Here is a 57,671-nt window from a genome sequence, read left to right as displayed (position 1 = left end):
AGAGTTTCATCGTTCGCAATATCTTTTATATATACAATTCTTACTTGCTTTTGAACGCGTTCCCCAATCTTTATTTCATCCGTGCACAAATTATTATCATTTAGATTTTGTCTTATTATCTTAACGTTAGAAGTTAATGATTCAGTAAATGAAATTTTAGGTCCATATACTAACGATTCTGTTTCTGCTTTCTCAATAGAGCGTTCAATGGGATTTGCGCAGTTTACAAGGAATGCCTTTTTCTCATCTAAAAAATAAATATAAGCAAATCCATTTAATAGGGAAGAAATTATCTCTTGTTCCTCCAAATTTACCTTTAATTCTTCTATAGGTATGTTTTTCATTAAATAGGTGTAATGTATGTATTCTACAGAAAGTTCTTCAATGTATTTAATGACGTATTCATTTAGAACCTCTGGCTTAATTAGATTTTTCATGAAGATAATATGAATCCCCTCTTGACCAATTTCAAGATTTCGACAGATCAAATCGGGTGATTCATTAAGAATGGATTTAATTTTTTCATAATTTGGGAAGTTATCATTATTATGACGCTCTGTCATTCGTAATCTATCCTTCAACCGTTTTTATTAGTGTCTGTAAAAAACAATTAACTTATACAGAATATGGATAGTGGGACAGTGAAACATTAACTTGACATAGTAGAAGTCATTCTCACTTTTTATAAGGTCTCTTATCGGAAACACCTATCAACATTACATGCTAATTTGTTAGGTGTTTTTTAATGTAATAATGGATGTCAAATTCTACAATTGGCCTTGTTCCTACCGTAGTAAGCCTAATTCTTATACAAAATTTACAGAAAAAAAGAGGGATTTGTATAAATTTGTTTAAATATTAAGTAAAAATACTGTTTTTTTTAAGAGGGATATAATGAACACACAAATCGATTATATTGGTAGGAAGATAAAAGAACTTCATATTGAAATATTTCAAAATTATAAGAACACAATTGATGAGTTGAATTTTTATAATCCTATTTTTAAAAACTTGGATTTTCAAAATGTACTAGACGATAACATATTCATTCATATAGGGGATTTTTTAAGTAATAAAGAAGATAAACACAAAATTAATATAATTGCTTTTGTAGAAGCCTTTGGTCTTTCTTTGATCAAATCTAATTCTTCCCTCAATCACTCTTACAATTTTGTAAATATAATCCGTTGCACAATCACGGAATTGCTTGAAACAGAGGTACATCAAAAATCTATATCGATTGATACCTTATTTGAAGTGATGAAAATAATGGAATCTATATACCAGCTTATGTCCAATACACTATTGAATATGTACAATGATGAATTGTCATTCATTAAACATGCTTTAGATGCGTCTAAAGAGGATTTAAAAATGACACTTAAAGAGCTGGCAGATTTGGAGAGTGTCTTAAATGAAGCCACTATTTTTGCGATTACAGATCGTGAAGATAGAATTCTATATGCAAATGATAATTTTTGCAATCTATACAAATATACTAGAGAAGAACTTTTAGGACAGAAACATGAGGTTTATTCTTCAAACTTTCATCCACCTTCATTTTTCGAGGATATATGGGATACGATTCAAGGTGGAGAGGTTTGGAAAGGAGAGATTCTTAATCAAGCAAAGGATGGGACAAAGTATTGGCTAGATACTACAATCTTTCCATTTGTAGATTCAAACGGAGAGCGTTATAAACATATATCCATTCAATATGATATTACTGAAAAACGGAATACAGAAGAGGCACTACGTAAAACGGAGAAACTTGCGATGATTGGAGAATTGGCTGCAGGAATTGCTCACGAAATACGAAACCCGTTAACAACAATTCGTGGATTTGTACAGCTACTGAATGATAATGGTGTAGAAGTACATTATATTGATACAATCATAGATGAGATTGATCGGATTAATTTCATTGTCAGTGAATTTATGGTCTTTGCAAAGCCTCATCAAATCTACTTCAGTGAATGCAATATTACGAGTATATTAAAAAGTGTCATTAAATTTCTCGAGCCTGAAGCTAATTTGAAAAATGTTAACATTGAATATAAATTTCCAAGAGATGAAGTACTAATTTCAGGGGAAAAAAATCAATTAAAACAAGTATTTTTAAATTTAATAAAGAACTCCATTGAAGCAATGCCTACTGGAGGTTATGTATCTATTGTTGTTGATAGGACTTATCAAGAAATTTCAATTACAATTAAGGATGAAGGGATAGGAATGAAGGCAGACCAAATAAAAAAACTTGGGGAGCCTTTTTTCACGACAAAGCAAAATGGAAATGGCTTAGGTCTAATGGTTAGCTATAAAATCATTCAAAACCATAAGGGAACGATTCAAGTGAATAGTCAACTAAATCAAGGAACGACTTTTTTTATTTCATTTGAATCTCCAAACTTAACGAGACAAATTCCAGCTTTGAATTAATGAAAAATATAATATATAGTACCTCAAAGTGCTGCCCATTGGGTAGCGCTTTCTTAAAATATCTTCGGAGCAGCTTGTACAAAATAAACGAATGTACGATTTTTGATTTTCGATAAGAAAGGGCGAGTTTGTGAAGAAATGTACTTAAAGTAAAGTGTGCTTTAGTTGTAGAACAGTTCGTTAGATTACTAAAAACGCAGAGGATGGTACAACCTCTGTGTTTTTCTGTGTGGTTTTATTGTCTAAAATTATGAGATTTATCTTGATATTAACCTTGCGATTTGGTTTTTCTACTACTTCATAACCTAACTACTTAGTTATTGCGGGACTGGTTTTTTTGTATTTCCAACAGTTTAAATGCACATTTATTTCCAACAAATATTACTTATTAGGATGAAATATTTAAAAGGATTAATGAAAACTATTGAAGAATATAGATATTGGATAACTAAAATTAATAATGAAAAATCAAAACTGCAACAATGAGGTGTCCCCATGCCAGATCAAATAATAGTTTGGAGAAGAAAACAAGGTTCCCTGAATGAGTCGGCTTGGCTAAAAGAAGGAATCAAATTGTACCGTAGATTGTTACAAACAGAACCAGACAATACGGACTATAAAGTTGAGCTTGCTAAGATGCTAGTCCGGAGCGGGGAAGACGAAAAACTAGTACATGTAAATCTAATCAATGCGAAAGAACTGTTCAATGAGGTTTTAGAGATTTTTCCAGATGATACGAATGCCCTATACAGGATGGGACATATCCATTATGAAGCACAGGAATATGAGAAAAGCATTGAATATTTTACAAAGGCAATTCATACTTCATTGTCCAAAATCAGACTGTTCCGAGCGTATGCGACGATGGCTAAAGCATTTTATAAACTAGGAGACGATCTGGAAGCCATTCGTTATTTGGACAAGGCAATAGATTCAGATGAAGAACATAATTTTAGCGGTGAATTAAATGAAGTGAGAGCATTAATTACACAAAAAGGCCAGCAAACGAGAGCAATCAGGTATCCAGATGGCACGTACATGCTTGCTACTATTGATGACGTTGAAAATGTAAAAATGGAGAATGAAGATAACGAGGCCACATTAGATATGGCTCACTTGCGCCCTACCTTTTCCGGACCGAAAGATGTCGCTGAATTACAACGAAAAGAAGCAGAGGTGTTGAAATATTTAATCGAAAAAGGTCGAATTGTTTCAAAAGAGGAACTGATTCAATATGTGTGGCCGGAGGACGAGGCACCTGAGACCACTTCCATTAAACCGATTATCTCCAAGATTAATCGAAAGGTAAAGAAGTGCCTGCCAGAGAATACACAGAATCCAATTGTGAACAAACGTGGGCAAGGTTATATGTGGAGTTCCATTGAAACGAAGATTATAACGCTTCTATAAACGTACCATTTCTTAAGGTTGGCTGACTGCCAACCTTTTCTTTTTATACTAAACCTAACAAATAATGAGGAGTGGTAAAGATGAAGAACATATTTGTATATGGAACATTGCGTAAAGGAGAAGGTAATGCTCACTACCTAAAAGAGGCAACCAGATTGGCAGAACAGTGTTGGACCAATGGAGAATTATATGATACAGGATTTGGCTATCCAGCAGTGAAACAGTCCCGTTCATCACGTGTGTATGGAGAACTTTATGAAGTAACTGATCTTGAGTTGAAGCAAATCGACCAATTAGAGGGCTTTCGTGATGGAGGAACAAAGAATTTATTTGAAAGAGTGGAACAAATGGTTTTCACAGACAAAGGTCCAGTCAAAGCCTATGTGTATATTGCGGGTCAATCTAATTTGCTAAACAATCGAATTCCCGATGGTGATTGGAAGGAGTATAGATTACTAAATAAGCAACGTAGTACGGTACTATATTTTGCCTATGGAAGCTGCATGGATGACAAACGGTTTATTGAGCAAGGTGTGGATCACTAATATGGTTGGGGTAGGGGTTCTCGATAGCTATTCCCTACGTTTTACGCGTAAATCCACAGTGGATGGGATGGGACGTGCGGATATTGTGGAAGAGGGTGGCCAAGTAGAAGGTAAGGCCTACGAAATCCCAGTTGAAGCTTTGAAAAATTATCTATACCAGCGTGAGGGAGCACCATTTGCCTACCGTGCTACCTTTGTAACGATAAAACTAAACGGTAATGACACACAAGCCATTACTTTTACTGTCAAAAATAAAAATGAAGAAATGGCGCCACCAGCAGATTATGAAAAGGAAATTCTTCGTGGAGCAAAAGGATATTTGTCAGAGGATTATATCTTGAAGTTGAAAGCTCATATGGATGGTTTGAAAAATCAACCAGTAGGAGGTATGGAGTAATGGGTACATTCACCGCTCAAATCTTAGTTGGTCAAAAACATTCTTATGAAGGTGGCATCATGAATATTTCACACATGCTGTATCTGTCAGAAAACAGCAGACCAGCATGGATTCTAACACCATTACATGCAGTTACTGAAAAAGAGCCTATTCAACCTAAGAGAATTACCTGGATTCCAACAGTAGAGCATATGTTGGAGGATGGACTCCTCATGATTGCACTTTATGTAGTAAAAGATAGTGAACTGCTCAAATTAGCAACTGAGTTTATCAAAAATGCTAACAAAGATTTCATTGAACTCTACCAGGACGTGAAACCTGAAAATTTGCAAAAGCTTTATAAAGAAGCAAAAATGATAATGAGCTTTCATAAGATAATTGTTTCCGTATTTGAAGGAGCGTCAATTACAAACCAACTCTCCGTTTTAAAAGATTTTCAAAACGATATAGAAGTGTGTAAGTCCATATATACAAAGGAATTCTCACTTTGGACCGAGGAGTTTGAAAGTAATGGAGATTTAGAGGTATAACCTAATGAAAAGGTAAGTATACCTACGAAGTATTAACAGAAAGGAATATAGGGTCTGCCCCTAGTTTGTTAAAGCATTAACGTATGTGGCGCGCCGGAGAAGATACGGATTGTTAATATGAAATGGAATTTGATTTCCCTTCTGGATATGAAAATAAGGAAAATCTGAATATTTTCATCCACTCGACTGCCTAAAAAACATAATTTACTCCTGATCGCCCTGTGAACCTGACGGAAACATGAATTTCGTCAGGTTTTTTTTGTATTTCGCTTTAGCTAAATCAAAGTAATTTGAGTAAAAATAAATATATTTTATAATTTTGTATAAGTTTACTTTACTTTTATAAAAGGTGAGTTTATAATTTGATTCAAGAGGTGATGGTCATGAAGAAAGATTTTGGTGATTCGATCTCAAATAAGGTGTATGAATATCGTGTACTTGCCAGAATGTCTCAGCAAGAATTAGCAGAGAAAGTCGGGGTTTCCAAACAAACCATCTTCGTAATGGAAAAAGGAAATTATGTTCCGACTCTCTTATTAGCTTTTCGGATTGCCGACTTTTTTAATGTTGATGTAAATGAGATTTTTACTTATGTGAAAGGGAGTGGACATGGTGATTGATTTTTCAGATATTTCTAACGCAATTTTTAATCCATTAAAGTCTTGGGCAGAACAATCGGTAGGAAATTGGAATATTCTTATTGTTAGTGGTTTTTTATTGGTTTTTGTCGGAGGGATTCTAACATACGTATTACAGAAAAAAATGGGCGAAGCTGACGAAAGAACAGATCAAATAAAATTAAAAAGTGCCTTCATAATGTTAAGTGGAATAGTTTTGTGCGACGTGATTTTCCCAAAAGAATATATGTGGCAAATCTTCTTCTTATTTAAATATTCACTTGCATTCCTTGCCTCTGCAGTCTATTTAGCTATTAGATATAAAAAAGATTTTATTGGTTAAAGAACTAAACAGGAGGATTTGGAAAAGATTAGCAAAGAATAATTGAAATTGGGAGAAGAGGAGGGGCAAAAAAATTAGGACAGTTATTAAAAGTCGTTCGCCAAGAACAATTCTTATCCTTCTTTTTTTCCTGTTTTTAGTATTGATATACGGGTACCAACGACTAGAGAAGGACTTTATATATCCGAATTTACCTGTAGCAGTCGAGGAAGATTTTTTATCAGAATCATACTTTTCTGAACTCTCAGAGCAATATGATCTAATTCGCTCTGAACATCGAAAATGGTATAGATTTGATACATCCAAAGCAACTGCATCACATGCAATCCTAACGAAAATGATGGATGATTTGGTAGGAAATCAAAAGTATTTTAACGGGCATAAGCAATTTAATCTGTTTTTTGAGACATTTGATTACCATGTCAAACAACTTCCTTATATCACGGAAGACATTCACTATTTTCGCAATGTACTGAATCGATATGGAGAGGCGCCTGAACAATTAGAAGAAATGATTGAACTAGTGGCATGCGGAAAATGGCAGCTATTCAGTGCTAGATATCACCGGTATGAAGTGAGAGAATATGACGCCGCTTATAATGTGAAGTTTATATCATCAGATGGTCGCTTTGAAGTTGTCTACAATGCTGAAACGGGTCAAATGGTAAACGATCCGGTAAACATGGGCACGTATAATTTTGCGCCAGGGAGTATCCATCCATTGAAGTATTACCAGCACCATAAATACGATAAAGTTCCTTGGAAGAAATGGGGTAATACCAATCAGATTTCATACAAGGAAATTACAAAGCGGCCGTCAAGGCATGGTTCAACGGAGCAAAAGAAAAGTACGAAAGAACTTGAGAACTTAATCAAAAACAAAATATGGGATTCAAAGAAGTGTCGATAAAGATTCGATCCTTCAGGATTTGATGTGCTAAAGGAAGTTACCACACTAGCAAAATTCACAGAATCTGAAAGGTCAGTTTTCAAGGAGTGTTTAAAGTAGTTTTGGATATATGTAGAAAAATGAAATGTTGGGAAAACTTCTTGAAAAAAACCCCTTACAACTTGACTACAGCGATGGTTCCCCGTAATGACTGTATCCAGACTTTGTGATTCAATACACTTTAATATAGTTTAGAACATTCGTTCTACAAAGCTAAAAAATTTGCACCTGTATTGCTTTACCGTGCTGGGGGTCAGGCCCTTTCTTTTAATGCTTTACCGTGGTGGGGGTCAGGCCCTTTCTTTATGCGTAAACGAAAGTAAGTGTTTAGCATGTAAGGGAAACAACTAATATTGTTGAATGTCACACGTTTAAAGGAAATAAGGATGGAAGAGAAAAAATTTAGTTGTCTGAACGGAGTATATTGATTTTGGAGCATTGTAATGGTATTCTTCAGGGAGTCTTTCGGTTTACGTAAGACTCTTTTTATATTTCGAAATGTGGGCTTGTTCTTCAGTTCTGTAAAAGTTTACTAGATGGGGTCTGACACCAAATTTGCAGCCCTCCTTTTAGTGGCGGAAAAAATAGGGAACCGGGAGAACCGTCCCCATGGTTCAAGAAAGTGGTGTGAATGATGAGTAAGGGGTATGTTGTAACGGTTTTTTCTTCTGTTCAATGGCTTATTTTTATTTTTGCTAATACAGTGGTTGTCCCGATTTCGATAGGAACCGTGTTTGAGGTGCCTCAAGATATGATTGGAATGATGCTAAGATGCTCTCTAATCCTTACAGGGGTAGCTTGTATGTTTCAAGGATGGATTGGACATCGAATGCCCATTATGGAAGGACATTCTGGGTTGTTATGGGGCGTTATATTAAACCTAGGGCTCACTGCTTCTTCGATGGGAATGAGCCTATCTACGATTGGTGGAGGGATCACGACTGGGATTCTACTCGCATGCGCATTTACAATCGTTTTAACAGCATGTAATGGTTTGTCACTTTTTCAGTCACTCTTCAGTCCAATGGTCATGTCAGTATATCTTTTTCTCTTAACCTTCCAATTGATTTTTATCTTCTTTAAAGGAATGTTTCCTTTAACAAAGGATGGGGTATTAGATATACCGTTAAGTTTATTATCAATCGGAATTGTTATCCTAGTTGTGATTATAAAACTTAAAGGCTCTAAATCTATTAGTAATTTCTCCATTTTAATAGGTTTAATGATTGGATGGATATTGCATGATCTATTGTTTATGGATGTTGGCCAAGGGGCTTTAGAAGCATCCTCGATGTCTTTCACTTTATTTCCTATTGGAGAACCAAATCTAGAGTTTGGGATTATTGGGGTGACATTCTTTGCAGTGGTAATCAATTTGAGCAATACATTTGCTTCGATTGAAGCAGCCGGAAAACTGATAAATAAAGAAACCCCACAACGTAGATTTCATAATTCAATCTATGTGACAAGTGTTTTTACGGCGCTTGGTTCGGGATTTGGGCTAGTACCTTACACACCATTTACATCCTCAATCGGATTTCTACAAAGTACAAGAATATTTCATTCGAAACCGTTCCTTATCGGTGGTGGGTTATTAACAACAATCGGACTGGTTCCTATATTCGGATCATTCCTTGCAACCATGCCAATTTCAGTAGGAAATGCTGTTTTATTTGTTGCCTATTTACAATTATTCGGTACAGCCTTTAGCAGCCTTAACGGAAAAACGTTTAATTCGAATACAATTTTTCGCTTAGCAGCACCAGTTCTCGTTGGGATTAGTATCATGAATATTTCACCAACTGTTTTCTCTGATATCCCACTATATATACAGCCGTTTATTAGCAATGGCTTAATTATAGGCGTTTTACTATCAGTTACGTTAGAGAAAATAGTGAATTGGAAGGTATTCGAGACGGTAGAATTGAATAGGTAGTGGATATTTACTGAGATTAGAGTGCCTGACCCCCAGCGCGGTAATGCTTTACTGTGCTGGGGTTCAGGCCCCATTTTTGATAATCGACAAAATTCGGGGCGTCACTGTGACAATTATAAGTAGTCTATTCACCTGTACTGTTTTTTTAATGCATTTGTACATACTGTTAAACTACCAAAATGTGGTATATTTTAGATAGGATAACTTTGTAAAGGGGGGAACATGTAAATGTATCTGTCGGAGTTAGATGTTGAAAAACTCTCAGATGCCCAATTGACCAAGCTTTTATTTTCGGATATTGAAGATGATTTTGCGAACGGAGATTGTATATTAGTGGCAGGTAGTAGTAAAGCCGTTAAATATCGCGTACCAAAAGCCGTTGAATTATATAAGCAAGGTAGAGCCAGTAAACTATTGTTTTCAGGTGGAGTGAAGTGGAAGGAAAGTGTTTACTCAGAAGCAGTTTCGATGAAAAGAGAAGCCATAGTGTTAGGGGTTTCCGAAAAAGATATACTAATTGAGGATCAATCATTGCACACACTAGAAAATGTATTAGCCTCTCTATTCGTATTAAACAGAGAATTTCACCTATATAGGATAAAACGAATTTTGGTAGTAACGACATCTTACCATATGAAACGATTACATCTGACATTACAAACATATATCCCTAATTGGATCACCTATACGTTATGTCCTGCTGATGATACTTTCACCAGAAAGGATAACTGGTTTTTAACTAATTAGGAAGAAAACGTGTTCGAGATGAGGCTGCAAAACTAATAAAATATGTTAAACAAGGTGCATTGCGAGACATGAAAGTTGATTTGTAAAATTGCTCACATATAAGGTGTAGACTTGGAACAGAGGGAACTTTAATAATTGGAAGTTCCCTTTATTATACAACAAACTTTAAATAGTACAGCGAAAAAGATTATGGATAAGTAGGGAAAAGAAAGTATTGAGTTAGAGCAGGCGATATTTGAAAAGTTTCGTACCATTTATGTTTGGTCAAGGAACCTGTCCCTCTGGCCCATCGACAAAATTCGGGGCGTCACTGTGACAATAATTAAATATTCCAAATCACTCTGTAAATACTAACCAATATGCTATAGTAAATAAGCCATTGAACAAACTGGCATTATGATAAGAAAAGAGAAGTGATTAGCCTTGAAAGATTTTTTACAACTTGGTATTCGAAAAGAGATTAACCATACATTGAAGTCATTAGGTATCGTGGAACCAACTCCGATACAAGAACGGACGATCCCATCTGTACTTGAGGGGAAGGATGTGATTGCAAAAGCACAAACGGGAACAGGGAAGACGTTGGCTTTTGTTCTGCCGATTCTTGAAAAGATTGATGTGCACGAGTCGGATGTTCAAGCCCTTATTTTAACTCCAACAAGAGAATTAGCTCAGCAAATTTCAAAAGAAATTAAGAAAATGATCGAGAACGTAGAGGGTGTCAACGTGTTAGCTGTATACGGTGGTCAGGATGTTGAGCATCAATTAAAAAAATTAAAAGGAGCTCAGCATATTGTCGTGGCAACACCTGGTCGATTATTAGATCATATTCGCCGGGGAACGATTGATCTTTCAACGATTAGGATGCTTGTGTTAGATGAAGCCGATCAAATGTTACATATGGGCTTTCTTCCAGAGGTAGATGACATCATTAAAGAAACATTTCCTTCTAGACAAACCATGCTGTTTTCTGCAACAATGCCTAATGAAATTAAATCTCTTGCCAAAAAATATATGAACGAACCAGAGTTCATCGAAGTGAAAGCAAAAAAAGTAACGGTAGAAGAGATTAAACAAGTTGTGATTGAAACCACTGACCGGAGAAAACAAGCAACTTTATTTCATTTAATTGAAGAACATCGTCCATTTTTAGCGATTATTTTCTGTCGTACAAAAGTTCGTGCTAAAAAGCTGCACGAGGCATTGATTGCCAATGGGTATGATTCAGACGAGTTGCATGGTGATTTAACACAGTCGAAGCGTGAAAAAGCGATGAAACGATTTCGTGAAGCGAAAACACAATTTTTAGTTGCAACAGACGTTGCTGCAAGGGGATTGGATGTTGAAGGGGTAACACATGTCTTTAACTATGACATCCCACAAGATGTGGAAAGCTATGTTCACCGGATTGGACGAACTGGACGTGCAGGTGGCGACGGGGTTGCCTTTACACTAGTGGCGCCTAAGGATATGGAGTTCCTACGAATGATTGAAAAAGGGATTCATCAAAAATTTGAAATGCAAGTAATTAAGGGAGTAAGTATCCCTGATCGCGAGGATTATGAGAGAGCAAGTGAGCAAAAAAATGAAAATAAACGCTCTGAAGGTAGTAGAAGAGACGGAAAGAAGGCTGCACCGTTTTCTTCAAATAGAAAGTCTAATGATAGGCAATCCAAAAGCAATTCAACGAGAGGTAGAAGGCGTACTCGCTAAAAAGTGAATGTACAAAATGGATGCCTTACCCCTAAGACCGGTAAGGCACCAAATTCAGGAGGATACACCTATGTTACAAAAACAAATGGAAAAATACATTTCATCAGAGTTAATGAGTGAAGAGAAACAAGTTGCAGTATTTCAAGAGGAAAAAGAGTACATAGAAAAATATGAATTGATTTCGAATGACGTTAAATTAGTAGAAAAAGATCCAACTACACGTTTCACTGAAGCTTACATTGAAAGATGTGATAAAGAAACCGAGGAAACACTCTCTAAAGAATCATTCGCATTTTTGGAACAAACGATTGACTACCTTCAAAAACACAAGAATGAATTTCTATACTTTGAATCAAAGTGGCTAGACCTAATTGGCGTGGATGCAATTGCCTTTGAAGTGAATGATGTATTTGGAACATACGACGTAATGGTAGGATTAAAGCTGCAGAAGAAGTTTGAGACCTCACTTAAAGAAAACTTAAGAAAAGAATTACATGGAGACGAGGCAAAATTTGAATTGATGTTTAATCAAGGTGATGGCTTATGGGACTTGAATTTCGCTTTGAATTATGTGATTGGGTTCAAAGAGGACATGTCATTAGAAGAAGCATATCGGCTAATTTATCGATTTTTATTTACACTAGTAGAGAGAACGGAAGAAGGAAACAGCGACGTAAATTAAGTGTTAAATTAGTGATGGAACCAAATGAACTTTTGGTTCCTTGGCTTTGCTCCTATTTACAAAACATTAGGGGTGTATTATAATTTTGCAGAATACAAAAAAATGAATATTTCGCAAATAGGTTTCTTACCATTCTTCTAATAAGAGAATGTAAGACTAAGAGGGAAGTTGGTGTAAGTCCAACACGGTCCCGCCACTGTAAGCGAGGAGGAAGGTTATAAGATCCACTGTGTTTTTTACATGGGAAGGAGTAACCGACCGTTGATTCGCAAGTCAGGAGACCTGCCTATTTTGTTTTTTAAGCTTCCTCGAGGAAAGGAACGTTTAAAGTGCAGATAAATTATCATATGATACTATATTTGTTATAGTAGGATTGCTTAATTGGAGTTCTATAGCAAATAACTTTTATTATGCCTTTACGAAACGCTCTTCCTGTGGAATGGCGTTTTTTTGTGTTCAAAATTAGAAGGGGGAAAAAAGAATGAAGGAATTGTTGAAAAAATGGGGTCTGTTAAGTCTTATATTTCTTTTTACCATGGGTATCGTTGCAGGCTGTGGTACACAAGACGAAGAGGCTCAAGATGAGAAGGATCCAAAAACCGTTGAACAAGCTGAAGGGGAGAATGCCAATCAAGAGTTCCCTATCACAATTATAGACAGTGCTGATCGAGAGGTTACGATTGATGAAGAACCTGAATCAATTGTCTCCATTCAGGCAAGTAATACAGAAATTGCATTTGCCCTTGGTTTAGGAGAAAAAATTATTGGAGTTTCTGATTACGATAATTACCCATCAGAAGCACTTGAAATTCAAAAAGTAGGTGCACAGGATATCAATGCAGAATTGGTTCTTTCACTTCTTCCTGATCTAGCACTAGTTACAGATTATCATTACAATACACATCCTGATATTTTAAAACAGTTTGAAGATGCAGGAATTGATGTGATTGTCGTTGGAAGTGCTTCATCCTTTGAGGATGCGTATCAACATATTGAAATGATTGGGAAAGCTACTGGAACTGTGACTGAGGCAACCGAAATTGTAACAAATATGAAGCAACGTTTTGACGAAATCAAGGAAAAAGCTTCAACAATAACAGATAAAAAGAAAGTCTGGGTTGAGGTTTCACCTGCACCTGATATTTTTACAACAGGAACAAATACATTTATGCATGAAATGCTCGAGGCCATTCAAGCAACGAATGCAGCAGAGGAGCATGAAGGATGGGTACAATTAACAGAGGAGGAAATTGTACAATTAAATCCTGATGTCATCATTACAACGTATGGCTACTACATAGATAATCCAACTGAAGAAGTATATGAGCGAGAAGGCTGGTCTGAAGTTCCTGCAGTTAAAAATAAACAGGTCTTTGATGTTGATAACGATACGGTTACTAGACCAGGTCCTCGGTTAATTGAAGGAGTCGAGACTCTTGCGAAGCTTATTTATCCGGAAGTTTTTAATAAATAACGTTATTTGGTTATATATTCTAAGCGGAGGGTTTGTACTTAGTACAGCCCTCCTTGGCATATTCGTTAGTAGTGTCCAAATGCCTATTCCAACCATATTACATATTGTACTAGACAAAACCTTTGGTTGGGGCTGGCTTAATGAGATTGCTAGAAATCAAGAGATGATAATTTGGAACATCCGAATACCGAGGGTATTGCTGGCCTTTTTTGTTGGTGCATCCCTTGGGTTAGCGGGTGCTGCATTCCAAGGATTATTACGTAATCCATTAGCGGACCCATATACAATCGGGGTTTCATCTGGTGCATCTCTTGGTGCAGTTTTTGTTTTATTTTTTCAGTTTACGATCTTTGGGTTAGGAAACTTTACTCTTCCCATTGTTGCGATAGTAGGTGGTTTTATTTCACTACTTATTGTATTCGTACTTGTTCGATTGAGTAGTCGAAGCTTAGCGATTGAAACAATAATATTAGCGGGGATCATTGTAAGTTCCTTTATTGGAGCAGTTGTTTCCCTCATAATTTCATTAAGCGACCAAGATTCAATGACTCAAATTATCTATTGGTTATATGGCAGTGTAGGACTGAGAGGCTGGAGTCATGTTCAGTTGATACTTCCGTTTATGTTGTGCGGTTCCTTAATATTGTTCTACCATTACCGGGAGTTGAATGCGTTAGCACTTGGGGAGGATGCTGCAGATCATATTGGGGTTGATGTGAAGAAGGGAAAGTTTTATATCTTAATTGGAGCCTCTTTATTAACCGGTTCAGCTGTAGCAGTGTCTGGATCAATTGGATTTGTAGGGCTTGTCATTCCACATGTAGTACGTATTGTAACGGGACCAAATCATCGCCATGTACTACCACTTTCACTAATGATAGGCGGAGCATTCCTTATTTTAGCTGATTTAGTATCAAGAAGTATTATTGCTCCACAAGAGTTGCCAATTGGTGTTGTTACAGCTCTAATAGGTGCACCGGTTTTTGCACTATTATTAATCAGAGAAAGAGTTGGAGGGGAACGTAGATGATTACAGTTAACAATTTAGTTGGCGGATATACGAATTCCCCTATAATTAATGGAATAAACCTTAAGATTCATCAAGGTGAATTTTTTGCGCTTCTTGGTCCAAATGGAAGTGGAAAAACAACCCTGTTTAAACTGATAACTGGGCAATTGCCGATTATAAATGGTGAAGTTTTCCTTTCTGGTAAAGAAATTTCAACTCTTTCAAAGCTTGAGAAGGCAAAGAAAATGGCTGTTCTAACTCAGGAGGCGAAGGTTTCATTCGATTACACAGTGGAAGAAATTGTGAGTCTAGGGCGTTATCCACACCAAAAAGGTTTATTCAAACAGCTATCCCGAGTAGATTGGAACGTCATTGAAGAGGTAATGGAATTAACGAATACAAGTCAATTTCGAAAAACGCCATTCCGAATGATTAGTGGTGGTGAGAAGCAAAGGGTGTTATTAGCGAAGGCGTTGGCACAAGAACCTGAGATTTTGCTTTTAGATGAGCCAACGAATCATTTAGATGTGAAACACACATTCCAAATGTTGGATTTATTAAAAGAACGGCAGCAAAGGTTGGGGTTAACCATTTTCTCCATTTTGCATGATTTAAATGTTGCATCTCAATATGCAGATCGGATAGCCATGCTTTATAAGGGACGCTTTTTAGAAGTTGGAGATGTTGACAATTTCAGAAAGACGGACCAACTAAAGAAGGTGTATGAAGTGGATATTCAGCTTGGGTCTCATCCGACAATCCCTAAACCACAACTACTTATGACACCAGGCTATCATCAAGCACAACCTCGTTCACGTTTTGAAAATTCTTATCAGATTCGTCAAACGAAGGAGTATATCCACATTCAATTCGAACAACCTTTACGAACAATATCAAATGGGGTCATCGGTGATGGTATTCAATGGTTGAAACATTTTTGTAATTTTCATGTTGAAAAAAATTATAATTGCTCAGAGCCTGACCGTGATTTGCGAAATTGGATGACAAAGTACTCTATTCCTTATGAGCAAGCTGTTGGAATGATGACAGCTGTTCTATTAGAAGATGTTGTCATTCGGCATGAAGAATTTGAAGGTATTCAGATGCTGGCCGTTGTAACTGCAGGTACAGGAAATGCTGTTGATATTACTAGTCGGTCACATTCTAAAGCGAAACAAACAATAGGTACAATCAACATCATGCTTTTCATTGATTCACATTTTACAGATGGTGCACTTGTAAATGCCTTTATGTCAGCTACAGAAGCGAAAACAAAAGCGTTACTAGACATGAATATAAAAGATCCACACTCCAACACGATTGCAACTGGTACATCAACGGACTCACTACTTCTCAGTCTTAGTCAAAAAGGGGAGAAAACACCATACGCAGGTTCAGGAACCATTGTTGGAAAAGGCATTGGTCGAATTGTGTATGATGCCACAAAAGAAGCAATCCAAAAGTATATACAAAGAGTCGCAAACTAAAAAAGGTGGGGAGTAAATGAGCGATCGACGTATTGTAATTGCAGGTACTGGCAGTGGAGTTGGAAAAACAACATTAACAATCGGGATTATGTCAGCATTAATCAAACGTGGTCTAAGCGTACAAGGCTTTAAATGTGGTCCTGACTATATTGACCCATCCTATCATACAGCTGTAACAGAACGAGTGTCACGAAATTTAGATAGTTGGATGCTCAGTCATGAAAGAGTTTTGGATACTTTCAGACATGGAAATCGTGATGCTGATATCTCAATTATAGAAGGAGTTATGGGGTTCTTTGATGGGAAAAGTCCGGAAACAAATGAAGGTAGTACAGCAGAGATTAGTATCATAACGAAAAGTCCTGTATTGCTTGTAGTGAATTGTGAAAGTATGGCTCGAAGTGCAGCAGCAATTGTGAAGGGTTTTCAATTGTTTGCAGAAGGACCAAATATTGTTGGAGTTATTGCAAACAAAGTGGGGAGCGAGGGACATTTTCAGCTTGTCAAAAAAGCAATTGAACAGGAATGTCGTATTCCTGTTATCGGGTATTTGAAACTAGATGTTGATATTGAAATTCCAGAAAGACATCTTGGTCTCATTCCTTCAATTGAACGCGGTGAACTTACTCCATTATTTGATAAAATGGGTAACTTGGTTTTAGAGACGATTGATATTGATAAATTGCTGGAAGTAGCTGAAGCTGAACCGATAATTGAAAAAAATAATTCATCTTTGTTTGAAAAGAAGCAAAATAAGATGACGAGAATAGCTGTTGCAAAGGATGCAGCCTTTAACTTCTATTATCCTGAGAATCTAGAAATCTTGGAAGTAAATGGAGCTGAATTGGTCTATTTTTCTCCATTGGCTAATGAAGAATTACCAATTGATGTGGATGGTCTATATATAGGTGGAGGCTTTCCTGAAGAATTCGCTTTAGATCTGGAATCTAATGTCAAAACAAAGGAATCGATTCAGAAGGCCATAAAAGCAGGACTGCCAACTCTTGCTGAATGTGGCGGGTTCATGTATTTGACCGAGTCCATTGAAACGACGGAACAGAAGACGTATCAAATGATAGGGATTCTCCCAGGTAAAGTACGCATGCATTCACATTTACAAGCATTAGGATATAGAGAAATTAGTGGTCTCAATGACAATTTCATTCTTACGGATCAAATGGGTAGAGGGCATGAATTTCATTATTCTTCTTTTTTGGAAAATGAGAATGAACTTTCCCATGCCTATGAAACTATGGGGCTGCGTGGTGTTAAGAAGGAAGGCTATCTAAAGTACAATTTAGTAGCTGGCTACACCCATCTTCATTTTGGTTCTAACCCAAGAATTGCCCTGAACTGGATTAGGAAATGTATAGAGTATCGAGCTAGTAAGGAGAGATAAGGATGAAACAAATATACGAAGCCATCCCAAAGCTAAACAAGGAGATGGGAAGACAGGTTAGTGAGTATATCAATACGTTGACAAAGCCAATAGGAAGCCTTGGACGGCTAGAGGAATTGGCTATTAACCTAGCAGAAATGAAGAATGAACAATTTCCAAGTGTTACGCCACCAGGAGTACTTGTTTTTGCGGCGGATCATGGTATCACTTCAGAAGGTGTTTCTGCCTATCCGCAAGCAGTAACCGAACAGATGGTTCGGAACTTTTTAAATGGTGGTGCAGGCATAAATGTCTTTAGTAGACAAATAGATGCCATTCTTAAGATTATCGATATTGGAGTAGCAAATGATATTGAACACGAGAGTTTAATCAATCAAAAGATTCGTTATGGTACAGGTAATTTTTATCATGAAGATGCAATGAGTCGACAAGAAGCTGAACAAGCAATTGATGCTGGATATAATCAAGCCTTACAAATCATCGAAGAAGGGGCACAGTGTCTCATACTCGGGGAGATGGGAATTGGAAATACAACATCAAGTAGTGCAATCCTAGCCGTTTTAAGTGGTAAAGATATATCCCAATTAGTAGGCAGAGGAACTGGGATTTCTGACGCTACATTTTTACATAAAACTGAAATTATTAAACAGGCGCTTATACGTAGGAATCCTAATCCAAATGATCCGATTGATATTATCGCGAAAGTGGGCGGACTAGAGATTGCAGCAATGACAGGTGCAATGCTAGGAGCTGCTAGTAAGAGGGTACCGATTCTTGTAGATGGTTTTATCTGTACCATCGCAGCGTTAGTTTCAAGCTTAATCTCCCCTAGTGTTAACGACTATATCATGGTCACACATCAATCCATTGAACCTGGTCACAAAATCGCACTTTCATTAGTAGGGAAGAAACCCATTATTGATTTAGGACTTAGACTTGGAGAAGGAACAGGAGCTGCCATTTCATTTCCGATTATCCAATCGGCTACTTTAATGCTAAAAGAAATGGCAACCTTTCAATCAGCAGGAATTTCTACGAATAAGTAATCGTACATCACAAAACTAGGAGGTTCATATGGAACAAGCTAACAATAAGAAAAAGGGATTAACACTTGTGTATACGGGTCACGGTAAAGGGAAGACAACTGCAGCTTTAGGTCTAACAGTACGAGCAGTTGGAAGAGGATTACGAGTAAAGATTTTTCAATTTATTAAATCACCTGAACGTTCGTACGGGGAACAAATTGCCTTAAGTAAGCTTGGGGTTGAGATGGAGCAGCTTGGAAGAGGGTTTACCTGGACAAAAACCCCAGAAGAACATAGGGAAGCGTTAAAGGCTGGATGGGTAAAGGCGAAGGAAGCTGTTATGAGTGGTGAATATGATTTGGTCATACTAGATGAATTAAACAATGCATTAGCAATTGATACATTTCCAATTGATGATGTATTACCGCTAAACGAAGTGGTTGAATTATTAAAAAATAAACCGCCACACCTTCATCTCGTTATTACAGGAAGAGATGCCAAGCGCGAAATACGAGAAATCGCTGATCTTGTTTCCGTAGTTGAAGTGGAAAAGCATTATTATGATGAAGGCATACCAGCCGTAAAAGGGATTGAATTTTAAAGGAACATGACTCACACAAAAAAGGAGTTCACACAAATGAATAGAGCTGTACCGCTAATGATTCAGGGTACTCACTCAGATGCTGGAAAGAGTGCAATTGTTACCGCTCTATGCCGGATATTTGTTCAGGATGGTTTTAAAACAGCCCCTTTTAAATCGCAAAATATGGCTTTGAATTCGTATATAACGGTCGATGGAAAAGAAATCGGGCGTGCACAAGGTGTTCAAGCTGAAGCGGCACGAATTTTAGCAACGACAGATATGAATCCAATATTAATTAAGCCTAATGGAAACTATGAATCACAAATTGTTATTCACGGTAAGCCATTTAAGAATATGAAAGCTGGAGAATATCGCGAGGAATTTTTTCAACAAGGATTGCAAGTGATTCGAGAAGCTTATGATACATTGTCCAAAAGCTATGAGCGGATTGTGATAGAAGGGGCCGGAAGTCCTGCAGAGATCAATTTAAATGACCGGGAGCTTGTTAATATGCGAGTTGCACGGATAGCGAATGCACCTGTGATTCTGGTTGGTGATATTGACAAGGGTGGAGTCTTTGCCAGTTTAGTAGGAACATTACAGCTTCTTGATCCTCGGGATCGAAAAAGGGTCATCGGTGTCATCATTAATAAATTTAGAGGGGATGTTTCTCTATTACAGCCTGGGTTAACTTGGTTTGAGGAATATACGGGTGTGCCTATATTAGGGGTTGTTCCATATATCGATAACCTTCTAATTGAAGCAGAGGATTCATTGGTGTTAAATACGTATACCTCGAAACCAGATGAGTCAAAAGAAATTGATATTGCGGTCATACGTCATCCGATGATTTCGAATTTTACGGATGTGGATCCTTTTTTTGAGGAAAAGGATTGTCATGTCCGCTTTATCAAAGCGATGGAAGACGTCGGAAATCCAGATGTACTGATTCTGCCAGGGAGTAAAAATACAATTGAGGATATGATGGCCTTACACAGTACAGGTCTAGCTAATCGGATATTAGATTTAGTACAAAAGGGAACTACGGTTGTCGGCATATGTGGTGGGTACCAAATGTTAGGAACACTTATTGAAGATAAACACGGAGTTGAATCAACCCATAGTAGTGTAGAAGGACTAGGTCTCATTCCAATGCAGACTTCCATGACAACCCATAAGACTACCGTTCATTCAGAAGGAATTGCACGCTTTGGTGAGAAACGCATTCCAGTTTCAGGTTATGAGATTCATATGGGACAAGCATCTTTTGAAAATGAATGTGATCATTTTGTTGAACTTGCAGATAGAAGGGAAGGAACGATCACGAAGGACAAACAAATTATCGGGACGTACTTTCATGGTATTTTCCATAATGATTTATTTCGTGAGGTCTTTCTAAATGAAATTAGGGTGAAGAAAGGGTTAGAGCCCATTAAGAATCGACCCTCCTTTTCTAAAAAGAGAGAAGAAGGATTTAATGTATTAGCCAAGGTTGTAAGAGAAAATATCCAGCTAGATCGAATAAATAAGCTACTAACAGACTATCAAAAGGAATTGAAATGATGGGAATGGTACAAGAACCAACAAATATATTTTGCATGATTTTAGTTGCAGCTATTGTAGTAGATTTGTTAATTGGTGACCCTAGATGGATTCCCCATCCTGTTGTATTAATGGGAAAATTGATCACATGTCTTGAAAAGAGCTGGAATCGAGGAAATGCGAGAGTTTGGAAAGGGATTTGCTTTTGCGCAACAGTAGTTTTACTCGTTTTTTTCCTTACCTTATCGCTTGTCTTTGTTGCCTATCAATTGCACCCAATCGTTGGCGTTTTTATACAAATCTATTTGATTTCAACTACGATTGCGATCAAAGGTCTTTCGTCTGCCGCTAAGGAAGTTCTAGTTCCTTTAGTGAATGGGAATGTAACGGAAGCGAGAGCCAAGCTAAGTATGATTGTCGGTCGGGATACCGAAGGGTTGCCAGAGAATGAAATTGTCAGAGGAACTGTTGAAACGGTTGCTGAGAATACAGTCGATGGCATAACAGCCCCATTATTTTGGGCAATCATTGGAGGGGCACCCCTTGCGATGGTGTACCGTGCAATCAACACGTTAGATTCGATGGTTGGACATAAAAATGAGCAATTTATGCAATTTGGATGGGCTTCAGCTAGACTAGATGATTTAGTAAATTTGATTCCTGCCAGACTAACTGCCCTTTCGATGTGGATCGCAGCTTCTTTTATAAAAGGGTCTAAAAAGGGCAATGGATGGAAAACAACATGGAGAGATGCAAAAAAACACCCCAGCCCAAATAGCGGGTGGCCAGAGGCAATGGTGGCGGGATTACTCGGAATTCAGTTAGGCGGAATCAATTATTATCAAGGCAGAAAATCAGTACGTGCACAAATGGGAGACCCGTTAAGGAAGATGGAGAGTTCTGATATCGAAAAAACAATTCAATATATGCATGGAGGGTGGATCGTATTCTTTTTGATCGGTGTAAGCTTACTCCTGCTAGTTAACTAGTGTAAATGAGGTGAAATAATGAAATGGCCAAATCATGGGGGACAACCTGAAACAATCAAAAAACTTTTAAAAATGAAGGACGAGAAACCATTGCTCGATTTTAGCGCGAACCTAAATCCAATGGGACCTCCTTCCTGGTTATTTGATGCCTTACAACAGCAGTATGGTACAATCACCCGTTATCCAGAGCCCACTTATTCGAAAGCAAGCGCCTCGGTAGCGGAGCATGAAGGAATAGATCAAGACATGGTCCTAATGACAAATGGGGGAGCAGAGGCCATTTTTTTAGTGGCAAAGTATTTCGAAAAAGGGAAAGCGCTCATTGCCCATCCTACCTTTTTGGAATATGAACGAGCCTGTATACATTACCATATTGATGTGGAAGATCTTATCGTTGATGATAAAAGTGGATTTACATTACCAATTCAATTGATTCAAGATAAGTTTGCTGAAAAAGATGTACTGTTTCTTTGTCGTCCTAATAACCCAACTGGAACGGTTATACCTGAAGAAGATTTGCAACTTTTAGTAGAAGTAGGGAAAAAAAGCGGTACATATGTAGTCGTGGATGAAGCGTTTGTTGACTTTTTACCAACTCCCATACCGAACCTTACTTCATGGTTATCAGCATACCCAAATTTAATCGTTTTACGTTCTTTAACGAAAATGTATACAATTCCTGGGCTTCGAATCGGATATATAATGGCTCACCCGACTGTCATACAAGCATTGAAAAACGAACAAATTCCTTGGAGTATTAACTCCTTAGTCGATGCAATCGTTCCGAGATTGCTTGAAGACCGAGATTTCGTTGACAAAACAAGAATATGGTTACATGAGGAGTCTCGAACCGTATTCAGTAGCTTAACAGCATTAGACTACTACTTTTCACCATCACTAGTAAACTTTTATCTATTGCAGGATAAAAAATATCCTGATCGAACAGATGATCTTTATTACTTTTTATTGGAGAATGGAATCCTGACGCGGCATACTCACAACTTTAAAGGCCTTAATGGGAAATTTATACGAATCGCCATCAGGTCACACATAGAAAATCAACAGTTACTTGGTGCGCTTCAAAAATGGAGAAATGAGTCATGATCTTTTTTATTTCAGGTGGTGCTAGATCGGGGAAAAGTCAATTTGCAGAACAAACAGCTCTTTCGTATTTTTATCACATGAAGGAAGAAAATCATCGTGTTTCTCTACATTACATTGCAACCGCTAAAAAAAGTGATGATGAAATGGTAGAAAGGATTCGAATTCATCAACATGATCGCGGGGAGACTTGGCATACATTTGAAGAGTCCTTTCATCTTGAACCGATTCTGTCAAACTTTAACAAAGGTGATGTGATTTTACTAGATTGTATGACTATTTGGGTAAGTAATGTCATGTTCGAACTTGGTCTTAGGTTGGAAGAGATGGAGGAAAGGGTGAATCGCTGGTTATCAATTGCACGCGAAAACCAATTTCACCTTCTAATTGTTTCAAATGATGTGAATGAGGGAATCCCACACTGTGATGATGTTGTTCAAAGCTATATGTATTCCTTACAACGTCTCCATTACAATCTTGTGCAGCAATCAGACATTGCCGTTCAGGTTCAAGCAGGGATTCCGTTGTATTGGAAGGGTGAAATCTGATGAAGCAAATGTTGTTTGGATTGATACTTGCTGTTCAATTTCTAACACGAATTCCTCTTCCTATCGAATCTCCATGGACAAAACAGACAAGTAGATGGGCAATCAGGAGTTACCCGCTTGTTGGTGTAGGATTAGGTGCTTTTATTACGAGTGTGTTGTGGGTATTGCAGCCTTATGTGCCAATCCTATTCTTGACATTGCTTATCATTTCATTATGGGTCTATATGACTGGTGGATTACACTTAGATGGGTGGATGGATGTAGCTGATGCAGTGGGGTCAAATGCTCCACTTGAGAAAAAATGGGAGATTATGAAGGACCCACATGTAGGAAGCTTTGGTCTGATTTCACTTCTTTTTTTGCTCGCTTGGAAAACTTTTTTTATCTATTCATTGATTGAAGCGGATATACTTTTGTCTTCGTTTCTATTTATCATGGCATTTTCACGTTTAGGAGCCGTTGTATTAATGATTTCTTTACCTACAGCAAAACAACATGGATTAGCATGGGAGTGGAAGAAAAACGTAAATCGGTTTGACTTTTTATATGCGATGATTCCTGTAGCGATACTCTTAACCTTTTTTCCTGAATGTTTCTTTTTAGTTCTTGCATATATTGTGTTTATGGTCTTGTTTGGTGCTTGGATTAAGCATACATTTAAAGGAACAAATGGCGATTTATTAGGTACAGCCATAGAGGGAGGCGAATTATGGGGACTTGCGATTACATGGATGTATATCTCGTTCGTCATGGGATAACAGCTTGGAATAAAGAGAAACGGTATTTAGGTCATACGGATAAAGAAATTCTAAGAGGTGAACAATCAGGCCTAATTAAGCTTAAAAAGGAATTGACACCCATCCATTTTGACCATGTTTTTACAAGTGATTTACGACGTTGTCAGGAGTCTTTAAAATTATTAACTATTCCTGCACAGGTAACGGAAGATGCCAGATTAAGAGAATTGGACTTTGGGGACTGGGAAGGAAAGACATATGACGAGTTGAAAGACCAGAAAGCGTATCAGAACTGGCTTAACAATTGGGTGAAAGGCATAATTCCGAATGGGGAGTCAGCTGATACATTTAGTGGTCGAATTGATGCCTTCTTTAATGATCGATTTCAACAAACTCGTCACAATGAAACCATTCTTATCATGACTCACGGAGGCGTGATTCGGTATGTTGTTTCAAAATATGTATCATCTCTATCGTTCTGGGAAGTCACGATCCCGAATGGACATTGTATACGTTTAACAATTAAGAAGAACGAGGGGGTATGGAAATGCAGCTCGTTATCGGCGGTGCCTTCGCAGGAAAAAGGAAAATCGTGAAAGAGAAATTTGAAAGCTGTAGTTGGACTTCTGCATATCTGGGTGATTCAATAGCGAATTGGAAAATGAAATGGGAGAATAATACACCATTAGTCGTTGAAGGCTGGGAAAAATGGATTGAACATGAACTTGCCAATGGAAAAAATATGAACGAGATTCGAAGTGATTTTTCACATCTTTTTCAGGCATTTGATGTGGAGGAGAAAAAGCGAAATATGCCGATCGTGCTTATTATGTTAGAGGTTGGCAGAGGCATAGTACCCATTCAAAAAAATGATAGATTGCTACGAGATGTGATGGGATGGATTGCGCAGGATGCTGTAAAGATGTCAGATGAAGTGGTGTACGTATGGAATGGGCTAAGTAAGAGGTTAAAATAAATATATTTTGCTTGTAAGAAGGAGGTATCGCTCATGAGACTCATCTCTATATGTCCAAGTAATACGGAATTAGTTGAATATCTTGGATTAACTAAATTCTTAATAGGAGTAGATAATTACTCAGATTGGCCTGAACAGGTGAAAGCATTACCGAGATTGGGTCCTGATTTACATATAGACATGGATAAGGTAGAAGAGCTACAGCCAGACCTTGTATTAGCATCTTTAAGTGTACCTGGGATGGAACGAAATATTGAAGAACTAAAGAAGAGAAACCTTCCGTATGTCATCGTTCCAAACCCAGAAAGTTTACTAGAGGTAGGAGAAAGCTTACTTTTTGTTGGAAAAGCAACAAATGTGCATGAAAAAGCGACTCAATTATTTGAGAAATATAAACAAATCCTAGAAAGCTATCAACGTTTATCGAAGCTAGTAGAAAATCAGAAATCAATCTATTGGGAATGGTGGGCAAAACCCATTTTTACACCTGGGGCGACAAATTGGTTATCTGAAATGAGTGAGCTTGCAGGAGGAAGAAATATTTTTCAAGATATGGATCAAGCGAGTGTACAAACAGATTGGGAAGACGTGAGACGAAGAAATCCTGATGTGATGTGCATCATCTGGGTAGGTGTTCAAAAAGACAAGGTTAATCCAAAAGTCATTTTAAAACGTCCACAATCAGATAACACGCAGGCGATACGAAATAAGCAATTGTATATTTTAGAGGAACCATTATTTTGCAGACCTTCGCCAAGATTATTAATTGGACTCAACAAGATAGCAAGTATTCTGCACCCAACTATATTTCCCCCATTTATTGAAGGTAAAGATCCGTTAATCGATTAGAATAGCAGTAAGGCTGATGATGGGTTATGGGACTTGAATTAACTGTTAAATCGCTTTTCTTTCCTACATATGATACCATTTATCTCTATACGAAAAAGGGACGTGATTGAACATGATCAAAATTACCATACCAAATCCAGATATTACGATTACAGAACGGAAACAAATACCGAAAGAAAATGAACCAATCATCAAGGATATTCACGGATTTATTGATTTCCATCTCATACCAAGAGACAAAGGCGGCATTTTCTTATTTTTTAATATAAATGATGAGCTTCTGTTTGTTGGGAAAGCGCGTAAACTACGTCAAAGAATTAAAAAACATTTCGAAGATACGGTTTCACCTATTAAAACGCACAGAGACGAAGTGTATAAGATCGATATTTGCATAGTAGAAGACCCAATGGAACGAGACATTTACGAAACATATATCATTAATAAACTCCGATCCAAATATAACGTTGACAAAGTATTTTATTAAAAAATATTAGTGCCAGACCCACGGCGAGGTAATGATTGACCGTGTCGGGAGTCCGGCACTTTTAATTAGGTAAAAAAACATTTGTAATTCGACAATCTTCGGGGCGTCACTGTAATCTTCCCCCTTAAAATGGACATAATGGGGTTAATAAAGATACGACAAATCTACATTTTTTTAAGGGTGGTAAAGATGGCGAAGAATCATAGTACTATCGAAATTAAAATAAAAGCAGTCCGTCGGGTAATGGACGAGCATTCTCCAGTGGCACTTGTCGCAAAAGATTTAGGCCTTCACCGTGATACAGTTAATAGATGGGTTAATGCTTATAAAGAAAAGGGAGAAAAAGGGCTGATTAATCCTAAATCTCTAAGTTATTCATCTGCTCGAAAACACCAATCTAAAATTGAAAAGTTGGAAAAGCAATTAAAAGAAAAGGCTGTTTTCGTATAGATTGTTGTTTTCTTGACCATATTAGCAGAAGGTTGATATAATACGGTCTCAAGAGGCATTCAACTATGTGGAAAGACATCTTTAAAGAGTTCGGTGAACTAACAGAATCAGAGAAATTAAAGCTATTTAATGCTATGAAGGAAGATTTATTTCCTGACGAACCTAATAAAATAACCGAGTTATTAAATAGCATCCGTGAATCACGTTTTGCATCTGGATTAGGTTGTGTTCATTGCGGTAGCACATCAGTCAAACGAAATGGCAAATATCGTTCAAGACAACGCTATCTGTGCAACGATTGTGGAAAGTCTTTCAATGATATGACTAATACACCGTTTTCAGGTTCTCGTTATCCTGAGAAGTGGGTAAAATACATCGAAATGATGGTCGAAGGATATACACTTCCAAAAATCCTGAACGATTAAAGATTCACCTATCCACTGCATTTTATTGGAGACATAAAATCTTGAATGCGTTAGGAAGTAACGGTTTTAATCAATTACAAGGCATCGTAGAAAGTGACGAGACATTCTTTCGTGAGTCAATGAAAGGTCGGGAAATTACCCATAGAAAGGCAAAGAAACGTGGGGAAAAGGATGAAAAAAGAGGGATTTCAAAACTTAAAATTGCCGTCGTAGTAACACAAGACAGGAACGGAAGTGTATTTGCTCGTAAAGCTGGAACAGGGCGTGTGAAGGCTGAGGAAATCGATGCTGTTATTGGCGAATACATTCACCCGTCTGCTTTACTATGCACCGATACAGCTACCAACTACAAGAAATTTGCAAAAGTGAAGAAACTACAACACGAAACAGTGAATGAACGTCGAAAAGAACGAGTGAAGAAAGGGATATATCATATTCAACACGTTAATAATTTTCACCATCGTCTAAAAGATTGGATGGAACGGTTCCAAGGTGTTGCGACTAAATACTTAGATAACTATCTCTACTGGTTCCGTTGGCTTGAATTAGGTAAGAGTTTAGCATTTGAAAAACAAGTGGAGCAAATGCTTATTTCTGCTTGTCGAAATTCTGTTATTACAACTATTGAGATGCTAAGAAGAACATAAGTAAAAGGTCAATTTATTACTGATTTCCAAAGTCGAATTTGTCTTTTGGGACATTGAGTGTATGTCTGTTAATTACAGCCGTATATTATCTATCCATCAAGGACCTTTAATTCATTATTTGGTTTAGTACATCTCCTACACCATTCTCGTCCACATAAGATTCTAAAACAACTTTGTTTTGATGGTTTAGGAAGTAATAGTATGTTTTAGAATCCTCTTTAATCTTAACAGATACCATCCAATTTTTTTCACCTGGTAAATTTGCTATAAAGGGATGTGTCGTAATGTTTTCCTCTGGATGTTTTTTGTTGACCGTTAAATATTCAAAAACTGCCTTTTCGGTAGAAATAAATTTATATTGAATATATCCAACAACTACGATTATCACAACTACTAAACCCAAAAAGATTGTAAGGATTTTTTTCAAATTATCACCCCAATTGAATCGATAGTGTAATTTTACACTATTCCAACTTTATTGTCACCATATTTTCCCAATAAAACTACACATAAAGCAACAATCATTACGAAAACAGCCAAAGAAAAAGAATTGGAGAATGAGATTTTAAAAAAGTTCCAGGCCTTTCTGAGGAAGAAAGGATTATTCGGTTGTTCTTTTATGTAACGTACTTGGTGTCTCTACAAGTGGATATTATGCGTATCTAAAAAGACCCAAAAAAGAAATAGGACAGAAAGATTATGAGCTTTTAAAGGATATCAAGAGAATATACAACCGTCATAAAGGTACTTATGGCATTAATCGGATTACAAATGAATTAAAAAATGAAGGAATTGTAGTGAATCATAAGAGGGTTGACCGTTTAATGAACGAAGTTAATTTAAAAGCAAACGTGAGGAAGCCTAAGTCAACAAAGGAAAGTAAATTTCAAGCCGCTGGATTTGTGTATTGAGGGTCAGCCCCTTAATCCTCGGAGAAAAATCATATAATCGAAAAGAAGTACCGAAAACCTTCAATTGAAGGTTTATTTTTTTGCCCTATACGTTCCTTACAGTCTGTTCTTAAAGTTTGCCGTTAACTCCTTCTACGTTAACCTGTAGAGATTTTGGCCTTAAATATCTAATATCAAAGCAATAGGTGGCATTTGGCATTTTCTCTTCAATTTATGTGCAAAATAATTAAAAATCAAAACTGGAGCTGATTGTATGAAAAAAGTTTTAGTGATTTTAGCTATCGGCATGCTTATAGGTTGTAGTTCAAATGATATTGAATCAAAGCAGCATGAGGAGAAAATCGAGGAACCACAGATTAAGAAAGATCAATATGATGTTGTTTGGGGGTCGTATGATAACGAATGGGTCTATAGTGACGAATGGACGGGTGAGGGTTTCGAGAATTTTGATGAGGCAATGAACGTGTTGGACCAATGTATGAGTGAAAGTGAGGAAGAAACGGAAAATTGTGTATATGAGTTTTTACATAATAAGATCATAAATGAAGGATAAAATTTTTGATTTGATTTCAACCTAGAATAAGCTTGGAGGTGTAAGGAAATCAACTTTTTAATGTTTCTATTACTTCTAGGAGCGGTCATCGTGTCGTTAGTTATTGGATATGATGGAATAAAGCAAGTATTTAAGAAAGAGTTCAATCAAGGATTTAAGAAAATGGGTAGAAGCTCAATAATTTTCATTGTAGCAATAATTGTTTCAGCCATAATTATATGGTTTGAACAACCAACACCAGAAGAAAAGGAAGAGGAAGAGCAAGAACAACAAGAGAAGATAGAGGACGAACAACAGGCAAAACTAGAGGCTGAACAAAAAGCAAAAGAAGAAGCAGAAAATAAGGAAAAGGCTGAACGTAAAGCTAAAGAGGATGCTATTATCCAAGATCTGATGCACGTTAAGCAACAATATTCAGGTCGTGCTAAGATACACAAGCACGAAGATGAAAAGGCGTTCATCGTTGAATTTAATGACGCAGCTTACATGACAACAATTGTTCAACAAGTAAATATTGGGAACATTGTTGCAGGAGAAATGTTCAGCCAAGAAGTTGAGATTGCAAAGAATGTCTCCATGGGCATTAGCCCTGAGTGGAGAATTCGTATTGTAACTGGTGAGTTTAGTATGTGGAAAGGTTATTCATACCATATTGAAGTACAAGCCGGAAAAAGTAATAGGTAATACTATGTCTCAAAATAAATTCCCAAACGAATAAATCTAACTTAAATACATTATTTTTGGATGGTGTGATTTTAAGAGAAGAGGAATTGTTGCTCCTAACTACCCTGTATTTTGATTCTTGGTTATAAAAGACAAGTCCATAGATAATTAAGGTAATGTTTCAGGTTTTTTTATGCGCTAATTGTGTTACATTTATTTTTTTATTCTACATTGATGGTCAGACCCTTTTTTTCGAAAAAATGAAGTTAAATTTTTATGGATACCTTAACTTGTAGTACTATAGGTGCGTTATTCAAATAATACATAGAATGCTTAGGGTTGAAAATAACTTTTAGAAATTAGGGGTCTGTCCCCCGATACGCTAATGCTTTCGCGCACTGGGGGACAGGCCCTATATTCTTAAGGAATTCAAGGAGTCACTGGCAAAACATGCCCCCATACTGGGGGGCCTGACCCTCACCACGGTAATACTTTACTGTATTGCGGGTCAGGCTCATGTTATAGACATTCTATAACATGGAATCACTCCTAAAAATATTAATTAGTATTATATTCTTTTAAATACCTAATTTTCCCTTTTACTAAAGGTATTTAGGTATTGGTAATAGAATATATTTCTATAGGTCTTTTATCTTATTTTTAATTAAATAGGTTTTATATTAAAAAAAATTAAGAGTTAGGAGTGAAAGTCTGTGTTAACTGTAAGTCAAAAAATAAGAGTGTTTAGAGGCTTCCATGATTTGAAAGAAAAGGTTGGTAAGGATGATATTCGTTATAATTATTCCCTTCCTGAATCGAAAAAACGTCAAAAAAATGTAATTTGTGAGTTTAATATAAAAACAGGGAATGGCTATGTTTCTGGTAGGTATCTGGAGCCTGGACATCCATATACATTGGACCCTAGGGGTTGGATTAATATACGGGACTTTGATGAATTGGAATTGAATAAAGTGATTCGAGAATCTATTTATTCCTTATCAAAGTAAACTGATTTACAATTTGTTTATTTTCATTTATTTCTAGAAGACAATGTTCTTTAAAAGCTAGGATAGGAGAGAGGTTACATAAGAACTTCTGCCCCGGTCGGTAATGTATTACCGTTTTGATTTGTTCCCTCCGCGTTGGAGATATGGTCCTTTTTATTAGGGATACAAATTATATTGGTTTATTTTGAGACTACACAAGTGGAAAGAGGAGAGGGATAAAATGAAACAGTTAGTTACCGAGGAATTAAAAAGGTGGACGAAGCTTTTTGAAGAGATAGATGGATGTCAACCTTTAGTGAATAGGTTTGAGGACGATAGGATTTTAATTGCTAGTCCTACTCCAGTACCGTGGCATGAAAGTTTAAAACCACAATATAATGAGGCTAATAATAAAATTGGCTATCTTTTTCCTCAAAAACGAGGAATTAGACTGGACATCGATTTTCCTAGTGGAACCTTAACAAAAGAATACATAGGGGAAATGATTGATCCAAATAAGCAGCTACTCTACTCTCCACCAACGGAAAAAGCTACAACAACAAAGACATATTGGAGATTTAAATCAAACGATATGTTCGACACATTAACATTAGTCGTTCGTGAACCAGATTTAGGCACTATTGATATAAATCTACCTACCATCAAACAGTTATTTAATGAAATTATTGATAACGCCAATGGGGTATCAGAAAAAAAGCAATAAAATGTTAGATTATTATTCCAATAAAATGAAATTCTGGGGCCAGACCCTCACCACGGTAAAACTTTACTGTGTTGGGGGTCAGGCCATTTTTATGGGGCTTCGCAGTGATCTTAACTTTAAGGGCACTATTAGCGCTTCTTAATTAATTATGATATGAACAAGGTATGGTATAATTTACCTATTGTTGTACCTAAAGGAACCTCTTATGTCTTTATCAAATTATTAGACGAAAATAGATGAGAATATTTAAAAGGGAGTTAACGAATATGAGTGTGTACTATCAAAATCAACGTTTCTCAGAAGTTGCCTATAGTAAAGAAAGTGAATTAGAAAGGGACGTTGTCCAAAATGCAGAATTATTTTTTGGTCAACGTTCTATTTATATTGATGCGAAGAAAAAAATTGAAGGAAAATCACTTGGGGGGAGTATACCAGATGGTTTTTTGTTTGATTTGTCGGATTTAAACAATCCTGTTTTTTATATTGTTGAAGCTGAGTTAAGCCAACACAGTTTTTATGGGCATATATTTCCACAAATTACAAAATTCTTTGCATTTTTTAATAATCGTAAAAGCCAGGACGAATTAATTAACAAACTATACTCTCTTGTGCAGGAGGATAAAGAAATTACGGAAAAGTTTCGAAGTCTAATAGGGAGGAAAGAGCTTTATAAATTCATGAAGGATACGGTGGAAACTAGCCGCAACATTTTGATTATTATTGATGGAGAGAAAAAAGAGTTACCGGACATCATGGAAACCTATGGTGAGTGGGGGAATACGGTAAAACTGTTAATATTAAAAAAATATAGTGACGGCAAAGATACTATTTTTACACTTGATCCTGATTTCGAAAATGTTGAATACTCTGTCATGAATATTGACGAAGATGCAGACGAAGAAGTCAAGAAAGAATACACAGAAAAAATACATATGGACTATGCGATTGATAAGATTAAAAATCTTTACCTTTCAATACGAGGGACGGTAAAAGAAACATATCCAGAAGCTGAGTTTAACGCAACGAAATATTATATAGGGTTACGAAAAGGAGAAAATAAAAAACAGGCTATCTTTATCTTTAATAAGAGAAGTCTTCGAATTGTTTTGATGAGAGAAGAAGCCCAGGTAAGACCTATGCTGCCTTCACATCCAATCAAATCTCTATCGGCTTCTGTGCAAAAATTCTGGAATGGGTCTTGTTGCGAAGTTCAATTGTCAGATGACAAAAATATGAATGAAGTAGTAAATATAATCCTAGACATGTTAGACAAGGACAATAGCTAAGAAAATAAAAGTAAGTAAATATTTGCAGAATTAGAAGGCGCTGTTGATGCACGATATAGACCAGAGCGAAATATTTCGTAATAATTCCTTGGGGCTAGCGATATTTAGCAACAATGAATAACAGAACCTTCCTCTAGGGTGTTAAAGGATTACCGCATTTAGAAAAAAGGAAAAAGAATAGTAACTATAAAAATAAAAGATTAACGATGAAAAAACAGGAGGACATTCAAATGGTAAATCCTCTTCAAATAGGCTGGATCGATTACTCGAATGAACATCGAAATAAAGTGATGGCTATTCTCGATTTGTTAGCCCAAAAAGGAGCTGTGGATGAGCTTGGGATTGGAATGATTAGAGATGGTTTCTCAGATACGTTCTTTCCTGGTACATCTACCTTACAAACGAGAGCCAAATACTTTTTTATTGTTCCTTATTTGGTAATGGAGCTAGAAAAAGAATCATTCTCTAGTCATAATCAATTCCTAAATAAGCTCTCTCAACAAGAGTTAGAACTTATTGATATCTTAAAACAAGGTAAAGATTTGGATGGAATTATTGGAGGGAGATCTGGTAAGAAATTAAAAAGAAAGCCATCCAGTATCTATTGGAATGGGCTTAGGAAATTTAAAATATTTAAGTATGAAAATCTTACCCTCGATAACTATGCTAAATCAGTTTTTGCCATAAAAAGAAATAAGCAAGCTTTGAAATCCTTAGGTGACGAGGAGACAGATGATATTGATGCTGGAAATGAATATTATGGGACTTTCTGGCACTGTCTAATTCCTGAAAGTGATTGGAAAGAAAATCTACAAATAAAGCTAACTCGACATGAAGCAGAGTTTTTGAAGCAAAGAATTATCTTATCTTCAAAAACAGAACACAGTCTTTTTGCTTTTTTACTACATCAAGATCCAGAAAAACTAAAACTAGTAGAAAGTTTTGAAATGATCGGGGAGATGTTTGATTTACCTGATCACATTAAACGGATGTATCAGTTAGCAAACAAATTTAATAAATTTATTTCCGGAGCTAATATACGTTACAATGTCATCCTTTCAAAACAGGAGAATGAGGACGCCGTAGAGGAATGGGAAAAATGGCTCAGCAGTTCTTTTGTGAAAAATGAATTTTCTTCTTTTCCTTATTTAGAGGTGTTAAGCCTTCTACATATAGACAGAAGAAATATACGATTGAAGAATTTCCTCCGTGATTGGCAGAGGCTTGCAATAGATGGTGACGTGGGTGAAATCGATAACCTATTAATTAATAGAGAAGTAGAATTAAAATCAAAGGATCGTGCCAAATTATATAATTCGATGGCCTTTTCTTATGATGGGAAATGGGTTGGAATTCGGTCCCTAGATTATCGTTTTCGAGTTGCGAAAGCGATAATTAACGATATTTTGGACGGATTGGGGGAGTAGCGTGCTTAAGCCTGATAAAAACAGATTGAACTATAGTGACATATTAAAGCCACCGGTCGATTATGAAGTTGAATTTGCGATTGGGACGACTTATTCACTTGATTTAGAGGCATTAATTGGGGTGCCACTAGCGCTAAGTTTAGCAGAAGAAATGAGTCATACATTTCAAGATAATCCAATCTTTATGTTGGAAGGACTTAGGAGGGCCTCAGATAAATTTATGATCTTCTGCGAAGCAGGGCAAATAAAGGTACCTCAGAAAAACAATACAATCTTTGCATTATTAGAAAACAGTGTAAGTGAAATCGCGTTAGAAAACGATCTCTCCTTCCATCCAAAAGTATGGTTAATTAAATATGTGAATAAAGAAAATCGAGCGTTATATCGACTCCTCGTGTTAACTCGAAATTTAACATTTGACCGCAGCTGGGATATTGCGTTGGCATTGGAAGGAGAAAAGCAAGAGGATGTGAATCCTAAGACGAAACCGTTAAAGGACTTTTTTCATCATCTACTTCCTTATGTTCCAGATACGACTAAGCGGGAATCGATGAAGAATCTTCTATCAGAGTTGGATTTTGTACATTTTGTACCAGGTGGTCACTTTGTGGATTATGATTTTCTGCCACTTGGAATCGAAGGATATGGTAAGGACAATACCGAAATTTTTGAAACATATCATGATCTCATTATTATGTCCCCGTTTTTAAGTGGAAGTACGTTAAAAGAATTGACAGAGAAAAAGTTGTCAGACGAGAAGTTCGTACTGATTACAAGAAGAACGGAATTACATAAACTTCAGAATGATATTCTTGACTATTGTGATATCTATGTATTAAAAGAAATGATTGTTGAAGGCGAAGGTGTGATTAGTGAAGAAGATGACCAAGATATGGAGATTGCACAGCCTCAGGATATACACGCGAAATTGTATGTGAAGAGTAAATATAATCAACACCATTTTTACATAGGGTCTGCCAATTGTTCTAGGAATGCGTTTCAGGGAAATGTAGAATTTCTACTAAAATTAAAATACAAGAAGTATGGGTTTAGAATACAACAATTGCTTGAAGATTTATTTGGAAAAGACGAGGAAGATAATCCATTTGAAAAAATCGAATCTCTTCCGGATATTGAAGAGGAAAAGGAAGAAGACTTGCTAGAACAACTACAAAAGGGGATTAAACAACTTTGTAGAAATGATTTACGGGCAATTGTTACAGAGACTCAAGGTACATATTCGTTAGCTATTCATAGTAAGGAACTCCCAGGTACTGTTCGTTTTTTTATTAAACCATTGTTAAGTCAAGTACAGGAGCAATTTTTAGAGGAAACTGTGCTTTTCTCTGATTTGAGTTTGTTAGAACTTGGGGAATTTTACACTGTAAAAGCTGTATTAGGTGATACCCAAGTAGAAAGAATTATAAAAATCGATACAGAGGGAATACCAGCTGATAGAGATAGCGAGATCTATAAAAGTATTATTCGTGATCCAATGACTTTTCTGAGGTATGTCGCATTTCTATTAGCAGATGATTTCTTACTAGCAGCACTTGAACAGTCTGAAAGAAACAAAAAAGGAGACTTTGCATGGGACTCTGCTTATATGGATGGACCCATTCTGTATGAGAATATGTTGAGGACAGTTTCACGTTCTCCAGAAAAACTTAATGATGTTGAATATGTAATTGATATTATTCGTGACGAAGAAATCATCCCAGAAGACTTCGAAAAATTGTATCAAACTTTTAAAAGGGCAAATCAGAATAGGTGAATCAAATGATAAATCTAGAACAGAAAGAAAAGGAAATACTTTCGGGACTTAAGGATTTCCAAAGAGCCACGGTTGAACGAATTCATTATCTATTTACCAATAACTATAGCCGTGTACTTGTAGCTGATGAAGTAGGTCTTGGCAAAACATTAATAGCTAAAGGTGTTATTGCCAAGACCGCTCGGTACCATAGGGAAATAGTAGAAGATCCTTTATTCAAGGTTGTGTATGTTTGTTCGAATCAGGGCATTGCTAGTCAGAATTTGAAAAAATTAATGATTGATCAGAATGTACAGGTAGAAAAGGCTTCAAATAATCGGTTATCTATGCAGCACCTTAGAATTTTTGAAGATAAGTATGATGAAGAGCTAAAGGAAAAATATATTCAATTAATTCCTTTAACACCGATGACATCGTTTGAAATGACTACCGGATTTGGTAGTGCAAACGAAAGAGCTTTGATGTTTGCATTTTTAAAAAGACATGAAGAATTCCAGGAACATATTGAAGAGCTAGATTGGTTCATGATGGACAAGGCCAAATCCAGTTGGAACTGGCTAAAGAACTATTTTGAGGATAGAGTCTTGACTGTAGATGAGATAAGTCATGGGGAATACATTGAAACGATTCTCTCACAAATCGAACTAGCATTTGATAACAACCCTACAATTCATCATGACCTTCAAGAAGTTTGTCAACTCATAAAGGAACAAAATTATCCTGATGCAAGAGTAAAAGGCTCAAAAAAAGTCATTCTTTTTTTACGTAAAATGATGGCTGAAATCAGTGTGAAGATGATGGAACCAGATTTAGTTATTATGGATGAATTCCAACGATTTTCGGAGTTGATTAACACAGAAAGTGAAAGTGAGACCGCAATTCTTGCGAAGAAATTTTTTAATAGTGGTAACTCATCAAAAGAAGAAGTGAAAACGCTACTGCTATCGGCGACACCTTATAAAATGTACTCGACATTGGAGGAAATCCAAGAGTCAGGTAGTGATGATCATTACAAGGAGTTTTTCCAAGTCACAAATTTCTTATTTGAGAAAAAACCAGATCAACAGCAGAGGTTTGAAACGGTGTGGAAAGATTACTCCACTGCATTAAGTGAGTTTACACATCATGATTTAGTTATTTTAAATGCAAAAAAGCAAGAAGCAGAGGTGCAGCTTTATAAAGGAATAGCTCGAACCGAAAGAATGCTTGCAGAAGGCGCAAGTGAATTGATTAAAGGAAGAGTAGAGAAATTAGAGGTTTCTCATGAAGATGTAAGATCCTATATAAATATGGATCAACTGCTACAAGACGCGGGATTAAATGATAAACTGCCGGTGGAATATGTGAAATCTGCACCTTATTTGATGTCTTTTATGGATAAATATAAATTAAAACAGAAAATCACGCAGTATTTCAGCCATCACCCCGACAATGTGTCCTTAACCAATAAAGAAGGACTATGGGTTGAGAGAAAAGGCATTGATAATTATAGGCAAATACCTGATGTAAATGCTAGACTATCAAAATTAAAGGAAATTGCGTTGCCTCAAGGGGCAGAGAGATTATTATGGGTTCCGCCATCGCGGCCATACTACGAGTTTGGAGGAAGCTATACTGGACATCAGCAATTTTCAAAAGTGTTAGTGTTTTCTGCTTGGGAAATGGTGCCTAGATCAATTGCAACGTTGCTTTCTTATGAAGCAGAGCGCTTAACAGTTGGTGAAATGATAAAAAAGATACCTAATAAGAAAAAACGTAAAAGTAAAAAGAATTATCTCTATTCAGCAGAGAGAAGATTCCCACAGCCACGTATTCGCTTTGTCATGAAGGATAACGCACCATCTAATATGAATCATCTGACACTACTTTTTCCTTCTATTTCTTTAGCAAAATTATTTGATCCGGTGGATGTCTTAAATCGGAAAGTAACACTAACTGAGATAAAAGAAGAGATTACTGAAAAAATCAAGGAAATGCTCAATGAGATCCCAGAAGAAGAAAGTTCTAGAATAGATGAGCGATGGTATTTTATGGCTCCTCTTTTATTTGATATAAAAGAACCCGTCATGAAGGATTGGTTCTCTACTGAGCGTTTTATGGAAGTAGATAATCAAGGAGATACTAAAGATGGAGACGACAAAGCATTAACACTTCACTTTAAAGAGTTACGGGAAATTTTCTTATCAGAGGAATACCCTACTTTAGGGAAGAAACCAGACGATTTAGTTGAAGTATTGGTGAATATGGCACTCGGTTCTCCAAGCGTTTGTGGAATACGAATGCTAGATCAAATTGACGCAACATCTTTAACGGATATCGTCATGTTTGCCAAATCAGTACTTAATAGGTTTAATTCTCAGGAAGCAATTGCGATCGTTGATTTAGAGTATTCAACGAAAGATAGAGAACACACCCATTGGAAAAATGTCCTCCGATACTGTGTAGATGGCAACTTTCAGGCAATTATTGATGAATATGCTCATATGCTGCTTGAAGAGGGTGGTTTAAAACATAAAGATACGACGGAAAGAAATCAAGAGCTTATTGAGGCGATAAAAGAATCGTTAGAGTTTCGAAGTGCCCCATTGCAAGTAGATACTTTCTCTAGTTTCAAGAGAAGGGTGACAACAGGAACTTCTCATTCAGGATTACGTATGCGAACTAGTTATGCTGTTGGTTTCGCAGATAAACGAAATGAAGACAGGGCACACGATAGAAAACAGAGTGTCAGGAGATCTTTCAATTCACCATTCCGTCCATTTGTACTTGCTTCCACCTCGATTGGGCAAGAAGGACTAGACTTCCATTATTATTGTCGTAAAATCGTTCACTGGAACCTTCCTTCTAATCCGATTGACTTGGAACAACGAGAAGGAAGAATTAATCGCTACAAATCCTTTGCTATACGTCAAAATATAGCCAGGAAATATGGAGATTTAGAATTTGAGAAAGATATTTGGGAAGAGATGTTCGATCAAGCGAATAAAAGTGAACGTAATGAAAATACATCTGAGTTAGTACCATACTGGACCCTCTCTGAGAATCAAGGTATACAAATCGAAAGAATTGTGCCAATCTACCCATTTAGTAAGGACGGACATAAATATCAACGCTTGATGAAAATACTTCAGCTCTACAGATTAAGTTTAGGACAAGCAAAACAAGAGGAGCTTTTGGAATATATCTTCCAACATGATGTGGATGAAGCAGAGCTTAAAGAGATGTTTATGAATTTGAGTCCTTATTATAGGATCTAAGTAAAAACTATAATGACGCGAAGATTGAATGCAACATAGTAAAAAAGGAGTTATCAATAATAGGAATAGAAAAAGTTCTATGCCAAAACAGTAGAAACCATTACGCAAGATACAGAATTTCTAATGGTCGGCAATTGATAAGTGTTAAAACTCTTAATTTTAATAATACTTTCATTACCATGCTGTACAACTGAAAAGGATTGCGGAATAGTAATGTGGAGATCAAAAGTAGGAGACTAGCCATTGGTTTGTAATTTGCCACCGTATATTACATAGTACACGTTCCTGGCTATTCTTTAGTGAACTATAAAAATAGTGGAGGAATAATAACATGCTGGAATTAAAAAAAATCACATTAGAACAGTTTAATAAAGGTTGCGATATGGCTGAGGAATTTTTTAAAGACAATGTATTTAGAGAGTCTCATGTAAAAGATATCAAATATTTTCTAACAGAACCTTATAATGGAAACATTGAAAAAGCGAAAACATTTGTTAATCAATTACAAATTTTGCCGAACGATGTGGCTTGGCATATATATTACCAAATCAATGGAGTAGATCGATGGAAGATCAATTTAGATGAATAGAAAATAATCACACAAATTCTTGCAAAACAATATTTTAGTATTAATTACATTTGAAGAAATATGAATGAAATATAGTCACCATTTTTTTAAATGTGTGATATACCCCGACCACCGGTATCTCTAGGTGAATTGAGTTAGTATACTAAAAGATAAAACAGCTATAAACATTGAATGAAAATGTTTGTAGCTGTTTTTAATTTTCAGGAATTGGAGGGTAATAAATTGGACTATATACATTTTTCCAAAAGAGATTTTATTCTCTTCTACCTTCATGTTGTGTTTTCCATTTATTTGGTTCTGTTCCGCCGTTTTTTCTTTGCAGCTTTCCAAAGTAATGATGACTACTTTTTAAATAATATTGAAATGGAAATGTAACAGCCGCCAAAAGGTTATCAAAATATACGAGTCTTTCTGCAATACCATTTTGGCTACGGTCAGACAGTATTGGAACTGTATTTATTAAATCCTTTGCAAAAGCTTTGGTTATACGTTGAGTTTCTTTAGGTGATAATCCATCTATTCGGTCTCTGTAATCATTCATAACGTCCACAAAAACTTGATTTTGCTCTTTTGTATATATTTTAGCCATCTGACATTCCCCCAAAATAAAATATATTAATTAACTTCTAGATAAGAACATTTTATCCTTTGAAATATTGCATGTTTTAATAATATTATTAGATTCAATGAACTCTAGTTAAGTAATTCATAAGGATAAAAGGTTACGGTTCACTTCCATGAATGTATAGGCTGCTAAATACCGTGATCTTTTCGAGATATAAAACAATTTAAGATATATTCACAATCAATAGTTTGGTAAAATAAGACTATTAAGAAAAATAAAAGTAATAGGCATATCGTCACAAATCGGTAATATGGGCACAAGCTTTAGATGGATTTAAGGAAGAGTTTTAACTTTATAATAAAGGTGGTGGGTTGTTAATGAAATTAATTAATAAGAAAATACCAGGTATTTGTTATAGTAATATCAGTTTGATAAAACGAGCATTATTACAAAATCCAGAAAATATACTGCCATATCATGAAATAGTGTTATATGTAAAAAAGAATTGGATGAATCTTAATTCTTCATCTAATGACATACAAGAAATTGTTGACTTGGCATTGAATGCACCTAAGTCTTATTTCTATGAGGTTGAAGATGGACTATGGGGAATAAAGGATAAAATCGATGCAAGACTTAATCACATCTATGAATATATGAATCCGCGAAAAAGCCCACTTAGAATTTCCGACATGAAATATAGATTAAAAGTATATGAGGCTGACGATGTCTTAAGACAAATGTTATTAACCGATATCCGATTTTCTCAAATTGAAAATACCCCTTACTGGATTTTATCTGAATGGGTGATTATTAATAATATGGTCTATGATTATATCTTAAAGAGTGACCTTATAGATGCTGAAAAGGAGTATGTAATTGAAAGGGTTGTCTTAACAAATAAACTAGACAAGGAGAAAGTTATTTTTCTACCCCAATTTGATGAACGTTTTTCCACTCTTGGAAATAGAATTGAGATTAAATTATCGGAAGACATAAATGATATTGACCAGCAAGAGATTGAAGTCCCAGTAGAAATAAGTGAAGAAGTAGGCAGACTCAGCTATAAGATTATCAACTTCCTAAAAGAAAGTAAGAAGGAAGTGTCCACAACAGAAATAATTAACCATGTATTTAAGGTTTCACAAAATGAACCTTCTTTCCCGATTTATAGTGAGGCTACTAAAGACTTATTAGAAGTTGTACCTGAAATAAAACAAATCGATAAACACAAATGGCTCTATAGAAAAGAAGCGGCCAATTTAAAAATAGTAAACGATGAAACAGTCTACTATGCTGTTAAAAATTCCACTCCAACAATAGAAAATGTGAGCGAATTAATGGAATATGCAAATCAGTCTGTTACCCCTTCGAGTGAGCAAGTACTAAATAGATGGGGAAATGAAAAGAAGATAACTGAGGATATGTTCTATGCCTATCATACCGTTTCCTATTTTGACCGAGTTAAAGGGTATTTTATAATCCCTAAGACTTTGATCGAACAATCAATTTTATTCCGGCAAAATACTCACGGCAAAATAATGATTGAACATGAAGAATACCGCTATGAATGGAATTGGGAGATTAGAAATGGTAAGTATTATTTCTTTGGTGATGGTGTCATGGATTTTTTTGCCGATTCCTTGATCGAACCTGGACACAAATTGGGATTCAAAGTAGATAAAGACATCATGTTTTTAATACGAGTCCATAAAGTAGGTTTTGATGAACGGTATGCCACTGAGCAGCAAAGATATTTAGATATTGGTCGATTAATTGAAGAAAGCAAATCAGTTAATAAATCTATTTTTAGTTTAATGTGTGAAACCTTGGCGACACATCCTTCTGGAATGCATTGGTCCCTATTACAGGATAAAATTTCTGAAAAACGGTCCACGACTAAAAATACTGTGACAAACCTCCTGAGTAGAAATGAATGCTTTAAGCAAGTTGAAGATAAAAAAGGATACTGGAGATTAAATATAAGTAAACTATCTAGATATTATATAAATGAAGAAAATCTAGAAATGGAAGAACCCGCTGAAACAGGAAAAGATGATTGGATGAAACAAGTAGATAATGAAGAATTGATAACAGAGTCAACAGACGATGTCCAACCTCAAGAAGAAAAAGGACAAGAAATAATCGAATTCCAAAGTGACGAAATATTAGAAATTCAGCTCCTCGATACGGAATCTCTTATTCAGCAAATAGAGAATACATTGATAGAGATTACACAAGAAGAAAAAAAATTGAGCGATATAATTTCTGAATGTGTTTTGGAGAATTTTAATAAAGGGGACATAGTAGCAATTGAGGAATTATATACTTCGATCGAACCAAGCCTAAATTTTTTTAACAAAGTTAAAGATTTCGTTAATGATCGTGAGAGGAAGAGTGTAAATTGACTCAAGAATTACCCTCCAATTCAAAAAGTTTGATTAAAGATGTAAAGAGATATAAAGTTATTATGAAAACCTATCTAGAGGTTTTGTGTGCTAAACAGATTAAATGTGAATGTGAGTTGCATCAAGTTGTAACAAATACTTCTATTGAATTTTCATAGCATAAACATCAAACGTTTGCACTTATGGAGGACATGAAACGTTAATTAAATTAACTGAGGTCTAGAAAAAATTCTACTGGTTAAAGGTGATACATGATGACAGTTCCAACAAGTGTTAACTTTCAAAGTTCGAAAGTAAAGAAAATGATTGATCCTAATCCAACTATTTGTCAGAGGATAGAGCAGTTGGAAAGAGTTTTTTCTGATTTAAACCTTTATGATGAGGTAAATGAACAATTAGGGAGTCCTTATAGTCATATTATTTATAATAAAGAAGGACATGAAGTTCTATCAATGGGTATTGCAAAGTCAGACTATTACCTAAAACTGACAGGTTACCAATGGGATCTTACACCTTTTCTTCAACTTTCTATCGAAATGGAGTTTACCATTGAAAAGACACTTTCTTGGAAGCTTATGTCTATAGAGAATGTTGATTTTTTAGCTTTAGAAAAAGCGATTCATGAGGCATTAAAACCGCATAAAGATCTACACCAACTCATGAAATATATTTTACTAGCTATAAAAGGATATGAAAGTAAGGCTTCCTTCCTACGAGGAACTACCAAACAAATTGAAGAGCATGTGCTTGATCATTTTTGGGCGGGGGAAATCAACGTTATTTCTCAACTTTATGAAAAAAAGATGAGTTCTAAGAGTGATATTTATAAAAAATTCGTAAAAAAATGGGAAGAAAAGCTAGACTATGCACCAATAATTGTTGGGAATTGTTTTTCAACAGAAATGGATATTGACCGTTTAACACTGAGCAATCATCTTAAAACGATTCAATTCTATATAAATCAACAAGTGAATAAATATATTCATTCGATAAAAAACTTGTGGTTTGATGGAGAACTCATTCATGATGAAGTCAAGTTTTATAAGGAAATTGACTTGATTAGATCGTTGATAATTATTAGCCAAGAATATAGTAATGATATGAATAACCTTTTCTTGGAAGAAAGAAATACGGTTGAGAGTAAAAATGAAGTCGAGCTTGAAGATAGACTCATAAATTTTTTGCATCAGAAACCAAAATCAAGTAATCGAATTACCTATTTAAATAGTTCTGACATAACGGATGGTAAATCTGTATTACTTATTAATGAAGATATTCTTGATAAACTGGCAAGTGCTTTATCAGATGGATATAAGAATAAAAAAGACTATCTAAACTTAATAAGAATAATTTTTAATAAAAGTTTAACAAAAGGATTTACGGTGAGGGACATTGTCCGAATCTTTTTCATTAATATGTATGATAATGTAGAAGAACGTAAGGATTTTGAGCAACGTTATGGTGTGAGACGATTATTTGTAAAATCAACATTGGAAAATCTATTTGATGTTCTAATGGACAACTTGATTAAAGTGAATATCATTAAGGAAGAAAGGGTTGTCATGCAGTTAAAAGAACAAGATAAAATTTCCTTTAACTATAACTTCAAAATTTATGACTTAAAATTAAATACAAAATAATTCGAAGGTTTTTACATGCAAATGAAAATGATGATAGAGGGTGAAAACACCTTGAAACAAGCTGTTATTTATGGTCAAGGTGATGAGGAGATCTACGATTTAGTAAATAAATTGAAATTATTTATTGAAGAATCTGGATGGAATTTATTAGGTGGTATCATTGACATCCCTGGACAAAGTGATGGATTATTAGAAATTATTGAAAAGATAGATGAAATTGATATTATTGTTATTTACAATAAAAACAATATTGTTGATGATTTTAACTATGAATTGCTTTTTCAATTGGAGAAACTAGGAAAACCTCAAATAAAAGAATATGCACCATAAGAAATTTTTATATTTTAGCCCGAAATCATAAGTGATTTCGGGCTTCATTTTATTTAAAATAGTGAATGTTCTGGTTCGAAACTGTTTTTACCAGTAGTGAACGATCTAAGAAGCGATTTGAACGTTCACATGATGTTTCTGATGCTAGCATACATGAATGACAAGCAGCTCCGTTTAAGTCTCCAACTGTTTCTGGTGTATGTTCAGCACAAAGCGGGTCGCTTGAACACAATCTTGCTTCATCAAGTGCTTTCCATAGTACATTATGAAAATTTTCAGTCTTACCAAGTTCTACAAGACCACCTAAGCTTCCTTCTGAATCTGGAGTTGCTGTATATATCAAAATTCCAGCCATACAATCATCTGGGTTGTTTCCACGTCTTGAATAAATCCGTTCTCTTAGGGCTGATGAAGAATATCCAGAGTTTAAACATAATTGTCGCATTAAAGAGTGAGATAGAGTATGTAATAATATGTAACGAGCTCCTGGAAATGCTGCTCGCTCATCTTCTGGAATATTTCGATCATCACAATATTTTTGGTAGTTTTTATTCATTTCGTCTTCATAGCTTTCCACTTCATCTTCCCATTGCTGAAGTGCGTTTTCATTAAGGCCAATGAAAATGCCTTCACCGTGTGTTTCTACACCAGGACGCCAATTAAGTTGTTGTTTGCTTAAGGGGGCTTCATATGAAATAATCTCATTTTCATCCCCTTCACCTGAAAGAAGTGCAGTTGTATCAGGTGGAGGGCTTATTCTAGTGAACGAGCGAAGTACTCGAACCTCCTTAAGCCTTCGAACCATAATCAAATGTGAAATTAAAGAGTAGAAATCATTTGGTACTCCCTGTCGTTCTGTTTCAAAATGGTGTTCCTCACTATTTTGATTTCCTTGGATGATTGCTTCCCATTCTGGTCGAAGGAGATCTTGGCTTTCACCTGTTCCTAAGTTTTGTTGAAGTTGAAGAACTTCCCAAACCTTTACTGGGTCTTGCCCTTCTAATTCGGGCAAGAAGCCCATATCCATACCCATTTGTAGCATTTCAAGTGAATCCATTTTTTCGAGTCGATCTGAGATCGAGGCCACAATTGAATGCAACGGATTTGTGTAGGGTGGAATAGCAAGTGCACTTTCAATTACTGAAAAATAGAGGTTTGATGCTCCTCTCAATAAAACCCTTGGCGATTGGTCACAAGACTCTTGGGCATGTTTTCCTAACCACGGACTACTACCAAAACATTTTCCTAATGGGTTTTTACTGTCTTCTTTTTGAAATGCATCTTGTAATGACCTAGTACTTTTACATGACATACATTGAACTTCTAAATCTGAGATAGCACCAGTACGTGCGGTGTCCTCTAAATATAAATCTCCCTTACAGTCTTGATTCGTACCGTTATGAACATAGTAATTCCAAGGAAAATCATTTAAATGCCCGTTTTCACAAGCAGTTACGAAACGGACAGGAAAGGTCTTCACTTTCCTGCATGGTTCCTCATTTTTTCCTTTATTATTAAAACAATATACCCCATCATTTTCTACTGAAAAATAATTATATGGCGCGAGTTTGCGACATTCTGGGCAGACATGAAAAACGGGAAAACGAAAGGCTGGAATTGTCGGAAGTTGATCTCCAAATCCACCTTCTCTCTTTGGAAAGGGGAGAGAAAGGATTTTTCTAAGTCCTAGTTTTCGTATAAGTCTTGGCTCTTGGATAGGTATGCAATGTTGTGTTTCCCATTCATCAAGCCCTGCAATAATAATGGAGTAGTCCGGCAACTCTAAAACTGAACCAGGTCCAAACGTTGAAATAAATTGACTAGGTCTAATTTCTCCTATTTTATTAGACATTGCTTACTCTTCCTTCCGTAAATAAATTCCTAATGTTGTTTCTACATCACGCATGGAATTAGGAACTCCAAACGAACCAGATTTTTTATTTCCAAGACTGTACATTAGGTTTCTGGCTTTTTTTCCACCACCATTATAATAGAGTGAACCAATTTTAATATCAGTTTCCCATACCTCAAAGTAGCCTTCTAAATCTTTTAATACTTCATTTCGTCGATCAGAATTATCTATTTTTTCTACCCGCTCCAATACGCGACTTTTTATTAATTGAACAAAGTTATTATCTTCCTCAAAATTACCCGCATCTTGTTTTTTTGCCATTTCTTCAATTTCTAATCGAACCATGGAAATAAATGTTGCAGCTAACCCACGATCACGTGCCCGTGAAGCAAAAGGTGTTACACTAATTGCTTCTACATACCGATAAAGGGCTGAGTGATAAGCAAGGAATTGTTCATAGTGAGAAACATCCCGCGGACGGGCCCAGTTATACAAAGTAATAACTAGCCCTGGAAATTTACGTCCAACCCGGCTTGTTGATTGTATATATTCAGCAGTTGTTTTTGGTTGACCTGTTACAACCATTAAGCCTAGTCGATCCACGTCAACACCAACTGAAATCATGTTACTAGCAAGGACAATATCAACTGGTTTGTTTATCATCTTTCCATAAAATGGCTGATTTAAGTCATCCAAAATTTTGGGGATGTCCTTTGAGTCAATTCTACTTGTTAGTTCGGGTACATCATTTTCATAATTTCTCTTTAAAAATTTATAGTTTTGACCTTCTTGCCGTTTTTCCAAAACATCCATTCTCGCACGAACGTCATCTTCTACTAGTCGGACTGCTCCACCCAGTTCACGTAAGCTATTATAGTAGCCAACAACTGTTTGATATGGATCGAGATCTTCCTTCGAAAATTCTTCCATTGCTCCAGTTGAAGCAAGTAGGGCAGAATAAATTCTTACAAGTGCTGTCTTCATACTTTTCCCCGGTGCAAATATACCAGCATAGACTCTTCCAGGAACCGATTCAAGTGGTTGTTCAACTGCAAAGAATGAGTCATTCGATGAAAGTCCAGGACTTGGGAATATCGAAATATCTCTTGCAAACAAGCCTTTAACCTGTTCTTTTGCTTGGCGAATTGTCGCTGTTGATGCTACGACTTTAGGACCAACTGATTTTCCGTTTATTATTCTTGAGGAAAGTGTATCAACAGCTGTCTCGTATAAACCAACCATGGTACCTAGTGGGCCAGATATGAGATGAAGCTCATCCTGAATAATAAGCTCAGGTGGTAATAATTTTCTCGTGTCACTGTATTCAATTCCATTCGTAACTTTTTTCATATTATTTACAGTATCTTCATCAGCTCCCGGAGCTATGAAGCCCCAACCTTTGACTTCACCTGCAATTTTGCCGAATAAACCTTGTATTTCACCGACCCAAGGCATACGGGCAAATTTGTCAACTGTACCGATTAATAGGTCAGGAAGTAATCTGTAAATCTCTTCATCCGTAACAAGAACAGGAATTCCATCACTATTTGGGCTTCTGCCAAACTCGCATTCTTTGCGGGAACAATAAATATGTACTCTTCGTTTTCTACGATCGGGGAAATAGGAATGACTAAAACTTTTCTCATCATTAACTAGAGAAGCCCCACACCAAGGACATGTTAATACTTGCACCGGTGTGCCTGTTTTATTAAAAGTTACGCTCTTTTTCTTATATGATTCTTTTGTTTGTTTTACCGCATCAAGTGCTTCATCAAAAGTATTTGGTGTACTTTTGATTCCAACCCATAAACCAATCCGAAATGGTACATGTCCAAATAACTCAGGTTGATTTTTTCGTAGGGTTTCACAAGCACAAATTAATGCAGTTGCTCTTTGGAACTGTTGAATTGTTAACAGTCGTAATGTGTATCGCATTAGTACCGTTACACCAGCATCCCCACGATATCCACCTTGGTCTTTTTTCATTCTTCTTAGTGCCATTGTAAAGGCAGCTAGTCCTAAATATGCTTCTGTTTTTCCTCCACCCGTTGGAAACCAAAGTAGATCTGTAATATTTCTATCGTCATGTTCTGGGTTAGATAACCCTGCTAACCCTTGTAGAACAAAGGCAATTTGAAATGGACGCCATTGTGTGTCAATTTTATCTGGTCCTTTTGAAAAATCTTTTTCCTTTTTCTTTGCCCAAACAGAATGCTCAATTTGAAGAGACATTGCTTTGTTAGCAAAACGAAATGCAATAAACACATCTTTTTCAGATTTTATTAGTTGTAATCCTTCTTCCATACGGGCTACAGCTTTTTTGCAATTACCAATATGTCTTTTTCCAGTTTCGTGAAAAGTTGGATCAAGGTCTTTTAGCTTTCGTTCTTCTTGATGAATCCAATTTGTATATTCACGACAAAGAGGGGAGAGATAAGAATATATTTCATCTCCATCATTAGCATTTGCTAGCTTTTTCATATCTAGGCTACCCTCATTCTCCCATTTTGGAGGAATCACTCTCGGGATTTCATAAAAGGGCATTGTAATGGTTGTTAATTTTCCTGCGTGCTTCCCATCCTTAGTAAGATCCGCCCACTCTACTGCAACACCATGACCATTGGCAAACACTTGTTGATCACGATAAAGTAGATCATCAGATTGATCATCCATGGATTTATAGATTGAAATATCATCATCTATTTTACGTACAGCAAACGGCTTACTACCTTGTGATATACCACTAATAGTAATTACTGGTTGGAAAATACAATAAAGATCTTCGACTACTTTTTTTGGTTTTAGCTTTCGATTTACTAAAAAAAGGCTGACTGCATACTTGTTATGAGTTAGACTTCTTGATTGATATTCGACAAATACATGCTCCTCGTTTTGTAACGGAATTGATTGTCTTACATCCGTTTTTGTAACATCTATCGTAATATTGTCTTGGCTTTTATTTATTCTCGACCAATTTGTCTTTTCTGTGTTCCCACCTACATCTGGAACTTCTTTGTACTTTCCCCAGCTAATGTTAGCTTCAACAGTATGTTCACCTTCCACTATGAATGATAACCCAATTGCAGAGGGATTCATTGCTTGGAGAAGGGGGGCTAAGTTTTCTTCGTTACCTGTTTCTTCTCCTTCATTACCTGAATCCAAATTGTCGTCTTCAGATTTATCAATTTGTGTCCTTACAGGCCAAAGTATTCCACACAAATAACGTTGAGAGGGACGTTCAATTAATGTTTCAAATGGATCATTAGGACCTATCAATTCTAATTGAAGTCTCTCTAACAATTCACTTCTTACATTAACCATTTCTTTATTTTCCAAGTTATAACCACCTTTTACATATCATAAGTTATATTATTTATATATTGTATAAAAATGATGTATTACCCAGTAATTTGGCATATTTCATCTATGTTGAAGTTTCGCTATTTTAGTGGAAATTCCTTTTTTTTATCGATATTTAATTGAATTTATGATAGTTTTATAGGTAGATAGAACTAGAACGGAAAGGGTGAATCGTATGTTACCATTCATTCAACAGCTAAATACAAATCAATTTAAGGCTGTTACAGCTCCAGAAGGTCATTTATTAATTAATGCAGCTGCAGGTACAGGTAAAACGAGTACCCTTGCAGCAAGAATATTATTTTTACAAATTGAAAGAAATGTAGAAGCATCTCAAATGCTTGCACTATCTTTTTCTAGAAGTGCAAGGTCGGGTTTAATTAATAAACTAGAACAATATCGACAAGAAGCAGGTACTGGAAGTCCTATTGAAACTTTGACATTTCATGGTTTGGCATTTCGAATTTTACGAATTGCAGCAAGCTTGGGAGAAACTTGGTTAAAACCTGGATTTAAAATAATTGATTCAAATCTATCCACCTTTGAGCGGAAAAGTAAAACATTCTTTAAAGATATTGACCATAAAGACAGTATGCATATATTATATGCAAAAGCGATTGACTCAATTCGACAAGGTCATCCTGATTTGGGTCAGGCTGTTTGTTCACCTAATGATTTACCAATGGGTAAAGTCATTCAAATTGAAGTAGAACACTCGGTAAAAATACCTGTCTTAAGCAACGATTTAAAAATGGCATGGAAAAGATATAATACATTTTTGAAAAGAACAAACCAAATTGATTACCCAGGGTTAATTTCGGAAGCCATTTTGGTATTAAGACATCCAGAACAACAAACAATTAAAAGAATTAAGCAAGGGTTGAAGTATTTGTTTATTGATGAATATCAAGATACTTCAAGGGCTCAAGAATCATTGGCTTTTTTACTAGCTGGAGAAAATATCTATATTAATGTTGTTGGTGATAATGAACAGACTATTTATACATTCAATGGTTCAGATGTTTCAAACATTCTTGATTTTCAAAAGCGAATTCAAGACAAAGGTATATCTGTTCTTGAACCAATTCATTTAACTGAAAACTATCGATCAAGTGGAAACATCTTAGCGGTTGCAAACAGAATTGTGTCATTAGGTAATTCGACTTATAAAAAGGTATTAACACCCGCTATGACTGTTGCTGAAGAGGTTGAAGGATATCAACTTACAAATAATAAAGTAAGACTTATTCATACCCCTAGAATTAGTACTGCTGCTACTTATATAGCTGAAGAGATTCAAAAACTTGTACTTGAAGAAAATATTGCTTATTCTGATATTACAATACTAGTTAGAAAAGATAGTGAATTCTCACCTCAAGGAACAGAAGTGAAAACGGCATTAGAGCAATTAAATATCCCAGTTGGGATAAAAGAGCGTAACCAAAACGACAAACAGAAATTATATGAAGCCACTGAGGAACTCTGTCAATATCATTATGATGATGAGCTTTTAAATATAATTGCTTCCATTAAGCAAGGATTATTAGATAAAGAAATTCGTGATGTAGATTCAAAGCAAATAATCCCTATCTTACATGAAGCAATTGAATCTGGTGCTAATTTTGGATACGAAGCACTCGATTTTCTAATAGATGCTAGTTCAGATGAGGACTCCATTGAAATTGAAGATGGTGTGCAAATCCGAACTGTTCATTCAGCAAAAGGATTAGAATTTAGAGTTGTTTTTGTCATGTTTCTTGGAGATAAAAGTTTTCCACATGGTTCAAGGCCAAATACCGATGAAGAACGTAGATTGTTTTACGTGGCGATTACTCGTGCACAGGATCGCCTTTATATCCTAGGTAGAAATGGAATTCATGGACCCGATTTCTTTGGAGAATGTAAAGGACAAGGAAAAGATGTAGAACTTCTTGATTACTTTGCAAGGAAACATGATGATGATCAAAATAATTCTACTGATGAAGAACTTGTCCATGTAGTAAACAAGGTAAAAGAAACACAAGAAGATGAAGAAAGAAAACAAAAAGAGAGATTGATGGCATTATTTGAAAATGACGATTTTTAACATTGGAGTGGGTTTTTGTTGGAACAACAGAAAATTAATTTAACAAAAGGCCAAGAAAAATGTGTATCTTTCGTTCCTGAAGGAGATCTATTGATTCGAGGAATACCTGGCTCCGGTAAATCAACTGTGTTACTTGAACGAGCACGCTTTCTTCAGATGAAGAATAGCGGAACTGTTCTGTTTTTAGCATATAATAAATCACTTACAACATATATTCGACAGCTATCATTAAAAAGTGGAGACCAACCTGTAGAAGCAAGTACGTTCCATCAATGGGGCATACACTTGCTAAAAGAATTGGGTGTGAAAAACGCGAGACTTATTGGTGATAAACATCTTGAAGTGATGAAGTATGCTTTTTACACTGTACGAAAAAGATATGTTGATGCAAGCTTTCCAAAAATGAGTAGTGAAAAGAATCAAGCTCGACAATTAATTAAATTTTTAATGAGCGAAATTTCTTGGATAAAAGGGAATGGCATAAAAAGTAGAGATGACTATATGAATATTCTTCGAAGCGGAAGAGGGAACCAAATAAAAGTTTCAAAAGAGCACAGGAAGACCATTTATGATGTTTTAGAGAAATATAATGAAATGTTATCTTCTCCTCAATATAGAAGTATTGATTTTGATGATGTTGCTTTGTTATTGGATCAATACGCTGGGGAAATACCTGATGACAAAAAACCAGATCATATCCTAGTCGACGAGGCGCAAGATCTTACCATTATGCAATTGAAAGCTATCTCTAAACTTGCGAAGAAAAGTCTTACAATTGGTGCAGACAAGGGGCAGCAAATATACCACCGAAATTTTTCGTGGAAAGATATTGGGATAGATGTAACGAAAGGTCGAAGCAAGTTTTTAAATGAAACATTTCGATCAACTCAAGAAATAATTAGGCTTGCTAAAGATTTTCAAAAACATGATGAAACCCTTCTAAAAGATGAGAACTATACGGAAACAGTTTTGCCGGGTGCGTCAGGTCAAATTCCTATTCTAGTTGAGTCTGATAGCTTAGACAAGGAAGTAAACACTATAGTAACTCTAGTTGAACGTTATCAAAACAATTTTCCAGATGACACAATCGGTGTAATTGGACAATCAAGTAAACGACTCGAGAAATTTAGTGAAGCCCTTGATGAAGCGGGTATACCTTGGATAATGGTAAAAGAAGATGAAACAGATATGTTAACACCGGGAGTCAAACTCGTTTCGTATTATTCAGCTAAAGGCTTGGAATTTGATCATGTAATCGTAACGAACTTAAAAAAAGGATTTTTACCGTATAAAAGTCCAACTCCGGGTATAGATGAAGAAGATCATCTTGCAGCCGAACGTAGAAAATTCTTTGTTGCTATGACTAGAGCGAAATATACTTTAACAATTTCAGCTGTTCGTCCATTTTCAACATTTGTTGAAGAACTAGATGAAAAGTTGTATAAAAAGATAAAACTGAATTAATCTTTTTTATATTAAAATCATCGTTTACACGAAAACGGTGATTTTTTTGTAAACTAAGCTATAATAATAATGTCAGGTTTTGACAAGTAATGAAGAATAATGTGAATTACAAATCAAGCGAGGAGAACTGAATGATGGAAAATAAATTTTACGATTACCAAATTTCTCGCAAGAGTTCAAATATAATGAGTTATGTAAAACAATCGGGAAAAGCATTTACGATCGATGAAATCGTAACGAATATTTTTAATGTTAACAAGAATAACGCACGTTTTAAATACTACTTTAAAGCTGTTGAATCTTTTATTCGTGCAAATAAAGACTTTAATGAAATTCAAGATGGATTATGGAGCTATGGTTCTTCGCCTATTATTCGTCCAACAGTTGTTTCAACAAGCGCGAAACCAAAGCAAGCATCTCATTTAGTTCTATATGCTGAACGTGTAAAAGGATTTATTAGAGTATCGCAACAAATGGCAAGCCTTACAAGAATGAAGGTCAGAAAACAAGGTGTTTTTGATGTAGACTTTAATGGATACACATACGAGTTTCATTGGAAGTGGATTTATAATTATTGTTATCTGTTTGGCAATGGAGTCATGGATTTTTTTGCTGACGCAGGTCTCCAACCTGATCAAGAATTTATTATGAATATTGATGACAATAAAAAAATAACGTTGACTGTTACAAAACAAAAAAGTGATGTAAGTATTCCAGACCAAAGTCAGTTATCCCAAATAGAGGATTCCTTTGAATTTGCGAAGAGAAGTAGTAAATTTACAATTCTTTATGAGTTGTTATCTTGTTATCCATCTGGGCTAACAATGAATGAAATATTTAAACATTACCTAGATATGAAGGTAATTACTACCTATGAATTGAAAAATTTACTAAAGCAAAATGAATGCTTTCAATATGATGTAGTAGAAGATACTTGGAAAGTTTATGTTAATAAAATATCACGATATTATAAAGATGAGCTTGGAGACCAAGCTGAAAATAAGCTTTCATTTAAATGGTTAATTGGTGAAGATGACATTAGTGATGCTAAGGCATCTCATGAAGAGGATGAAGACAAGAAGATTTTAGATAAAGATGTACAATCACAATCTGATGAAGAAAGTAAAGATGAAATAGTGGATGCCTCTGAATCAGATGAGTTTTCTATAGAGTCAATCATTAATGAGATAGTAAGCCTTACACTTAATCCTAGTGAAATAAAACAGGAGATAGATAACAAAGTAGTTGAATGTTTTATCAATGGTGATATTAAATCTTTAGAAGATAATTATAAGGAAGCACAAGAAATTTACTCATACTTCCAAAAGGTAGACCAATTTATGAATAAATGGAAAGGACAAGACCTGAATGGATGAATATGTAGGAAGTCAGTTACAACATATAATCGAGAAATATAAAACCGCAATGGAAGAACAAAAAGAAAAAATAAGTCAATTATCAGGAAAGCTTAACCAAAAGCAAAAAATGATTGAGGAAGAAGTTTTAAAAATTGCATCAAATCGAGATCTTAATGCAAAAGAACGTTCAGAACGTATGATTCCACTAATGGAAGAACAAGATAAACTTAAAGAAATACATGATGGAATTAATGTGATACTAGGGTTTGAAGACAATGTTTAAATAGATAAGGTGATCTAATTCATGAAACAATTTATAAGATTTAAAGACTCAAAAATTAATAAAGCAATTAAGCCAGTTGCAGAAGTACTGGAAGGAATAGATATTCTCGAAACCGTCTTATTCGAAGAGGGATATATAGATGAGTCAGTAGAGACTATGTTAATTTCTTCATATCACATGACTTATAAAAAAAATGGAAAGGAAATACTTATTATACGACCGATGGTATCAGATTGGAATGTGAAATTATTCGGTGCATCATGGAATGTACAAAAACTTTTTCATTTACCAGTTTCGTTTGAGTTTGAAATTGAACAGACAGGCTGGAGAATACAAGGAATGATTGATGCAAACATAGATGACATAAAAAAGTCATTTCTAGAAGCATTGGAACAATCTATTATCGAGCAATTTATTGTATATCCTTTAACTATTATTCATGCATACTTTTTGAAAAACTCACATTTATTCCAAAATACGGACGATAAAATTTTAAATGAAGTTGTATCCTCTTTTTGGCTAGGAGACATTTCAAGAATTAAAGTGCTGCAAAATAATTTTAAATCAAATGCCAGTGAAAACAACATACAAAATTTTATTAAAAATTGGTATGAAAATTTGAATGTTGATTCATCACTAAATGTAAGCCAGCTACATGATCGAATGAAAGTAGATAAGCAAAGCTTTTATTCTAAGCTTTCTTTGTTAGGCATTTATATGGAACGTGTTTTTACTAACTATCGTAATTCTTTATCCTCCATTTGGTTTGAGAATGAACTCTTACAGGATAAAGAACTTTTCACATTAAAAATGGAGGAAATCAGAGAGTCTATTCTGCTGACTGATACATTCTTAAAAGAACTGAACCAAATTGAACACAAAAATCAAGATCATACAACCACTGATGAAATCGTTCATAAAGTAAAGGAACCTTCTCTTACTGTAGATAACCAAGATAACAATAGTAACCCAGACAATGTTAAGGAGCAAACAGTTATTACAACTCGGGTGAATAATAATGTGGTTCAACAAAAACAGGAACCAAACGATTGGTTTGAATTTTTACTCAAGAATAAGGCTGGAACTATTAAGGACATCCCATTTATGACAAAAAAAGAACTTTTGGGAGAGGACTCAAACATGGCATTAACCATTCACGAACATCGTGTAGAAATGTTAGCCTCTGAATTTGCTCATGATAAAAAAATGACCCAAGAGTTTGTTACAATCATAAGGTTATTAATAGAAAATAGTAATTCAAAAGGATATGTAACAAAAGAACTTTTAAAAAGTCTTTACATGTTAAGGTACAAGAATACAAATAGGATAAATGATTATGCGAAAAGAAACCATATATCATCATCAAAAGTCAAACAATCACTTTCTACTAGATTCCATGTGGTATTAGAACAACTTAAGAAAGTAGGACTGATTAAGGAGTACTTTCGGGATTATGAATACCAAATTTATTGGAATTTTGCTATTTACGTTCATAAATGAGGTAATTTATATCAAACTTAACTAAGACTAAGATTAATATTCATTTGGATATAATTGGAGTAAGCCTGAACCTTGTTAATTGACATAAATGATATATTGATTTTATAGGGATGACTGCTTTTAAGATAGGATATCCGTTAGTAATCTTTGAAACTATATATTAGTTTATATTAAATTAACTTAGCAAAAGAGTGGACAGACGAATAGATGTTCTGTATAATTTGTGTTATTAATAGGACAAATCGTCCTGGAGGAGACACGGATTATGGAGATTGAAGAAATTAAAAAGAAGAGAGAAAGATTAGGACTTACTCAAAAAGAGTTTGCCGATGCTCTTGGAATATTAGGGAAGTATGGGGATCGAAATCTAAGGAGATGGGAGAACGGCGAACATAAACCTTCTAGCCTTGAATTAAAAGCAATAAGAGATTTTCCGGAAGAACCTAGGTTTTTAAATCCCAAAATAGAAGATTCTAAATTTTTTATGATAGATCTATTTGCAGGAATAGGTGGAATTCGCTTAGCCTTTCAAAAATTAGGTGGCCATAATCGTTTTACTGCTGAGTGGGATAAGTTTGCAGCGAAAACTTACCGTGTTAATTTTGGTGAGGAACCAGAAGGT

The 57,671-nt window shown here is 35.7% G+C and carries 52 protein-coding genes, 2 pseudogenes and 1 riboswitch (2 of these 55 cut by a window edge); of the genes and pseudogenes, 48 read left to right on the top strand and 6 right to left on the bottom strand.

All coding sequences use genetic code 11. The features are described from left to right. A protein-coding gene (locus CKJ95_RS09645; protein WP_099353193.1) for a spore germination protein crosses the window boundary here: on the bottom strand, positions 1 to 563 show its 5' portion. 919 nt of this gene lie to the left of the window's left edge; the window shows 563 of its 1,482 coding nt (coding positions 1–563); the start codon lies at positions 561 to 563; its stop codon lies beyond the left edge, outside the window. A gap of 331 nt (positions 564 to 894) precedes the next feature. Here CKJ95_RS09645 and CKJ95_RS09640 point away from each other — a divergent pair, with 331 nt between their 5' ends. The 8 genes from CKJ95_RS09640 (at position 895) to CKJ95_RS09605 (ending at position 7,191) form a co-directional block, all read left to right on the top strand. Then, positions 895 to 2,439: an ATP-binding protein gene (locus tag CKJ95_RS09640; protein WP_099353192.1), complete on the top strand. Its 1,545-nt coding sequence runs from the start codon at positions 895 to 897 to the stop codon at positions 2,437 to 2,439. Between the two features lie 495 nt (positions 2,440 to 2,934). Next, positions 2,935 to 3,849: a winged helix-turn-helix domain-containing protein gene (locus CKJ95_RS09635; protein ID WP_099353191.1), complete on the top strand. Its 915-nt coding sequence runs from the start codon at positions 2,935 to 2,937 to the stop codon at positions 3,847 to 3,849. 80 nt (positions 3,850 to 3,929) lie between these two features. Beyond that, entirely contained in the window at positions 3,930 to 4,394 is a 465-nt protein-coding gene (locus CKJ95_RS09630; RefSeq protein ID WP_099353190.1) for a gamma-glutamylcyclotransferase family protein, read from the top strand. Then, positions 4,357 to 4,791 (top strand): gamma-glutamylcyclotransferase, encoded by a 435-nt coding sequence (locus tag CKJ95_RS09625; protein WP_180271463.1) that lies wholly within the window; start codon positions 4,357 to 4,359, stop codon positions 4,789 to 4,791. The genes CKJ95_RS09630 and CKJ95_RS09625 overlap by 38 nt, the downstream gene beginning before the upstream one ends. Beyond that, entirely contained in the window at positions 4,791 to 5,321 is a 531-nt protein-coding gene (locus CKJ95_RS09620) for a hypothetical protein (protein ID WP_099353188.1), read from the top strand. The genes CKJ95_RS09625 and CKJ95_RS09620 overlap by 1 nt, the downstream gene beginning before the upstream one ends. A gap of 383 nt (positions 5,322 to 5,704) precedes the next feature. Then, positions 5,705 to 5,941: a helix-turn-helix transcriptional regulator gene (locus tag CKJ95_RS09615; protein ID WP_099353227.1), complete on the top strand. Its 237-nt coding sequence runs from the start codon at positions 5,705 to 5,707 to the stop codon at positions 5,939 to 5,941. Continuing rightward, on the top strand, positions 5,934 to 6,281 hold the full coding sequence (locus tag CKJ95_RS09610; protein WP_373604846.1) for a DUF2178 domain-containing protein: 348 nt from the start codon (positions 5,934 to 5,936) through the stop codon (positions 6,279 to 6,281). Before CKJ95_RS09615 ends, CKJ95_RS09610 begins: the two co-directional genes overlap by 8 nt. A gap of 142 nt (positions 6,282 to 6,423) precedes the next feature. Next, the gene (locus CKJ95_RS09605; protein WP_257215748.1) at positions 6,424 to 7,191 is read left to right on the top strand and encodes a hypothetical protein; all 768 of its coding nucleotides are present in this window, start codon (positions 6,424 to 6,426) and stop codon (positions 7,189 to 7,191) included. Positions 7,192 to 7,247: 56 nt separating this feature from the next. On the opposite strand, the pseudogene CKJ95_RS23790 reads toward CKJ95_RS09605, so the two are convergent. Then, positions 7,248 to 7,394 (bottom strand): annotated as a pseudogene (locus CKJ95_RS23790) (DUF6434 domain-containing protein); the annotation flags it as partial. A 470-nt stretch (positions 7,395 to 7,864) separates the two neighbouring features. Between CKJ95_RS23790 and CKJ95_RS09595 the strand changes: the two are divergent. The 21 genes and pseudogenes from CKJ95_RS09595 to CKJ95_RS09495 all read left to right on the top strand — a co-directional run bounded on the left by CKJ95_RS09595 (position 7,865) and on the right by CKJ95_RS09495 (position 28,033). Further along, on the top strand, positions 7,865 to 9,166 hold the full coding sequence (locus CKJ95_RS09595) for a uracil/xanthine transporter (RefSeq protein ID WP_099353185.1): 1,302 nt from the start codon (positions 7,865 to 7,867) through the stop codon (positions 9,164 to 9,166). Positions 9,167 to 9,394: 228 nt separating this feature from the next. Then, positions 9,395 to 9,913, top strand: a complete 519-nt coding sequence (locus CKJ95_RS09590) for a YdcF family protein (RefSeq protein WP_257215747.1) — start codon at positions 9,395 to 9,397, stop codon at positions 9,911 to 9,913. Between the two features lie 423 nt (positions 9,914 to 10,336). After that, the gene (locus CKJ95_RS09585; protein ID WP_099353184.1) at positions 10,337 to 11,626 is read left to right on the top strand and encodes a DEAD/DEAH box helicase; all 1,290 of its coding nucleotides are present in this window, start codon (positions 10,337 to 10,339) and stop codon (positions 11,624 to 11,626) included. A 70-nt stretch (positions 11,627 to 11,696) separates the two neighbouring features. Then, positions 11,697 to 12,308 carry a branched-chain amino acid aminotransferase gene (locus CKJ95_RS09580; protein ID WP_099353183.1) on the top strand — a complete coding sequence of 204 codons (612 nt, stop codon included), beginning with the start codon at positions 11,697 to 11,699 and terminating at the stop codon, positions 12,306 to 12,308. A gap of 102 nt (positions 12,309 to 12,410) precedes the next feature. Further along, positions 12,411 to 12,612, top strand: a riboswitch (cobalamin riboswitch). Positions 12,613 to 12,789: 177 nt separating this feature from the next. After that, a complete protein-coding gene (locus CKJ95_RS09575; RefSeq protein ID WP_099353182.1) occupies positions 12,790 to 13,782 on the top strand; it encodes an ABC transporter substrate-binding protein in 993 nt (330 codons plus the stop codon). Next, positions 13,745 to 14,812 (top strand): FecCD family ABC transporter permease, encoded by a 1,068-nt coding sequence (locus CKJ95_RS09570; RefSeq protein ID WP_099353181.1) that lies wholly within the window; start codon positions 13,745 to 13,747, stop codon positions 14,810 to 14,812. The genes CKJ95_RS09575 and CKJ95_RS09570 overlap by 38 nt, the downstream gene beginning before the upstream one ends. Then, positions 14,809 to 16,278 (top strand): adenosylcobinamide amidohydrolase, encoded by a 1,470-nt coding sequence (locus tag CKJ95_RS09565; protein ID WP_099353180.1) that lies wholly within the window; start codon positions 14,809 to 14,811, stop codon positions 16,276 to 16,278. Before CKJ95_RS09570 ends, CKJ95_RS09565 begins: the two co-directional genes overlap by 4 nt. A 16-nt stretch (positions 16,279 to 16,294) precedes the next feature. Then, the gene (locus tag CKJ95_RS09560) at positions 16,295 to 17,677 is read left to right on the top strand and encodes a cobyrinate a,c-diamide synthase (protein WP_099353179.1); all 1,383 of its coding nucleotides are present in this window, start codon (positions 16,295 to 16,297) and stop codon (positions 17,675 to 17,677) included. 2 nt (positions 17,678 to 17,679) lie between these two features. Further along, positions 17,680 to 18,723 (top strand): nicotinate-nucleotide--dimethylbenzimidazole phosphoribosyltransferase, encoded by a 1,044-nt coding sequence (gene cobT / locus CKJ95_RS09555; RefSeq protein WP_180271462.1) that lies wholly within the window; start codon positions 17,680 to 17,682, stop codon positions 18,721 to 18,723. Between the two features lie 28 nt (positions 18,724 to 18,751). Continuing rightward, entirely contained in the window at positions 18,752 to 19,303 is a 552-nt protein-coding gene (cobO, locus tag CKJ95_RS09550; RefSeq protein WP_099353178.1) for a cob(I)yrinic acid a,c-diamide adenosyltransferase, read from the top strand. A 36-nt stretch (positions 19,304 to 19,339) separates the two neighbouring features. Further along, positions 19,340 to 20,848: a cobyric acid synthase gene (locus tag CKJ95_RS09545; RefSeq protein ID WP_099353177.1), complete on the top strand. Its 1,509-nt coding sequence runs from the start codon at positions 19,340 to 19,342 to the stop codon at positions 20,846 to 20,848. Next, a complete protein-coding gene (gene cbiB / locus CKJ95_RS09540; protein WP_257215746.1) occupies positions 20,848 to 21,816 on the top strand; it encodes an adenosylcobinamide-phosphate synthase CbiB in 969 nt (322 codons plus the stop codon). Before CKJ95_RS09545 ends, cbiB begins: the two co-directional genes overlap by 1 nt. Before the next feature lie 18 nt (positions 21,817 to 21,834). Then, complete coding sequence (gene cobD, locus CKJ95_RS09535; RefSeq protein WP_099353176.1) at positions 21,835 to 22,920, top strand: threonine-phosphate decarboxylase CobD; 1,086 nt, start codon at positions 21,835 to 21,837, stop codon at positions 22,918 to 22,920. Beyond that, the gene (locus tag CKJ95_RS09530) at positions 22,917 to 23,465 is read left to right on the top strand and encodes a bifunctional adenosylcobinamide kinase/adenosylcobinamide-phosphate guanylyltransferase (RefSeq protein ID WP_099353175.1); all 549 of its coding nucleotides are present in this window, start codon (positions 22,917 to 22,919) and stop codon (positions 23,463 to 23,465) included. The genes cobD and CKJ95_RS09530 overlap by 4 nt, the downstream gene beginning before the upstream one ends. Next, positions 23,465 to 24,223, top strand: a complete 759-nt coding sequence (gene cobS / locus CKJ95_RS09525; protein WP_099353174.1) for an adenosylcobinamide-GDP ribazoletransferase — start codon at positions 23,465 to 23,467, stop codon at positions 24,221 to 24,223. Before CKJ95_RS09530 ends, cobS begins: the two co-directional genes overlap by 1 nt. Then, a complete protein-coding gene (locus CKJ95_RS09520; RefSeq protein WP_099353173.1) occupies positions 24,175 to 24,798 on the top strand; it encodes a histidine phosphatase family protein in 624 nt (207 codons plus the stop codon). Before cobS ends, CKJ95_RS09520 begins: the two co-directional genes overlap by 49 nt. Continuing rightward, on the top strand, positions 24,750 to 25,178 hold the full coding sequence (locus tag CKJ95_RS09515) for a bifunctional adenosylcobinamide kinase/adenosylcobinamide-phosphate guanylyltransferase (protein ID WP_180271461.1): 429 nt from the start codon (positions 24,750 to 24,752) through the stop codon (positions 25,176 to 25,178). The genes CKJ95_RS09520 and CKJ95_RS09515 overlap by 49 nt, the downstream gene beginning before the upstream one ends. Before the next feature lie 33 nt (positions 25,179 to 25,211). Then, on the top strand, positions 25,212 to 26,027 hold the full coding sequence (locus CKJ95_RS09510; RefSeq protein WP_099353171.1) for a cobalamin-binding protein: 816 nt from the start codon (positions 25,212 to 25,214) through the stop codon (positions 26,025 to 26,027). A 112-nt stretch (positions 26,028 to 26,139) separates the two neighbouring features. Beyond that, positions 26,140 to 26,511, top strand: coding sequence for a nucleotide excision repair endonuclease (locus CKJ95_RS09505; RefSeq protein WP_099353170.1), 372 nt, complete (start codon positions 26,140 to 26,142; stop codon positions 26,509 to 26,511). Positions 26,512 to 26,700: 189 nt separating this feature from the next. Beyond that, a complete protein-coding gene (locus CKJ95_RS09500) occupies positions 26,701 to 26,961 on the top strand; it encodes a helix-turn-helix domain-containing protein (protein ID WP_180271460.1) in 261 nt (86 codons plus the stop codon). A 65-nt stretch (positions 26,962 to 27,026) separates the two neighbouring features. Next, positions 27,027 to 28,033: pseudogene (locus CKJ95_RS09495) on the top strand (IS1595 family transposase). Positions 28,034 to 28,139: 106 nt separating this feature from the next. On the opposite strand, the gene CKJ95_RS09490 reads toward CKJ95_RS09495, so the two are convergent. Next, positions 28,140 to 28,460 carry a hypothetical protein gene (locus tag CKJ95_RS09490; RefSeq protein WP_099353168.1) on the bottom strand — a complete coding sequence of 107 codons (321 nt, stop codon included), beginning with the start codon at positions 28,458 to 28,460 and terminating at the stop codon, positions 28,140 to 28,142. Positions 28,461 to 28,716: 256 nt separating this feature from the next. Here CKJ95_RS09490 and CKJ95_RS24070 point away from each other — a divergent pair, with 256 nt between their 5' ends. From CKJ95_RS24070 to CKJ95_RS09440, 10 genes are all read left to right on the top strand, one after another. Further along, positions 28,717 to 28,944 (top strand): IS3 family transposase, encoded by a 228-nt coding sequence (locus CKJ95_RS24070; RefSeq protein ID WP_099353167.1) that lies wholly within the window; start codon positions 28,717 to 28,719, stop codon positions 28,942 to 28,944. 253 nt (positions 28,945 to 29,197) lie between these two features. Further along, a complete protein-coding gene (locus tag CKJ95_RS09480; RefSeq protein ID WP_099353166.1) occupies positions 29,198 to 29,497 on the top strand; it encodes a hypothetical protein in 300 nt (99 codons plus the stop codon). Positions 29,498 to 29,587: 90 nt separating this feature from the next. Continuing rightward, the gene (locus tag CKJ95_RS09475; protein ID WP_142353936.1) at positions 29,588 to 30,181 is read left to right on the top strand and encodes a hypothetical protein; all 594 of its coding nucleotides are present in this window, start codon (positions 29,588 to 29,590) and stop codon (positions 30,179 to 30,181) included. A gap of 692 nt (positions 30,182 to 30,873) precedes the next feature. After that, positions 30,874 to 31,167: a hypothetical protein gene (locus tag CKJ95_RS09470; protein WP_099353164.1), complete on the top strand. Its 294-nt coding sequence runs from the start codon at positions 30,874 to 30,876 to the stop codon at positions 31,165 to 31,167. Between the two features lie 220 nt (positions 31,168 to 31,387). Further along, entirely contained in the window at positions 31,388 to 31,870 is a 483-nt protein-coding gene (locus tag CKJ95_RS09465; RefSeq protein ID WP_099353163.1) for a hypothetical protein, read from the top strand. Between the two features lie 266 nt (positions 31,871 to 32,136). Further along, positions 32,137 to 33,156 carry a hypothetical protein gene (locus CKJ95_RS09460; protein ID WP_099353162.1) on the top strand — a complete coding sequence of 340 codons (1,020 nt, stop codon included), beginning with the start codon at positions 32,137 to 32,139 and terminating at the stop codon, positions 33,154 to 33,156. A gap of 230 nt (positions 33,157 to 33,386) precedes the next feature. After that, a complete protein-coding gene (locus tag CKJ95_RS09455) occupies positions 33,387 to 34,583 on the top strand; it encodes a DUF6361 family protein (RefSeq protein WP_099353161.1) in 1,197 nt (398 codons plus the stop codon). Position 34,584: 1 nt separating this feature from the next. Continuing rightward, positions 34,585 to 36,357: a phospholipase D family protein gene (locus tag CKJ95_RS09450; RefSeq protein WP_099353160.1), complete on the top strand. Its 1,773-nt coding sequence runs from the start codon at positions 34,585 to 34,587 to the stop codon at positions 36,355 to 36,357. Positions 36,358 to 36,362: 5 nt separating this feature from the next. Beyond that, entirely contained in the window at positions 36,363 to 39,614 is a 3,252-nt protein-coding gene (locus CKJ95_RS09445) for a helicase-related protein (protein WP_099353159.1), read from the top strand. Between the two features lie 331 nt (positions 39,615 to 39,945). Next, positions 39,946 to 40,203 (top strand): hypothetical protein, encoded by a 258-nt coding sequence (locus CKJ95_RS09440; RefSeq protein ID WP_099353158.1) that lies wholly within the window; start codon positions 39,946 to 39,948, stop codon positions 40,201 to 40,203. 253 nt (positions 40,204 to 40,456) lie between these two features. Here the strand turns inward: CKJ95_RS09440 and CKJ95_RS09435 are convergent, their stop codons facing one another. Then, positions 40,457 to 40,792 (bottom strand): hypothetical protein, encoded by a 336-nt coding sequence (locus CKJ95_RS09435; RefSeq protein WP_099353157.1) that lies wholly within the window; start codon positions 40,790 to 40,792, stop codon positions 40,457 to 40,459. A 353-nt stretch (positions 40,793 to 41,145) separates the two neighbouring features. Here CKJ95_RS09435 and CKJ95_RS09430 point away from each other — a divergent pair, with 353 nt between their 5' ends. The 3 genes from CKJ95_RS09430 to CKJ95_RS09420 all read left to right on the top strand — a co-directional run bounded on the left by CKJ95_RS09430 (position 41,146) and on the right by CKJ95_RS09420 (position 45,146). Next, the gene (locus CKJ95_RS09430) at positions 41,146 to 43,176 is read left to right on the top strand and encodes a hypothetical protein (protein WP_099353156.1); all 2,031 of its coding nucleotides are present in this window, start codon (positions 41,146 to 41,148) and stop codon (positions 43,174 to 43,176) included. Between the two features lie 254 nt (positions 43,177 to 43,430). Continuing rightward, entirely contained in the window at positions 43,431 to 44,816 is a 1,386-nt protein-coding gene (locus CKJ95_RS09425) for a hypothetical protein (protein ID WP_099353155.1), read from the top strand. A gap of 15 nt (positions 44,817 to 44,831) precedes the next feature. After that, positions 44,832 to 45,146, top strand: a complete 315-nt coding sequence (locus CKJ95_RS09420) for a hypothetical protein (RefSeq protein ID WP_099353154.1) — start codon at positions 44,832 to 44,834, stop codon at positions 45,144 to 45,146. A 49-nt stretch (positions 45,147 to 45,195) separates the two neighbouring features. Here CKJ95_RS09420 and drmB read toward each other — a convergent pair whose 3' ends face one another. Continuing rightward, on the bottom strand, positions 45,196 to 46,998 hold the full coding sequence (gene drmB / locus CKJ95_RS09415) for a DUF1998 domain-containing protein (protein WP_099353153.1): 1,803 nt from the start codon (positions 46,996 to 46,998) through the stop codon (positions 45,196 to 45,198). 3 nt (positions 46,999 to 47,001) lie between these two features. Beyond that, positions 47,002 to 50,334: a DISARM system helicase DrmA gene (gene drmA / locus CKJ95_RS09410; protein WP_257215744.1), complete on the bottom strand. Its 3,333-nt coding sequence runs from the start codon at positions 50,332 to 50,334 to the stop codon at positions 47,002 to 47,004. Positions 50,335 to 50,533: 199 nt separating this feature from the next. Here drmA and CKJ95_RS09405 point away from each other — a divergent pair, with 199 nt between their 5' ends. The 6 genes from CKJ95_RS09405 to dcm all read left to right on the top strand — a co-directional run. Beyond that, the gene (locus CKJ95_RS09405) at positions 50,534 to 52,444 is read left to right on the top strand and encodes an ATP-dependent helicase (protein ID WP_099353152.1); all 1,911 of its coding nucleotides are present in this window, start codon (positions 50,534 to 50,536) and stop codon (positions 52,442 to 52,444) included. Positions 52,445 to 52,462: 18 nt separating this feature from the next. Then, positions 52,463 to 53,908, top strand: coding sequence for a 3'-5' exonuclease (locus CKJ95_RS09400; protein WP_099353151.1), 1,446 nt, complete (start codon positions 52,463 to 52,465; stop codon positions 53,906 to 53,908). A 185-nt stretch (positions 53,909 to 54,093) separates the two neighbouring features. Beyond that, positions 54,094 to 55,284 carry a hypothetical protein gene (locus tag CKJ95_RS09395; protein ID WP_142353935.1) on the top strand — a complete coding sequence of 397 codons (1,191 nt, stop codon included), beginning with the start codon at positions 54,094 to 54,096 and terminating at the stop codon, positions 55,282 to 55,284. Continuing rightward, a complete protein-coding gene (locus CKJ95_RS09390) occupies positions 55,277 to 55,549 on the top strand; it encodes a hypothetical protein (protein ID WP_099353149.1) in 273 nt (90 codons plus the stop codon). The genes CKJ95_RS09395 and CKJ95_RS09390 overlap by 8 nt, the downstream gene beginning before the upstream one ends. Before the next feature lie 21 nt (positions 55,550 to 55,570). Beyond that, positions 55,571 to 57,049 (top strand): hypothetical protein, encoded by a 1,479-nt coding sequence (locus CKJ95_RS09385; RefSeq protein WP_099353148.1) that lies wholly within the window; start codon positions 55,571 to 55,573, stop codon positions 57,047 to 57,049. Positions 57,050 to 57,314: 265 nt separating this feature from the next. Then, positions 57,315 to 57,671, top strand: partial view of a DNA (cytosine-5-)-methyltransferase gene (gene dcm / locus CKJ95_RS09380; protein ID WP_099353147.1) — the 5' portion only. It continues 849 nt past the right edge of the window; the window shows 357 of its 1,206 coding nt (coding positions 1–357); the start codon lies at positions 57,315 to 57,317; its stop codon lies off the right edge, out of view.

Source organism: Fredinandcohnia onubensis, assembly GCF_002734285.1.
GTDB classification, from domain to species: domain Bacteria; phylum Bacillota; class Bacilli; order Bacillales; family Bacillaceae_L; genus Ferdinandcohnia; species Ferdinandcohnia onubensis_A.
This window is presented reverse-complemented; position numbering and strand designations above follow the sequence as displayed.

What these genes read in the sequence shown, in the direction of transcription:
- CKJ95_RS09620 (WP_099353188.1), top strand. Translation starts at nt 4,791, where the DNA reads ATGGGTACATTCACCGCTCAAATCTTAGTTGGTCAAAAACATTCTTAT.
- drmB (WP_099353153.1), bottom strand. Translation starts at nt 46,998, where the DNA reads ATGTCTAATAAAATAGGAGAAATTAGACCTAGTCAATTTATTTCAACG.
- CKJ95_RS09455 (WP_099353161.1), top strand. Translation starts at nt 33,387, where the DNA reads ATGGTAAATCCTCTTCAAATAGGCTGGATCGATTACTCGAATGAACAT.
- CKJ95_RS09420 (WP_099353154.1), top strand. Translation starts at nt 44,832, where the DNA reads ATGCAAATGAAAATGATGATAGAGGGTGAAAACACCTTGAAACAAGCT.
- CKJ95_RS09545 (WP_099353177.1), top strand. Translation starts at nt 19,340, where the DNA reads ATGAATAGAGCTGTACCGCTAATGATTCAGGGTACTCACTCAGATGCT.
- CKJ95_RS09595 (WP_099353185.1), top strand. Translation starts at nt 7,865, where the DNA reads ATGAGTAAGGGGTATGTTGTAACGGTTTTTTCTTCTGTTCAATGGCTT.
- cobD (WP_099353176.1), top strand. Translation starts at nt 21,835, where the DNA reads ATGAAATGGCCAAATCATGGGGGACAACCTGAAACAATCAAAAAACTT.
- CKJ95_RS09575 (WP_099353182.1), top strand. Translation starts at nt 12,790, where the DNA reads ATGAAGGAATTGTTGAAAAAATGGGGTCTGTTAAGTCTTATATTTCTT.
- CKJ95_RS09615 (WP_099353227.1), top strand. Translation starts at nt 5,705, where the DNA reads ATGAAGAAAGATTTTGGTGATTCGATCTCAAATAAGGTGTATGAATAT.
- CKJ95_RS09460 (WP_099353162.1), top strand. Translation starts at nt 32,137, where the DNA reads ATGAGTGTGTACTATCAAAATCAACGTTTCTCAGAAGTTGCCTATAGT.
- CKJ95_RS09505 (WP_099353170.1), top strand. Translation starts at nt 26,140, where the DNA reads ATGATCAAAATTACCATACCAAATCCAGATATTACGATTACAGAACGG.
- cobT (WP_180271462.1), top strand. Translation starts at nt 17,680, where the DNA reads ATGAAACAAATATACGAAGCCATCCCAAAGCTAAACAAGGAGATGGGA.
- CKJ95_RS09510 (WP_099353171.1), top strand. Translation starts at nt 25,212, where the DNA reads ATGAGACTCATCTCTATATGTCCAAGTAATACGGAATTAGTTGAATAT.
- CKJ95_RS09580 (WP_099353183.1), top strand. Translation starts at nt 11,697, where the DNA reads ATGTTACAAAAACAAATGGAAAAATACATTTCATCAGAGTTAATGAGT.
- CKJ95_RS09440 (WP_099353158.1), top strand. Translation starts at nt 39,946, where the DNA reads ATGCTGGAATTAAAAAAAATCACATTAGAACAGTTTAATAAAGGTTGC.
- CKJ95_RS09390 (WP_099353149.1), top strand. Translation starts at nt 55,277, where the DNA reads ATGGATGAATATGTAGGAAGTCAGTTACAACATATAATCGAGAAATAT.
- CKJ95_RS09635 (WP_099353191.1), top strand. Translation starts at nt 2,935, where the DNA reads ATGCCAGATCAAATAATAGTTTGGAGAAGAAAACAAGGTTCCCTGAAT.
- CKJ95_RS09530 (WP_099353175.1), top strand. Translation starts at nt 22,917, where the DNA reads ATGATCTTTTTTATTTCAGGTGGTGCTAGATCGGGGAAAAGTCAATTT.
- CKJ95_RS09465 (WP_099353163.1), top strand. Translation starts at nt 31,388, where the DNA reads ATGAAACAGTTAGTTACCGAGGAATTAAAAAGGTGGACGAAGCTTTTT.
- cobO (WP_099353178.1), top strand. Translation starts at nt 18,752, where the DNA reads ATGGAACAAGCTAACAATAAGAAAAAGGGATTAACACTTGTGTATACG.
- CKJ95_RS09640 (WP_099353192.1), top strand. Translation starts at nt 895, where the DNA reads ATGAACACACAAATCGATTATATTGGTAGGAAGATAAAAGAACTTCAT.
- CKJ95_RS09625 (WP_180271463.1), top strand. Translation starts at nt 4,357, where the DNA reads ATGACAAACGGTTTATTGAGCAAGGTGTGGATCACTAATATGGTTGGG.
- CKJ95_RS09405 (WP_099353152.1), top strand. Translation starts at nt 50,534, where the DNA reads ATGTTACCATTCATTCAACAGCTAAATACAAATCAATTTAAGGCTGTT.
- CKJ95_RS09480 (WP_099353166.1), top strand. Translation starts at nt 29,198, where the DNA reads ATGAAAAAAGTTTTAGTGATTTTAGCTATCGGCATGCTTATAGGTTGT.
- CKJ95_RS09445 (WP_099353159.1), top strand. Translation starts at nt 36,363, where the DNA reads ATGATAAATCTAGAACAGAAAGAAAAGGAAATACTTTCGGGACTTAAG.
- CKJ95_RS09515 (WP_180271461.1), top strand. Translation starts at nt 24,750, where the DNA reads ATGCAGCTCGTTATCGGCGGTGCCTTCGCAGGAAAAAGGAAAATCGTG.
- CKJ95_RS09435 (WP_099353157.1), bottom strand. Translation starts at nt 40,792, where the DNA reads ATGGCTAAAATATATACAAAAGAGCAAAATCAAGTTTTTGTGGACGTT.
- cbiB (WP_257215746.1), top strand. Translation starts at nt 20,848, where the DNA reads ATGGGAATGGTACAAGAACCAACAAATATATTTTGCATGATTTTAGTT.
- CKJ95_RS09425 (WP_099353155.1), top strand. Translation starts at nt 43,431, where the DNA reads ATGACAGTTCCAACAAGTGTTAACTTTCAAAGTTCGAAAGTAAAGAAA.
- CKJ95_RS09590 (WP_257215747.1), top strand. Translation starts at nt 9,395, where the DNA reads ATGTATCTGTCGGAGTTAGATGTTGAAAAACTCTCAGATGCCCAATTG.
- CKJ95_RS09565 (WP_099353180.1), top strand. Translation starts at nt 14,809, where the DNA reads ATGATTACAGTTAACAATTTAGTTGGCGGATATACGAATTCCCCTATA.
- CKJ95_RS09385 (WP_099353148.1), top strand. Translation starts at nt 55,571, where the DNA reads ATGAAACAATTTATAAGATTTAAAGACTCAAAAATTAATAAAGCAATT.
- CKJ95_RS09560 (WP_099353179.1), top strand. Translation starts at nt 16,295, where the DNA reads ATGAGCGATCGACGTATTGTAATTGCAGGTACTGGCAGTGGAGTTGGA.
- CKJ95_RS09395 (WP_142353935.1), top strand. Translation starts at nt 54,094, where the DNA reads ATGAGTTATGTAAAACAATCGGGAAAAGCATTTACGATCGATGAAATC.
- CKJ95_RS09500 (WP_180271460.1), top strand. Translation starts at nt 26,701, where the DNA reads ATGGCGAAGAATCATAGTACTATCGAAATTAAAATAAAAGCAGTCCGT.
- cobS (WP_099353174.1), top strand. Translation starts at nt 23,465, where the DNA reads ATGAAGCAAATGTTGTTTGGATTGATACTTGCTGTTCAATTTCTAACA.
- CKJ95_RS09520 (WP_099353173.1), top strand. Translation starts at nt 24,175, where the DNA reads ATGGGGACTTGCGATTACATGGATGTATATCTCGTTCGTCATGGGATA.
- CKJ95_RS09630 (WP_099353190.1), top strand. Translation starts at nt 3,930, where the DNA reads ATGAAGAACATATTTGTATATGGAACATTGCGTAAAGGAGAAGGTAAT.
- CKJ95_RS09430 (WP_099353156.1), top strand. Translation starts at nt 41,146, where the DNA reads ATGAAATTAATTAATAAGAAAATACCAGGTATTTGTTATAGTAATATC.